Below are 55,750 nucleotides of genomic sequence, written 5' to 3'. Positions count from 1 at the left end.
CACCTGACGACCGCGCTGGTCGCGGGCGGCGGCGTGGTCGGCGGTTTTTCCGGGTACGGCTGCGGGCTGGTCATGGTCAGCACGCCGGATCTGGTCCAGACCGGCTACCTCAACTGGCGGCGCACCCGGGTGCTGCGGGCCTTGCTCATCGTGCTCGGCGGGTTGTCCGCGGCGTCGATGGCGGTCGTCGTCGCGTGCCATGTTTCTTTGCTGGCCGGGTCTTCCGACCAGCATCCGTTCCGGCTTTCGGTGCAGGCCGGGTTGTACTTGCTTCTCGTGGTCGCCAACACCGTCCTCGCCGGGCTCGAGGCGTGGCAGTTGTCGAAGGTGCTGCGCGAGCCGGTTGCCGAGGCCGCCGCGGAGCCGGCCGGGCCGGTGCGGGTCCGGCTTGGCTGAACTGTCTACATCGGACTGAGTCAGCGCCTGCGCAGCAGTACTTCTTGCGTCACCGAGGCGACGAGTCGTCCGTCGGTAGTGAAGAACTCGCCGTGGGTCAGGCCTCGGGTGTTCGCGTAGCTGGGGCTTTCCATGTCGAACAGCAGCCATTCGTCCGCGCGGAACGGGCGGTGGAACCACACCGCGTGGTCGAGCGACGTCAGCTGCGGTTCGCCCGGGTCGGCGCGGTGGGGCAGCAGCGCGGTGCCGGCCAGGCGGATGTCGGAGATGTAGGTGAGCGCGCAGACGTGCGCCAGCGGGGCGTCCGGCAGCGCGTCCTTCGCTCGCACCCAGATCTGCTGACGCGGGCCGCGGCCGGTGTCGGGCAGTCCGGTTTCCGGGTTGCTGACGAAGCGGACCTCGATGGCGGACAAGACGATCGGCGAGCGGTCCTGCTCGACGACGCCTGCCTCGTCCGGGGCGGGGACGTCCGGCATCCGCGCTTGGTGCGCACTGCTTTCCGCCTCCGTCTGGAACGACGCGGAAAGGCTGAAAATGCTCTCGCCGTTCTGGATCGCGACGACCCGGCGCGTGGTGAACGAACCGCCGTCGCGGGTGCGCTCGACCTCGTAGATGATCGGCATGTCGGTGCGGCCGCCGCGGATGAAATAGCCGTGCAGCGAGTGCACGTGCCGCGCGGAGGGCACGGTCGCGCCGGCCGCGGTGAGCGCCTGCGCCGCGACCTGACCGCCGAACGCCCGCTGCGGCGAACCCTGGTGGCACCAGCCGCGGAACAGGTTCAGCTCGAGCGGTTCGAGCTTCAGCAGCTGGTCTAGCCCGGTCCGGGTCGGATCGATCGTCGTCACCCGGTCAGTCTAAGCGCTTGCTCAGTCGGTTCGCGGGGTGAGCAGCGCCGCCACCGCGGCTGGATCCTCGACGTGCGCGTTGTGCCCCAGCCCGGACAGGACCACTGCCTCGGGATCCAGGGCGCGCAGTTGCTCGGGACGGCACATCGGATCGTTCTCGCCGGTGGCGAGCACCACAGGGCAGCGCGCGGCGGCCAGGAGCCCTGGCATATCCGGACGGCCGACGCCGAACGCGGGCGGGTCCAGGACCAGCCGCCAGCCGTCCGCGGTCTCGGTGACGCCGTCCGGGTCGGCCGGAGCCAGTCCGGTCAGTCCGGCGATCTTCAGACAGGCGGTTTCGGCCTCCTCTCGGGTGTTGAACAGTCTTGGTGGACGGGCGGCCATCGCGGCGGCACGGGCCAGGTCGTCTTCGCTCCACTCCACCTTGATGCCCACCGCCAGCACGCTGCTGACGTCGAGCCCGTAGCGCCCGCTCGCCAGCTCCAGCGCGACGACACCGCCGAGCGAATGGCCGAGGACAGCGACCGGGCCGGACTCGTCCAGCGCTTTAGCGACCGCGGCCGCGAGTGCCTCGAACGTGTACTCGGGCAGCCGCGGCGAGCCGCCGTGGCCGGGCAGGTCCGGCGCGAGCAGCCGCCGGCCGAGCTGGCCGGTGAGGCCGTCCCAGACCGCGCCGGTGGCGCCGAGCCCGTGCAGGAGCAGGACCGGCGGTTCGCCTTGTCCGGTGACGCGCAGCTTCAGCTTTTCCACCGGACGGATCTTTCCGCAGGCGGCGGCCTCGGGGCTAGGGTCGGAACGTGTCGAGTGCTGTCATTGCCGACCCGGACACCTACGTCACGGGCGTGCCCTACGACCTGCTTGCCCGTCTGCGCCGGGAAACGCCGGTGACGCGGATCGACGACTTCTGGGCGGTGCTGCGCCATTCCGACGTGCGGCACGTGCTCCGCACCCCGGCGGTGTTCTCGTCGCAGCTGGGCGGTACGCAGATCCGCGACCCGGCCACCGCCGAGGACCTGCGCTACGTGCGCCGGATGATGCTCAACATGGACCCGCCCGAGCACGGCAGGCTGCGCGGGCTGCTCACGAAAGCGTTCACGCCGCGCGCGGTCGGCCGGATCGCCGAACGGATCGAAGGCTGGGCACGGGATCTCGTCGCGGCAGTGGCCGATCGCGGCGAATGCGATTTCGCCAAGGACATCGCCGCCGATCTTCCGTTGCTCACGCTCGCCGAGGTGTTCGGCGTGCCGGAGCGGGACCGCCGGCTGATGTTCGACTGGAGCAACCGCGTGATCGGTTTCCAGGACGCCGAATACGCGGTGAGCGCGACCGTCGACGCGAACGACGTCACCGACCTCGCCCGCGCCGCGCTGGCCGTGCGCCCGGAACCCGGGCCGGACGGCCGGATGCCGGATCCGCGCAGCCGCGCCGGGATGCCGGACCTCTACGCCTACGCGCACGCGCTGGGCGAGCACAAACGCGAGCACCCCGGCGACGACGTGATGAGCAACCTGATGCAGTACGTGGACGACGACGGCGGCCGCGTGTCGATCGAGGAGTTCGAGAACCTTTTCTGGCTGTTTTCGGTAGCTGGCAACGAAACTCTGCGCAACGGCCTGCCGGGCGGGATGGCCGCGCTGCTCGCGCATCCCGAGCAGTACCGCAAACTGCTCGACGACCGAAGCCTGCTTCCCGGTGCGGTCGAAGAGATGCTGCGTTGGCACACGCCGGTGATGCACTTCCGCCGCACCGCGACGCAGGACACCCGGCTGTCCGATGTGGACATCAAGGCCGGGGACAAGGTCGTGGTGTGGTTTTCCTCGGCCAACCGTGACGAGACGGTCTTTCCCGACCCGGACGTGTTCGACGTGACGCGCGCGCCGAGCGAACACCTGACGTTCGGCCACGGCCCGCATTTCTGCCTCGGTTCGCACCTCGCGCGGATGCAGATGCGGGCGTTGTTCGCGGCGGTGTTCGACCAGCTCGGCGAGGTCCGGCTCGCGGGCGAACCCCGCCGGCTGCGGTCGAACTTCCAGAACGGGATCAAGAGCCTCCCGATCCGCTGGGACTGACCGGCTCAGCCGAAACCGACGAGCGAGAGCCAGCGGTCCAGGTACTCCGTGTCGCCGGTGCGGTGCGAGACCTCCGCGGGCAGCCTGCCGTAGACCATCAGCAGCAGATCGCCCAGCGGTGCGGCCGCGGTGACCGCCGCGTTCGCCGGCGGACCCGGATGCCAGGCCAGCTGATCGCCGGTGAGGTCCACCGTCCAGGACGCCGCGTGGTCGGTCGGCGCGAGGTGGATCGTGCGGTCCGGGCCGAGCAGTTCGCGGCGTTCGGGGACAAACTCCAGCAACTGCGGCAATGACCCGAGTTCCAGCCATTCCTCCATCGCGTCGTGCGCGACCTCCGGTGTGACGGTGAATTCCCCGCCCGCGGCGAGCGTCGCGTCGGCGCGGTGGATCAAGGTCTCGTTCATGAACCGGCGTGCGTAGAACGCTGCTCGCGGCGGCCCGTTCGGGACCGGTGTGAACACCTCCGCGTCCGGGCCCGCTTCGCGCAGCGTCGCCACCAAGGCCTTCGCCCCGTCGACGAGCCACGACGCCGGTCGTGGGGTGTCCACCGGATTCCGGAGTTCGTCGTCCGGCAGCCAATGGCGGGCCCGCGTCCGGACGGTCTCCTCCGCCCACCGGTGCCCGGTGCTGACGTGCTCGAGCAATTGGCCGAGGTTCCACTCCGGGCACGCGGCGACCCGCGCCGTCCGGTCCGCGCCTTCGACAGCCGCGGCGAGCAGTTCCGTCTGCCGCAGGATCTCGGCGCAACGCTCGGGGAAGTCCATGGGGTGTCCTCTCCGGTTCAGTTCCGCTGGCGCCAGACAGTCGGAGCCGGCGCGGCCATCCGGACACCGCGGCCGGAGAAGACGACCTACTCGACGCTCCAGGCGTCTCCCCATTCCGCGTCGCGGGCGGCGCGGTACCGCACGCCGTGCCGTTTCGACACGACGGTGCCGGGCGCGAGTCCGTCGACCGTGCACAGGTCGAGTTGCACGAACCCCTTGTGCTTGCGCGGGTGCCGGATGATCCGGGCCGACGGACGGTCGACGGGTGCCGACGTGGCCGCCACGTACGAGAACTTCTCGTCCTCGAATCCCAGCGTGCCGGACTTGATGCGCCGGTGCACCCCGCTTCGCGGCAGCCGTGCGGAGAAGTGGCACCAATCCTCGCCCGGCTTGATCGGGCAGGCGTCGTCGTGTGGGCACGGAGCAACCACGCTGCGACCCATCCCGCGCAGGACGTCGCGCGCCTCGCGGATCCGCGCGAACCCGGCTGGGGTGCCGGGCTCGATGAGCACGACCGTGCCGGCTTTCGCGGCGAGCCACTGGACGACGTCGGCGCGGCCGCGTTCCGGCAGCTCGCCGAGGACGTACGAGAGGGTGACCAGGTCGGCCTCGGGTGCCGCGGATGCGGAATCGACCAGCCCGCGTTGCCAGGCCGCGGTGCGGACGGCTGGCTCGTCGGCGTTCGCCGCCAGCTTGCGGCCCAACGCCAGCGCGGCCGCCACCTGCTCCAGGACAGTGCACTTCTCCAGCGACGACCAGACGTCGGCTGCGGCCCATACCGCTGCTCCGGTGCCGCCGCCGACATCGACGTGCGTCTTCGGGGCGAACCCGGGCGCGGCGGCAGCCACCTCGCCCAGCACGGCATTGACCGCCGCGTACGTCGCCGGCATCCGGTACCCGGCGTACGCGGCGACATCCAGCTCCGAAGAGAGGATCGGCGACGTCGCCGAGTCGCCTTGTCGATAACGCTTGCTGAGCCGCTCCACGGCCTGCGCGAGCCGGGATTCGGGGAACCGGGCCAGCTCGTCGTCGAGGGCGGCGCGGAGAGCATCGGGGAGTACTGCCACGGACGAAGATTCTCCCACGCCTGTTTTGTCCTCCGAGGTTCGCCTGACCTGCTAGTTTCGCGATCAGAAAAAAAGTTCGAGGACCTTGTCGATCCGGCCGCGACCTGTTCGACGCAGTGGTGAAGGCAAGCCGAGACCGAAGGGGAACCGAAGATGCGATTCATGGTGATCATGAAGGCCAGCGAAGAGAGCGAAGCGGGCCAGCTGCCCAGCACCGAGCTGCTCGCCGAGATGGGCAAGTTCAACGAGGAACTCGTGCGTGCCGGCGTGATGCTCGCGGGCGAGGGGCTGGCGCCGAGCTCCGAGGGCGCCCGCGTGAAGTTCTCCGGGGACAGCGAGCCCAGCGTGGTCGACGGCCCGTTCGCCGAGACCAAGGAGCTGATCGCCGGGTTCTGGATCCTCCAGGTCCGTTCGCTCGAGGAAGCCGTGGAGTGGATCAAGCGCGTGCCCAACACCGACGGCGCGCACCACGAGATCGAGATCCGGCGGATCTTCGAGGCCGACGACTTCGGCGACAACCTCACCCCGGAACTCCGGGATGCCGAAGCGAAGGTGCGCGAGCAGGCCGCGCAGAACTGATGCGGTTCATGGTGCTGGTGAAAGCCAGTGAGGAATCCGAAGCGGGAGCCGCGCCGAGCGGCGAGTTGATCGAGCAGATGGGCCGGTTCAACGAGGAACTCGCCGAATCCGGGCACCTCGTGCAGGCCGCCGGGCTGACGCCCAGCTCGGAAGGCGCCCGGCTGCTGTGGTTCGACGGCGACGCGAAGCCCAGCGTGGTCGACGGCCCGTTCGCCGAGACCAAGGAACTCGTCGCCGGCGTGTGGATCCTGGAGGGGGAGTCGCTCGCCGAAATCGTCGAGCTGATGAAGCGGGTCCCCAATCCGGACCGGCAGGCGGGCACCGTCGAGATCCGCCCGATGTCCGGCGAGCTGTGACGCCGCGCCCGCCCGAGGGTTGCCTCGGGCGGGCCGGGCCGGTCTGATGGGCCGGTGGACACGCGAAATGCGGTAGAGGCCGTTTGGCGGATCGAGTCGGCGCGGGTGATCGCCGGTCTCGCGCGGATGACCCGCGACGTGGGCCTCGCCGAGGAGCTGGCGCAGGACGCGCTCGTCGCCGCGCTCGAACAGTGGCCGGAGACCGGGGTGCCGCGCAACCCGGGCGCCTGGCTGATGACCATCGCGAAGCGGCGGGCCATCGACCTGTTCCGGCGCAACGAAACCCTCGGCCGCAAGCTGGACGAGATCGGCCGGGAAGCCGAGCAGCTCGGCGAGGGCGTGCTGCCCGACTTCGACGCGGTGCTCGACGACGAGCAGATCGAGGACGACCTGCTGCGGCTGGTGTTCACCGCGTGCCACCCGGTGCTGTCGACCCAGGCACGGGTGGCGCTGACCCTGCGCATGCTCGGCGGGCTCAGCACCGACGAGATCGCCCGCGCGTTCCTGGTGAAGGAATCCGCGGTCGCGCAACGCATCGTGCGGGCGAAGAAGACGCTCGCCGAGGCCAAGGTGCCGTTCGAAACACCGGTCGGCGACGAGCGCGTGGCGCGGGTGCCCGCCGTGCTCGAAGTGATCTACCTGATCTTCAACGAGGGCTACTCCGCCACGCGCGGCGACGACTGGATGCGGCCCGCGCTGTGCGAGGACGCGCTGCGGCTCGGCCGGGTGCTGGCCGGACTGATGCCCGGCGAACCGGAAGTGCACGGCCTGGTGGCGCTGATGGAGATCCAGGCGTCGCGCTCGGCGGCGCGCACCGGCCCGAACGGCGAACCGGTGCTGCTGATGGACCAGGACCGCAGCCGCTGGGACCGCCTGCTGATCCAGCGCGGCCTCACCGCGCTGGCCCGGTCCGAACGGCTCGCGGACGGCACGTACGGGCCGTATTCCGCGCAGGCCGCGATCGCCGCGTGCCACGCCGTCGCGGTCACGCCCGAGGAGACCGACTGGGCGCGGATCGCGGCGTTGTACACGGGCCTGGCGCAGCTCACGCCGTCTCCGGTGATCGAGCTGAACCGGGCCGTCGCGGTCTCGATGGCGGAAGGACCGGAAGCCGGGCTGGCGCTGGTGGACAAATTGCTGGCGGAGCCCGCGTTGAAGAACTACCACCTGCTGCCGAGCGTGCGCGGCGACTTTCTGTACAAGCTGGGCCGCCGGGACGAGGCGCGCGCCGAATTCGAGCGCGCGGCGAAGATGACCGGCAACGAGCGAGAGCGTGCGCTGCTGCTGGAGCGGGCCGAGTCGTGCAGCAAGCTGGAAGCGGGAACGAGATAGCTGGGCACCGTGCGGTGCGGGAGTGATCGACATGCCCGCAACGGTCCACCAGCGGCCCGACAATTCCCGCGTCCGCGGGCGGCCATCCCCAGGGTTGTCCACAAGTCGACACGCCTGTGGATAACCCGTTTTCGCTGGTAGAAGGGCTGAAAATTGGCTGCCCGACCCGATCCGGTGAATGGTTCAGAGGTTTCGGGCGGGCTGGTGGCGGCGGCCGCTATCGCGCGCAGCTCGTCTGCTCGGCGCATGACGCGGGGTGCTTGGTTCGGCGGCACTGATCGGACGTGTCCCGGCCGCACGGACAGCGCTGCGGGATTCAGCCCAGTGCAAGGGCTCAGCGGTTTCGGACGTATCCCAGCCGCATAGACAGCGCAGCCGCCGTCCCCGCCACAGTGGCGCCCAGTTCGTCCGCCCGGCGCAGCACCCGAGGCGCTGGTCCGGCGACGCTGATCGCCGCGATCGGGCGGCCCGAGTGGTCCCGTACGGCCGCCGCGACGCAGCCGACGTCGGGCTCGTTCTCCAGGTCGTCCACGGCCCAGCCGCGACGGCGCGTGCGGGCCAGTTCGTCCAGCAGCCGGACCGGATCGTTGATGGTCTTCAGCGTGAGGCTGTCCAGTTTCATCCGCCGCACGCGCTCCACCCGATCGGCCTCCGGCAACGCGGCCAGCCAGGCTTTGCCCAGCGAGGTCGCGTGCTGCGGGCGTCGGGTGCCGAGGCGGCACGAGAGCGTGACCGCGCTCGCGCTGCGTTCGGTCGCGACGTAGACCATCGCGTCGTTGTCCGGTACGGCCAGGTACGTCGTCTCGCCGGAACGCTCGGCCAGCGCCGTCAGGTACCGCGGTGCGCAGCGGTGCAGGTCAGTCGCCGCCATCGCGCGAGCGCCCAGTTCGACCAGCCGGGTGCCGAGTCGCACGCGTCCGGTGACGGTGTCCGCCTCCAAGTACTCCAGCCGCTTCAGCGTGCCGACGATCCGGTAGGCGGCGCTGCGCGACAAACCCAGCTGCCGGGCGAGCGCGTTCGTGGAGATCTCCTGGTGTTGCCCGACGTGTTCGAGCACCGCCAGCCCGCGCTCCAGGGTGCCGCTTTGGTCCAGCCCGCGTGCTGCGTCCACGTTCGCCCTCCGCCTGTCGCTCTGCGTTCCCGGTCACCGGTGCGTGGTGCCATCAAGCGGGGTTGGACGCTAACACCTCCGATGTATGGACGGAAGATCTTGACCGATCTCTGTCATTCGTCAAGGTCAAGGTTGCGCCGAATGGTTCAACCTCCGATCGGTAAGACTGCTTACAAAGGGTAACGGAGACTGGAGTCACCCTCTCAGGAAATTCACAGCGCCCGTGACGCACGGTTTGCGTGATGTCCACACGTCTGCGCACCCGGGCGTCAGTCGCCGCCGGGCGGCTGACCGCGTGGTTTTCCCGTACCGCCCGGCTGGGCCGCGGCGGGGTGATCGGCGGCCGCGTCACGCTGCGCCTCGACCCCAAGGCGCTGCGCAGGCTCGGCCGCGATCGCACGGTCGTGATCGTCACCGGCACGAACGGGAAGACCACCACGTCGCTGATGCTGACCCGCGCGCTCGAAGCCCTAGCCGAGGTCGCGCACAACGGCGACGGCGCGAACATGCCCGACGGCCTGGTGGCCGCGCTCGCGGCCCGCCCGGACGCGCCGTACGCGGTGCTGGAGGTCGACGAAACCTACGTTCCGTGGGTGGCCGAGCAGGTCCAGCCCGCGGCGCTCGTGCTGCTCAATCTCAGCCGCGACCAGCTCGATCGCGTCGGCGAGGTCCGGATGATGGAGCGCGACCTCCGTGCCGCGTTCGCCGGGCTGTCGCGCACGGTCGTGGTCGCGAACTGCGACGACGTCCTGGTCGCCTCCGCGGCCTCGGCGGCGGCGCGCCCGGTGTGGGTCGGCACCGGACGGCGCTGGTCGGGCGATTCCGTCTCCTGCCCGCGCTGCGGCGGGGCGATCACGCACGCCGACCGCGAATGGCGGTGCGCGGTGTGCGCCTTCGCCCGCCCGGAGCCGACCTGGAACCTCGACGGCGACCTGGTCCACACGCCCGGCGGCCGGCAAGTCGACCTCGACCTGCGCCTGCCCGGCGAGGCCAACCGGGCTAACGCCGCCCTCGCGCTCGCCGCCGCGCACTGCGTCGGCGTGCCGCCGCACACCGCCGCGGCCCGGCTGCGCACCATCACCGATATCGGCGGTCGCTACCGAACGATTCGCCGCACCCGGCATTCCGTGCGGCTCATGCTTGCGAAAAATCCGGCTGGGTGGGCCGAAACGTTGCGCGTGCTCGACGAGGACACCCCGGTCGTCGTCGCGGTCAACGCGCACGAGGCGGACGGCCGCGACCTGTCGTGGCTCTGGGACGTGCACTTCGAACGGCTTCGCGGCCGCCAGGTCGTCGTGGCCGGCGAGCGGTCCGCGGACCTCGCGGTGCGGCTTTGCTACGCCGAGGTGCCGCATTGGTCGGCCCCGGACCCGGTCAGCGCTATCGACTCGCTGCCGCCGGGCGGGGTCGAACTCGTCGCGAACTACACCGCCTTCCGCGACCTGGTGGACCGGTTGCCCGATGTCTGATTCGACCGTCGGCATCGGCCTCTTGCTGCCGGAGGTGCTGGGGACGTACGGCGATTCCGGCAACGCGCAGGTGCTCTGCAAACGCCTGCAGTGGCGTGGTTACGACGCCGAGGTAGTGCCTGTTTCGCTGGACTCCGAGGTGCCGTCCACTTTGGACCTCTACCTGCTCGGCGGCGGCGAGGACATGGCGCAGGTGCTGGCCGCGGACTTCCTGCGCAACTCGGCGGGCCTGCGCAGCGCGGCGGACGCGGGACGTCCGGTGTTCGGCGTGTGCGCCGGCCTGCAGATCCTGGGCACGCGATTCCGCGGCGTCGACGGCGTCGAGCACGCCGGGCTGGGGCTGCTCGACCTGGTCACCGAGCCGGCGCAGCAGCGCGCGGTGGCTGAGCTGATCGTCGAGCCGAACATGCTCGAGACCCCGTTGACCGGTTTCGAAAACCACCAGGGTTCGACCGTGCTCGGGCCGGGCAGCGCGCCGCTGGGCCGCGTCGTCCGGGGCACCGGCAACGGCGACGGCACCGAGGGCGCGATCACCGACCACGTCGTCGGCACCTATCTCCACGGCCCGGCGCTGGCGCGCAACCCCGAGCTCGCCGACCTGCTGTTGTCGTGGGTGCTCGGCCATGCGCTGAAGCCGTTGGAGCTGGCCGAGGTGGAGACGCTGCGCGCGGAACGGCTGGCTGCACGCCGCCCCCGATGACGTCTCTGCGCGCTCGTTACGCTGCGTGCGTGAGACTTGTCGCCGCCGCAGGTGTCCGGATGCGGACAACCGGGGTTGCCGTGCTCGCGCTCGCGCTCGCCATCGCGACCGCGTGTGTCGTTGTGGTGCTGTTGCTGCAGCAGTCGCTCGACCGCAGCGTCACCGAAAGCGCGCGCAGCACCGCGCGGCAGGTGGCCGTCCAACTCGTGCGCGCGGGCGCGCGAGACCTGTCACCCAGCGACGTCGCAAGCACTGGGGACACTGAAGCTTTGACGCAGGTCCTCGGGCCGCGAAGCACGCCGATTGCGAGCGACCCGGCGATTGTCGGCCGTCCGGCGATCACCGCCGCGCGCCCGGCTCCGGGACAGGAGATCGTCGAGACGCTGCCGCTCGGCTTAGACGGTGACGGCAGCGAGTACCGCTTGGTCTCGGAAGGCGTCAACGGCCCGGGCGGACCGTTCACCGTCATCTCCGCACGGTCGCTCGAACCGGTCACCGAAGCCTCTGCGCGGCTCACGCTGCTGCTGGGCCTGATCTCGCTGCCGCTGCTCGGCATCGCGGGCTTCGCGGTGTATCGCTCGGTGGGGTCCGCACTGCGCCCGGTAGAGCGGATGCGGCGCACTGTCGCCGAGATTTCGACGCGCGACCTCGCGTTGCGCGTACCGCTGCCGCCTGGCGGCGACGAGGTCCACCGGCTCGCTGTCACGCTGAACGAGATGCTTGAACGGCTGGGGTCCGCACAAGCTGCGCAACGTCGCTTCGTCGCCGACGCGAGCCACGAACTGCGCTCGCCGCTGTCGACCATCAGCACCGCGCTCGACGTTTCGAACCAGCACCCGGAGACCACCGACGAATTGGTACCGGTCATCACTCGCGAGACCGCGCGCCTGCGAGAGCTGGTCGACGACCTCCTGATGCTCGCGCGCACCGACGACGCCACGGACCGGCCCGCACGCACTGAAGTCGATCTAGACGACATCGTCCGCGCCGAAGCAGAGCGTGTACGCGGCGAAGCGGCTGTCGAGATCGAAGTGCGCGCGAGACCGGCGAAGGTGCGCGGCAGTGAGGCGCAGCTGCGTCGCGCCGTACGCAACCTCGTGGACAACGCTTGCGGGCACGCGCGGGAGCGGATCCGGATTGCGAGTTCGGTGCAAGATGAGATGGTCGTCGTGGAGGTGAGCGACGACGGCCCGGGCGTCGCCGAGGACGACCGGGAGAGGGTGTTCGAGCGGTTTGTGCGGCTGGACGCGTCGCGACGGCGCGGCGGCACCGGACTGGGCCTGTCGATCGTGGCCGGCATCGCGGCCCGGCACGGCGGCCGCGCGCGGTACGTCGACGTGGCCGACCCGAGCTATCCGGGCGCGCATTTCGTGATCGAACTGCCGAGCATCGAACTGCCCCGGATCGAGGAGGACTGAGCATGCGGTTGCTGATCGTGGAGGACGAGCTGGAGTTCGCCGAAACCCTTCGCCGCGGCCTGGTCGCGGAGGGATTCACGGTGAACGTGGCGCACACCGGCCGCGACGGGCTCTGGTCGGCGATGGAGCACGATTACGACGCCGTGGTGCTCGACATCATGCTTCCCGAGCTTTCCGGCTATGAAGTCCTGAAACGGTTGCGGGCCGCGGAGAATTGGACGCCGGTGCTGATGCTCACGGCGAAGGACGGCGAGTACGACGAGGCGGACGCATTCGACCTCGGCGCGGACGATTATCTCTCGAAACCGTTCTCGTTCGTCGTTTTGCTGGCTCGGCTCCGGGCCTTGCTGCGCCGCGGCGCACCGGCACGACCGGCGGTGCTGACCGCTGGGGATCTGCAGCTCGACCCGGCCGCGCGCACTGTCCACAGAGGAGAGACGCGGATCGAGCTGACGGCGCGCGAGTTCGGGTTGCTGGAATTCCTGCTGCGCAGGCAAGGGGCGGCGTTGACCAAGAACGAGATTCTCGGTCATGTGTGGGACGCGCATTACGAGGGCGACGAGAACGTGGTGGAGGTTTACGTCGGGTATCTGCGGCGGAAGATCGACGCGCCGTTCGGGACCCGGACGATCGAGACGGTGCGCGGGGTGGGGTACCGGCTCGTCGGATGAGCGGGCACGTCATTTTCCTCAACGGCACGTCCAGTTCCGGCAAGTCGAGTATCGCGGCGGAGCTGGTGGATTTGCTGCCGGGACCGTATTTCTACGTGCCACGGGACGCAGTCAACAGCATGCGCTCGCGGACACAGACACCCGAATTCGGCACGCCCGAGTTTGACGAGGTTTTCGAACGGACTGTGCGCGGCTATCACCGAATGCTGGCCGGACTCGCCGCGGCGGGCAACGGCGTGATCGCCGACCACGTGCTCCGGCCGCATTGGCTGGCAGATTGCCTCGAAGTGTTGCGGGAGCAGGAAATTACCTTCGTAGGCGTGCACTGCCCGCTGCCGGAGCTGCGGCGGCGTGAGCAGGCCCGAGGCGATCGACCCGCCGGGCTAGCGGAGCGGCAATACGAGATCGTGCACGCGCACGGAATCTATGACCTCGAATGCGACACTTCAGTGCACAGCCCGAAAGAATGCGCACAAATCATCGCCGATTTCCTCGCTGAACCCGGCCGTTCCCCAGCATTCGCCCGGTTAAGCGACTGAAATCCCCGCCACCGCCCGCACGACAGCAGTGCACCGGTCCTCGACATACTCCAACCCGCCCTCGGCCGCGATCCTCCGCGCCTCAGCCGACACGATCCCCTGCTGCAGCCACAACGCCTTAGCCCCGATCGTCACCGCGGAACGGGCGATGTCCGGTGCCTCGTCAGCCGGGCGGAAGACATCCACCAGGTCCACCGGCTCCGGAATTTCCTCCAGCGACCGGTACACCTTCTCCCCGAGCAACTCAGTCGCCGACGGGTGCACCGGGATGATCCGGAAGCCGTGCGCCTGCAGCGAAGCCGGTACGCCGTGCGCGGCCTTGCCCGGGTCGCGACTCAGGCCGACCACCGCGATCGTGCGCGCGCCGGCGAGAATTTCTTCAGGCTTCATACTCTCCTCAACATCCTCCGGCCGCGAACGATTCCGCGAGGTCACAGCCGCCACAACCGCAGGCCGCGCACGCGGTACACCGGCCACAGCACCTGCCACGGCGACCGGCGCAGGAACGCCGAACTGCACGCCAAGATATTGCGCGCGACAGTGGACGCGACCTCGTGCCGGTCTGGCCACGCTTCGCCGCGGGCTCCGAGCGCTAGCCGGAAGACGGTCAGCAGACCGCGTCCCTGCACGTCATAGCGGGCGCCGGTGTCGCCCGCGTCGGGAAGGAGGCGGGCGATTTCCTCGCGAAAGGCACCGGCGACCGGCGCACCCGGCGGCACGTCAGCCACGCTGTCCACGATCGCGCGGCCATGCAGCCGACGAGCGAATCGCGTGAGCAGCCGTCGCTCCCACCACGGCAGCAACCGGCGGTGCGCCAGCAGCGCGGCACACTCGCCGTGGCCGAGGGCGAACACCTCGGCGAGATCGTCGTACCGGCTGATCGCGGTCGGTTCCACCAGGTGCAGCCGCACCTCGAAGCGGACCCGCGTGATCAGCCCGTCGATCGCTTCCCGCCGGTCGAGCCGTGCTTTCCGCCGCGAAGCCGCCCAGTCGCCCATGTGCCCACACTCTGAACCCGGCGGCGCACCGAGTCCAGGGGTCAGCCGATCTTCGACCCGTACATCTCGCCGAGGTCGTCCGCGATCAGTTCGATCCGCGCGCCGTCCGGGTCGGCGAAGTAGATCGACGTGCCGCTCTCTTCCTGGTACTTCACGCCGGCCGCGTCGAGCCGGGAGCGCGCGTCCGCCCACGCCTCCGGGGTGAGCGACAGGGCCAGGTGGTGCAGGCCGCCGAGCACCTCCGCGTACGGGCCGAGGTCGAGGCCGGGCAGGTCGAAGAACGCGACCGCGTTGCCGTTGCCGACGTCGAAGAAAAAGTGGCTCGACCCCGGATAGTCGCGGTTTTCGATCAGTTCGGTGAGCGGGAAGCCGAGAATGTCCTGGTAGAACGTGATCGTCCGCTCGACGTCGCTGGAAAGCAGCGCGGTGTGGTGGATGCCGCGGCCGACCGTGGCCGGACGTTCCGCCGCGGGGTGCAGATGCTGCTCCCGCAGCCGGTCGCGGACCTGCGCGAGCTGGGCGACTTCGGTCTCGGTGGGTGCCATTTCGGGTCACGTCCTCTCTGGGAGCCAACACGAGATACCGTACGCCGACAAACTCTCGCGAGCAAGAGATTATCGAGCGAGAGAATCCAGTCGTACCGCTGAATGGAACGAAGAGGTTGGCGCACGCGGCACCGTCAGGCAAAGTTCGGCCCGTGGAACCCGCTGAGCTGCAGGACGCCGTCGCGCTGCTGACGAGCGCGTACGAGCGCCACGAGCCGATCGATCCGCTCGTGAAGACCTTCCCCGACGGCACCATCGAAGACGCCTACCGCGTGCAGCAGGAGCAAGTCCGCGCGTGGGTGGCGGCGGGCGACGTGGTGCGCGGCCACAAGGTCGGCCTCGCCTCCGCCGCGATGCAGCGCCAGATGGGCGTGAACCAGCCTGACTTCGGGCACCTGACCAGCTCGATGTTCCTGCTCGAACACCAGCCGATCCCGACGACGCGGTTCCTGCAGCCGCGCATCGAACCGGAGATCGCGTTCGTGCTCGGCGCGCCGCTGCGCGGTCCGGGCGTGACCGTCGCCGACGCCGTCCGCGCGGTCGATTTCGTGCTGCCGTCGCTGGAGATCGTCGACTCGCGCGTCCGCGACTGGAAAATCTCGATCTTCGACACCGTCGCGGACAACGCGTCGTCCGGCGGGGTCATCCTGGGCAGCAGCCCGACCGATCTGCGCGACGTCGACCTGCGGCTCGCCGGCTGCACGCTGCACGTCAACGGCCACCTCGCGGCCACCGGCGCGGGCGGCGCGGTACTGGGTTCGCCGATCAACGCCCTGGTGTGGCTGGCCAACACCGTCGGCCCGCTCGGCGTGACGCTGGAGCCCGGCCACGTCGTCCTGCCCGGCTCGATGACCGCCGCGCAGACCGTCCGCCCCGGCGACACCGTCGTGGCGACCATGGCCGGCCTGGGCAGTGTGACCGCGGTGTTCGCGCCGGAGGAGGACAAGTGACCACCGATATCGTTGCCGCCGCGCAGGAACTGCTCAACCGCACGGAAGAAAGCGCGCAGCTCACCGAAACCTGGCCGGACCTCGATCTCGCCACGGCGTACGCGATCCAGGACGAGGCCCTGCGGCTGCGTCAGGAACGCGGCGAGACGCTGATCGGGGTGAAACTCGGGCTCACGTCGCGCGCGAAACAGCAGCGGATGGGCGTCACCGAACCCCTGCTCGCGTGGCTGACCGACGCGATGGTGCTGCCCGCGGGCGCGCCGACGCCGCAGCTCATCCACCCGCGCGCGGAGCCGGAGCTGGTGTTCGTGCTCGGCGAGCGGCTCGCCGGTCCGGGCGTCACCGCGGCTACCGCGCTCGCCGCGGTTTCCCAGGTGTACGGCGGAATCGAGATCATCGACAGCCGTTACCGCGACTACCGGTTCACGCTGCCGGACGTCGTGGCGGACAACGGTTCTTCCGCGCTGTTCGGCCTTGGCTCAGTCGGCCGCCCACCGTCCTCTTTGGACCTTTCACTGGAAGCCGCGCTGCTCGAAGTCGACGGTCAGATCGTCGACACCGCGACCGGCGCCGCCGTGCAGGGCCACCCGGCCGAGGCGCTGGCGCTGGCGGCGAACTCCCTGGCCGCCCGCGGATTGGCGCTCGAACCGGGCTGGCTCGTGCTGACCGGCGGCATGACCGACGCCGTCGAACTGCGCCCCGGCTCCCGTGTCGCCGCGCACTTCTCGAACCTGGGTTCGGTGACGATCAGCGGGTAGCGAGCCGTTTGATCCCGGCGATCACGCGCGGCCACACCTCGCGCGGCAGGTCGTGCCCCATGCCGGGGATGAGGTCGAGGTCGGCGCCCAGCGCGCGAGCCGTCGCGCGGCCGCCGGACACGTGCACGAGCGGGTCGGCCGTCCCGTGAATCACCAGGGACGGCACGGAAAGCCGGCGCAGATCGGCGGTCCGGTCGCGGGAGGACAGGATCGCGGCGAGCTGCCGGAACACGCCCGCCGGGTTGAGGCCGCGGTCGTACGTGCGTTCCGCGCGCTCGCGGAAATGGTCCTCGTCGAACACGTAACCGGGCGAGCCGATCAGCCTTGACGTGCGTACCAGTTGCGTCACGTAGTCCTCGCGCGTGCGCGGCCCCGGAGCCAGCATCGCGAGCGCGGCCCGCGGGCTGGGCAGGCCGACGTGCCGCGCGCCGGTGGTCGACATGATCGAGGTCAGCGTCCGCACGCGCCGCGGATGCCGGATCGCGAACTCCTGCGCGATCATCCCGCCCATCGACGTGCCGACGACGTGCGCGCTTTCGATGTCGAGCGCGTCGAGCAGTTTGCCCGCGTCGTCGGCCAGGTCGCCGAGCGAGTACGGCGCGGACCGCAGGAAGTACGCGAGCGGCAGGCTGGCCCGGCCGGTCCACCACTGCGAGCGCCCGACGTCGCGGTTGTCGAACCGGTGCACGTGGAAACCGGCCTCGGCGAGCTGTCCGCAGAACTCGTCGTCCCACCAGATCATCGGCGCGGCGAGGCCCATCACCACACCAGCAGCAGCGGCGGCGCGGACGGATCGCCGAACGATTCGTGGCACAGGGTGATGCCGTCGGCTTCGATGGTCTGCTCGGTCATGCCGTCAGTTTCGCGCACTCCGGAAGTAGCGGGCGCGAAGGAACGGGCGGAAGTCGTCGTCCGAGCCGAGGCGGACGTCGATTTCGTGGGTGAGGACGTCTCCCTGCGGGGTGATTCGATGCGCCGCGACGCCGCGTTCGGTGTGCTTTTCGAGGTGCAGCGTGCCGTCGCGCCAGCCGCCGCGGGCCGGTAGATCGGGCGGAAAACCGTAGCTGTCGAAGCCGAACCACAGCGTGTCGCCGGTGGCCGGGTCGACGGTGAAGACGTGGTGCCCCAGCATTCGCGTGCCGTCTTCGCGGGTTTGGACGTAGTCCGCCAGCACCGCGAATCCGTCGAGCGCGCGGCGGTAACTGCAGGTGGCCGTGGCGCTGGACGCGGGCGCCCAGGGCGCGGCGGCGAGGTCTTCGGTGCCGGACCAATCTCCGACGAGTGCGGTCAGTGCCTCGTGCGCGGCGCCGACGACGGGCAATTCCATCGGGTCCCCCTTGATTTCGACAGGTACCTGTCGAGATGGAAGACTAGCACGCATGCCGTCGAGGACGCCCCGAGCAGAACGCCTTACCCAGCTCGTCAACGAGGTCTTCGTGGCCAACGGCGCGCTGCTGGCCGCCGGTGACGCGCTCACCGCGGAAGCGGGGCTGACCGCCGCGCAATGGCAGGTCCTCGGCTTCCTCGAAGACGGTCCGGCGACCGCGGCGGAGCTGGCCCGGCGGCGGGGGCTGCGACGGCAGAGCGTGCAGGAAACGGTGAACCGGCTGCTGCGGGACGGCATGCTCACCCGCGCGGACAATCCGGCGGACGCTCGGGCGCCGCTGTTGCAGCTGAGCGACCAGGCTCGGGTGGCGCTGCGGATTCTAGGCGCTAAGCAGGCGAAATGGGCGGATGCGGTCGCGTCGGACCTGTCGTCCGACGATGTCGAAACGACCCTGCGCACGCTTCGCGCCTTGCGCGATCTGGTCTGACGGTCCGCCTCCGGCTCCGGCATGTTCACGTCGCTCGCACTGTGGGTACTCGGATGCCGGGCGGCGACGCGGCCCGACCGGGTGAGCGTCCCGAGGGAAATGTCTACACAACATTGACGTTCGTTGAGATCATGTAGACAATCGAGGACGTGACCACCACCACACCTGTCACGTTCGAGCGGCATCCGGACACCTACCGGCACTGGCGGCTGACGGTCGACGGCGAGGTCGCCTGGCTCGAGATGGACGTCGACGAACAGGGCGGCCTCGTGCCGGGGTACGAGCTGAAGCTCAACTCGTACGACCTTGGCGTCGACATCGAGTTCTACGACGCCACGCAGCGGCTGCGCTTCGAGTATCCGCAGGTCCGCGCGGTGATCGTGACGAGCGCCAAGGACAAGGTGTTCTGCGCCGGGGCCAACATCCGGATGCTCGCCGCGTCGCCGCACGAGTGGAAGGTGAACTTCTGCAAGTTCACCAACGAGACCCGCAACGGCATCGAAGACGCCACCGAGTTCTCCGGTCAGACCTATCTCGCGGCGGTGAACGGCAGCTGCGCCGGCGGCGGCTACGAAATCGCGCTGGCCTGCGACAAGATCCTGCTGGTCGACGACAACTCGTCCACCGTCGCGTTGCCCGAGGTGCCGCTGCTCGGCGTGCTGCCCGGCACCGGCGGGCTGACCCGGGTGGTCGACAAACGACGGGTCCGGCGGGATCTCGCGGACGTGTTCGCCACGCGGCCGGACGGCGTCAAGGGCCGGACCGCGGTCGACTGGCGGCTGGTGGACGAACTGGTGCCGCGCGTCGGGTTCCGCGAGAAGGTGCTGTCGCGGGCGCACGAACTGGCCGCCGAATCCGACCGGTTGCCCGCCGAGCAGGGGATCGAGCTGGCCCCGCTGGAGCCGACGGTGACCGACGACGGGATCGAGTACCGGCACGTGCGTGTCGCGTATGACCGGCCGAACTCGCTGGTCACGCTCACTGTGCTCGGCCCGTCCGGGGAACCGCAGCTCGACGGCTGGCTGCTGCGGCTGACTCGCGAACTGGACGACGCGATCCTGCGCCTGCGCACGAACGAACCGGAACTCGGCACCTGGGTGTTGCGCACCGAGGGCGATCCGGAGCAGGTGCTCGCGCACGAGGAGGTCGTGCTCAGCGGGAAAGACTGGCTGAGCAACGAAATCCTGCACTACTACAAGCGCACGCTGAAGCGGCTGGACGTCACCAGCCGCACCTTGATCGCGCTGATCGAACCGGGCAGCTGCTTCGCGGGGAGCCTGCTTGAGCTGGCCTTCGCGGCGGACCGGCAGTACCTGCTGGACGGGCCGCCGATCGACGACGAAGACTCGCCGGAACGCGCGACGATCACGTTGTCGGAAGCCAATTTCGGCGTCTTCCCGATGGGCAACGGACTGTCCCGGCTGGAATCGCGGTTCTACGGTGACGACGACCATCTGACCTGGCTGGCCCGCGAACGCGACCGTCCGCTGAGCGCCGCGGAAGCCGTCGAACTGGGCCTGGTCACCGACGCCCCGGACGACCTCGACTGGGAGGACGAGATCCGGATCGCGCTGGAAGGCCGGGCGTCGCTGTCGCCGGACGCGCTGACCGGGATGGAGGCGAACCACCGGTTCGTCGGCCCGGAAACGATCGAAACCAAGATCTTCGGGCGGCTGACCGCCTGGCAGAACTGGATCTTCACCCGACCGAACGCCTCCGGTCCCGACGGCGCGCTGCGTCGTTACGGCACCGGCCAGAAGGCGGTCTTCGACAGGAAGCGGGTCTGAACCGATGCCCGAAAAGATCGACTACGACGCCAAAATCCCGAACAACGTCCAGCTCGCCGACGACCGCAGGCTGCAGCGCGCGCTGGAGGGCTGGCAGCCGAAGTTCATGAACTGGTGGGGCGAGATGGGTCCCACGCTGGAGACCGAGGGCGTCTACCTGCGCACCGCGGTGAGTGTCGGGCGCGACGGCTGGGCGCATTTCGACCACGTCAACGTGCCGGACTACCGCTGGGGCATCTTCCTCGCCGAACGGGAACCGGACCGGCGGATCGCGTTCGGCGAGCACGCCGGCGAACCGGTGTGGCAGCAGGTGCCCGGCGAATACCGCGCTGACCTGCAGCGGCTGATCGTGATCCAGGGCGACACCGAACCGGCGTCGGTCGAACAGCAGCGGTTGCTCGGGCTCACCGCGCCGTCGCTGTACGACCTGCGCAATCTCTTCCAGGTGAATGTGGAGGAGGGGCGGCACCTGTGGGCGATGGTGTACCTGCTCCACGCGTACTTCGGCCGCGAAGGCCGGGACGAGGCCGAGGGCTTGCTGCTGCGCAACTCCGGCAGTCCGGACGCGCCGCGCATCCTCGGCGCGTTCAACGAGGAAACGGCCGACTGGCTCGCGTTCTACATGTTCACGTACTTCACCGACCGCGATGGGAAATACCAGCTCGGCACGTTGAAGGAAAGCTCGTTCGACCCGCTGTCGCGCACCTGCGAGTTCATGCTCAAGGAGGAGGCGCACCACATGATGGTGGGCACCACCGGCGTCGACCGGGTGGTGCAGCGCAGCGCCGAACTCATCCGCGAGCACGACACGTACGACATCGCGTCGCACGGCGGGATCCCGCTCGACGTGATCCAGCGGTACCTGAACTTCCACTACACCGTGTCGCTCGACCTGTTCGGCAGTGAAACGTCGACCAACGCGGCGAACTACTACACCGCGGGGCTCAAGGGCCGCTGGCAGGAGACGCGGCGCAAGGACGACCACAAGCTCACCGAGGACAGCCGCGTGCTGGAACGCCCGCGCGACGACGGGACCTGGACGTCCGAGGAAATGCAGGCCATCCTGCTGCTGAATCTCGACCTGCGCGGCGAGTACACCGCGGACTGCCAGACCGGGGTCAACCGGTGGAACAAGATCCTCGCCGACGCGGGCATCGACTTCCGGTTCGCGTTGCCGCACCCTGGTTTCAACCGCGAGGTGGGCATAAACTCCGGCCACCACGTCACTCCGGACGGCAGCATCGTGGACGAGGCGACGTGGGAGGCAGCGCGGCACAAATGGCTCCCGACGGCCGAGGACCTGACGTTCGTCCGGTCGCTCATGCACCCGGTGTACGAGCGCGGGAAGATCGCCAGCTGGGTCGCGCCGCCGAGGCAGGGCATCAACGGAAAACCTTTCGACTACGAGTACGTGTACCTCACCTGAGGGGGCACCGATGACGGTTCCCGCGAACTTCAACGCCGCGGAGTACCTGCTCGGCCGCGGCCGTCCGGACGCGCTCGCGGTCGTCTCGCCGCGGCGCACGCTCAGCTACGGCGAACTCGTCGCGGAGACCCACCGGGTCGCGTCCGGACTGCGCGCGCTCGGCGTGCGTCCGGAGGAGCGGGTCATGTTCTGCATGGTCGACGACGTCGAACTGCTGAGCGGGATCCTCGGCGCGATGCTCATCGGCGCGGTCGCGGTGCCGGTGTCCACTATGGTCACCGGGTTGGAGCTGGGGCAGGTGCTCGCCGATTCGCGGGCGCGGGTGCTGTGCGTGTCCGGGGAGTTTTCCGCGCAGGCGGCGGGCGCGCTGACCGGTGCGCCCGAGGTGACCGACGTGGTGCTCGACCGGGCGGACCCGGCGGAATTCCCGGCTGGCGTGCGGACGCATCGGTGGCCGTTGACCCCGGCGGACGATGTCGTGGCCTCGCCGACTTGGGAGGATTCGCCCGCACTGTGGCTGTACACGTCGGGCACGACGGGTAAGCCGAAGGGCGCGATGCACCGGCACGGGAGCATCCGCGCGGTGTGCTCGACTTACGCTTCGCAGGTGCTGGGAGTGTCCTCTTCGGACCGGTTCTTGTCGGTGCCGAAGTTGTTCTTTGCTTACGGGCTAGGCAATTCGGCGTTCTTCCCGCTCTCTTGTGGAGGGACGACACTGCTGGAACCGGCGCGTCCGACGCCGGCGCTCATCGCCGCGCGGGCGCGGGCGGACCGGCCGACCCTGTTCTTCGGGGTGCCGACGTTCTACGCGGCGCTGCTGGCCAGTGACGTGCCGGATGATTCGTTTTCCTCGGTGCGGTATGCGGTTTCGGCTGGGGAGCCGTTGCCGTCGGCGTTGTACAAGCGGTTCCGGGATCGGTTCGGCGTGGAAATCCTGGACGGGATCGGGTCGACCGAGGCGTTGCACATTTTCCTGTCCAACCAGCCGGGCGCGGTGCGGCCGGGCAGCACCGGGGTCGCGGTGCCGGGGTACTCCGTCGAAATCCGGGACGAGCAGGGCGCGGTCATTTCGGAAGCGGGACGGCCGGGCGAGCTTTTTGTGTCCGGTCCGTCCATCGCGACCGGGTACTGGGCGCGATACGAGACTACGAAACAGGTTTTCCAAGGGCAGTGGCTGCGGACCGGGGACAGTTACGTGCGCAACTCGGACGGCACCTACACGTGTCTCGGCCGGTTCGGCGACATGCTGAAGGCGGGCGGGATTTGGGTGTCTCCGTCCGAAGTGGAGGAACGGCTGCTGCAGCATCCGGCCGTTGCCGAGGTGGCGGTCGTCGCCGCGCCGGACGAGGACGGATTGGACAAACCGGTGGCGTGCGTGGTCGCCGCGCCTTCGGCCACTGTGGACGCTGGGGAGCTGATCGAGTTTTGCCGGGAGGGGTTGGCCGCGTTCAAACGGCCGCGCGGCGTGGTGGAGATGGCCGAGCTGCCGAAAACCGCGACCGGGAAGATCCGGCGGAACGTGATCCGCGAAATGGTGCGCGAGTCGCTGCTCGTGCCGCAGCCGCAATCGTGATCGACTGGCCGGCATGATCGACGAACGGTTCGTGGTGGACGCCCACGTGCACACCCCGCGGCTGCCCACTCTCAAGCCCGCATGGCTGGACTGGGCGCGAGACTTCGCCGGTGACTACCCGTGGCGCACGGTGTACGACGAGGACGGCACGGTGCTCCCGGCTGCGCTGGACGACCTCATGGCGAGCGAGGGTGTCGACCGGGTGCTGTTGTTTTGTGAATACAGTCCTCGGGCGACTGGTATCCAGGCGATTGAAGACAATCTGCCGTTGGTCGCATACAACCCGGAGCGGTTCCGCCTGGTCGCCAACGTGAACCCGCATCTGCACCATCCGCTGGTCGACGAGGTGGAACGACAGCTCGCGCTGGGTGCGGTCGCGTTGAAGCTCCACCCGGTGCACGGCGCGTTTTCCCCGGCGGACAAGGAGTTGTACCCCGTTTACGCGTTGTGCGCTGAACGCGGAGTGCCGGTGATCCTCCACTCTGGACTGTCGGTGTTCCCGGGATCCCGTGCCAGCTATGGGGATCCTTCGCTGCTGTCCGATGTGGTCGAAGACTTCCCGTCGGTGAACTTCGTGTTCGCGCACGGCGGCCGGGGCTGGTGGTACGACGTGGCGGCGTTCATGGCCCAGTCGAGGCCGAACGTGTGGCTCGACCTCGCCGGGCTGCCGCCGAAGAAACTGCCGGAGTATTACGCGCGCTTCGATCTCGTGCGGTTGGCCCGGAAATGGATCTTCGGCACGGATTGGCCTGGGGTGCCGGGAACTGCCGTGAATGTCCGCGCGGTCGCCGATTTGGGCTTGCCCGCGGACGTCCTGGACGGCGTCCTGTCCGGCAACGCGTTACGCCTGATGCCGAGCCTGCGCTGAGCTTTACTTTCGCCAGAACAAGTGGTGCACCACTCCGCTGGGACTGGGAATCTTCTCCAGGTGGTAGCGGTCGGTCAGCTCGTCCGGGCTTTTCCAAAGCCGTTCCCCGTCCCCGAGTTCGACCGGCGCGACCGCGATGTGCAGCGTGTCGATGAGACCGGCTTCGAGGAATTGCCGCACTGTGGTGACGCCGCCGCCGATACGCACATCCTTGTCGCCCGCGGCCTTCTTCGCCTGCGCGAGCGCTTCCGCCGGCGTCGTGTTGAGGAAGTGGAAAGTGGTCTGCCCCAAGGTGATCGAGGGCCGTTCGTGGTGGGTGAGGACGAAGACCGGGGTGCGGAACGGGGGTTCGTCGCCCCACCACCCTTGCCAGTCGTAGTTCTCCCACGGTCCGCGGTGCGGGCCGAATTTATTGCGTCCCATGATTTCCGCGCCGACGTCGCCGCGGTGCATGTCGCGGGTGAAGTAGTCGTCGAGCCCTCGTGTGCCGCCTGGCTCGCCGCGCATCGGCCAGCTGGCGGTGACCCCGGCCCACGCGAAGAGCGGCCCCGGGTCGGGATGGCCGAACGGCTGCTCGAAGCTCTGGTCTGGACCGGAGCCGTAGCCGTCGGCGGAAGCGTTGAAGCACTGGACGCGCACCAGCATCGAGACCCCCGCTTGTCTTTTGAAAGCACTATGCCGGAGGCGGTGGTAAAGTGCAAGTGGTCGGAGGAGGTAAACGATGCCGGACGGTCCGCGCTCGGGGTGCCCGATCAACGCCGCGATCGAGGTCGTCGGCGACCGCTGGAGCCTGCTGGTCCTGCGCGACGTGATGTTCGGCGACCGGCGGCATTTCCGGCAATTGCAGTCGCAGTCGGAAGAAGGGATCGCGTCGAATATCCTCGCCGATCGATTGCGCACTCTGACTGAAGCGGGATTGCTCACGCGCGATTCCGCCGGCCGCGGACAGCGGGCGACTTACAGTTTGACCGAAGCGGCTATCCAGCTGGTGCCGGTTTTGGTGCAGCTGGGGAGCTGGGGTTTGCGGCATCGGCCGACGACGCCGGAATTGCGTGTGCGGGCTGAGCTGCTCGAGGCCGGTGGGCCGCCGCTGTGGGAAGAATTCATGGCGGAGCTTCGGGAACGGCATCTGGGGATTCCCCGTCCGGGCGGGGATGGGCCAACCGCCACGGAACGCTTGGCGGCGGCTTATGCGGAAGCTGTTGCGCGGGGTTGATGCGGCGGCTTTCGCTCGCGGTTTCGCGGATGGCTGGCGCGGATGGCTGGCGCGGATGGCTGGCGCGGATGGCTGGCGCGGATGGCTGGCGCGGATGGCTGGCGCGGATGGCTGGCGCGGATGGCTGGCGCGGATGGCTGGCGCGGATGGCTGGCGCGGATGGCTGGCGCGGATGGCTGGCGCGGATGGCTGGCGCGGATGGCAATGTGCCTCGTTGCCTCGTTGCCTCGTTGCCTCGTTGCCTCGTTGCCTCGTTGCCTCGGGTCGGTTTGTCGACCTGTTGACTTGGCTCCCGCGTGCCTTCCTCGGCCGACCGAGGCGCTCGCCCAGCCCTGGATACATCCGGCCGAAGTTGATCACACGATTCGGCGTTGACCCTGCTGAAACGGATCCGCCGAGGCGCCCGTCCCGTCAGCATTCCCGACCGAGGAAGGGAGCCGGGAATGCGGGACGAAGACGAAGTGCGCCGTTTGTCGACGAAAATGAACCGGGTCGTCGGCGCGAACCCGAGCTTTCGCGCCGACGCGGACGACGCTTGCCAGACGGCCTGGGTCGAATTTCTCAGCGGTAAGCCGACCCTGCGAGATTCGAACAACGTGGCCGGTTGGCTGACGACCGTCGCGAGAAGGCACGCGCTCCGAGCAGTCGAAAAACGTGCACGGGTGAAGCTGGTCGATGACTCGCAATTGGACACGCACGACCTGGTCGCCTCGCCCGAGGACGAGACCGTGGCCGGTGAACTGGCCGCCGCACTGTGGCGCGCGGTGGAGAAGTTCCCGGAACGGCACCGCCGGATGATGTTTCTGCTCGCGTACTACCCGGAACTCCGGCACGACCAGCTGGCCGCTGAACTGGGAATCTCGCCGTCGAGCGTGAGCCGAATCCGACACCGCTGCTTGACCGCCCTCCGCCGACGGCTGGAGTCAGAAGGCTTCAGTTATCCATGACCGACTCGCCGCCATGGCCGGGCACCACGCCGTGTCGCCAGACCGCCGGGTTCCGCCAACCGCCAGTCACCCAACTCCGGCCGCCCAACCGCCAGTCACCAGCCGCGAGTCACTCAACCGTCAGTCACCAGCCGTGAGCCGCCCAATTGCAGATCGCCCGGTCCAGCACCCGCCGATGCCCCGTCAACCGACCCTGATGACCCTGTTGACCTGCGTTTTCCTGCCTGTCCACAACTTCCTTCGCCTGTGGGCACCCAGGCCTGAACGCACTGGCCGGTCGGTCCGCGCCGATAGACTGGGCTGGGGCAGCCCCCCCAGGGAAGGGCGGGGCTGTGTCGGCGGGGCTGTGTCGGCGGGGGCTGTGTCGGCGGGGGCTGTGTCGGCGGGGGCTGTGTCGGCGGGGGCTGTGTCGGCGGGGGCTGTGTCGGCGGGGGCTGTGTCGGCGGGGGCTGTGTCGGCGGGGGCTGTGTCGGCGGGGGCTGTGTCGGCGGGGGCTGTGTCGGCGGGGGCTGTGTCGGCGGGGGCTGTGTCGGCGGGGGCTGTGTCGGCGGGGGCTGTGTCGGCGGGGGCTGTGTCGGCGGGGAGCAGCCGAAAGCTAGCCGCCTGAAAGCCCCTCCGGAAAGCCCCGTCGGAAAGTCCCGCCGGAAAGTGCGCCGCCCGAAAGGCCCGCCGGAAAGCGCGCCGCCCGAAAAGCTCGCAATCCGAGGGGCGGCCGGGAAACCCGCCAGAAAGTCTCGCCATCCCGAGAGACACATCGCCGGAAAGCGCCGCAGCCCGGAAGCAACCGCCAGGAATCTAGTCGTTCAGAAAAGCCAGGCCGTACATCCGCGAAATCACCCGTTCACCGACCGAAGCGTGCGCATAGCCTCCGCCAACCCCGCAGCATCCGGCCCCAAAGGCGTAAGCACGATCCGCCGCAGGATCTCCGCGCACGCGGCTCTCGCCTTGATCGCTACCTCCAGCCCATGTTCCGTCAGGGCGGCGAACGTCACCCGGCGGTCTTCGGGGCTCGGGATCCGGCAGATCAAATCCGCGGCGACCAGGCGGTCCGCCACCTTGGTGAAGCCTCCGCTCGACAGGGCGGCTTCGGTCGCGAGGCGGGTCATCGGCATGCGGTGGTCGGGCGAACGGACCAGGCGCAGCAGGATGTCGAACGACGCGGGGGCCAGGCCGAAGCGGTCGGCGATTTCTCCCATCAGCGCGTTCTGCGTGGCCAGATAGCCTTCGATCACGAGGCCCCACCACGTCACGATCTCGTCGTCGTCCGTTTGCGGATCCGGGGTCATCTGCCGGAGTCTACCCGGATTACCTCTTGCCTGCGAGAATTTACCTGGGCAATGAAACCTCCCATGAACCAGCGCATCAGGAGTAACCGCCAAGGCTAGGGTCGAAGGCATGACCGACCTCACGCGCGCGCAAGACCTGCTCGCCTCCACAATCCTCGCCGACGGACACAACGACCTGCCTTGGGCACTTCGCGACCTGGCCGGTCCGAACCCGGTCGAGGCGGTGGCGGGCGTGGACCTCACGGTGTCCCAGCCGACGCTGCACACCGACTTTCCCAAACTCGCCGAAGGCAAACTGGGTCTGCAGTTCTGGTCGGTCTACGTCCCGTGCGAGTTCAAGGGCGACAGCGCGGTCACCGCGGTACTGGAACAGATCGAGGTGGTTTACCAGCTGGCCGAGCGCTACCCCGATCGGCTGCGGCTGGTGACCACAGCGGACGAGGCCGAGGCGGCGTTCGCGGACGGGCGGATCGCGTCGTTGCTCGGGGCCGAAGGCGGGCACAGCATCGCGGAATCCCTTGGCGTGCTGAGGATTCTGCGCCGGCTCGGCGTCCGGTACATGACGCTGACCCACAATTTCAACACGACCTGGGCGGACTCCGGCACCGACAAACCCGAGCACGACGGGCTCACCGAATTCGGCCGCGAGGTCGTGCGCGAGATGAACCGGATCGGCATGCTGGTCGACCTTTCGCACGTCGCGCCGAGCACTATGCGGGCCGCGATCGAGGTTTCCAGTGCGCCGGTGATCTTCAGTCACTCGTCGTGCCGTGCGGTCAACGATCATCCGCGCAATATCCCGGACGACGTGCTCGCCCAGCTGCCCGGCAACGGCGGCGTCGCGATGATCACCTTCGTGCCCGCCTTCATCTCCGCCTCCGTGACCGAGTGGGACAACCAGCTCGAGGCGGCGATGACGGCGGCCGGGAAGGAGTTTCTCAACCTCGGCGAGCGCGATCGGTTCGCCAAGACCTGGGACGCGCCGCCCAAGCCGAAGGCGACGATCGAAGACGTCGTCGCGCACATCGAGCACGCGCGCGAGGTCGCCGGGATCGACCACATCGGGCTCGGCGGCGACTACGACGGCGTCGGTGCCTTGCCGGAAGGTCTCGAGGACGTGTCGAAATACCCGGTGCTCATCGCCGCGCTGATGGAGCGCGGCTGGAGCGACGAGGACTGCGCGAAACTCGCCGGCCGCAACACGCTGCGGGTGCTGCGCGAGGTCGACGCGAAGCTCTGAATTAGCGCATCACGTCGAGTGGGCGGACAATCACGATATGTCCCACGCGCGAAACGACGGTCTCGACGCGACCGCGAAATCGGAAATTCCCGAGGCGCCGGGCACTGAGGTGCCCGGCGCACTCGACCACGCCGCCCCGGGCACCGCACCGGGAGCCGAACCCGGACCGCGGCCGTCCGCCGCGAAGCCCGCCGGCCGCACGGGCAAGGTCAAGCCCACGCGGATCAGCGGGACCTGGATCGCCGTGATCGTGGCGATCGTCGTGCTGGCGTTCCTGCTGGTGTTCATCCTGCAGAACCTGGACACGGCGACCGTCCACTTCCTCGGCGCTTCCGGCAGCCTGCCGCTCGCGGTGGCGATGCTGTTCTCCGCCATCGCGGGAGCGGCGCTGGTCGCGCTGATCGGCGGCGCCCGCATCCTCCAGCTGCGGAAACAGGCCCGCCGACGACGCTGACCGGAAGCTTCAACCAGCCCGCAGGCTCAGCAGGATCTCGCACACCGCGGGATCCCCGCTGACCTGCACTCGCGCGCCCGCGTCCGGCAACGCGCCGCTGCACCATCGCCAGAACGTGTCCGCGTCGGTCGACAGAGACGCGAGCGGAGACCGCGACGTAGCCGCGCCCCGGTCGATCGCCCACCCTGCCCCCGTAGCGCGAAGCGTCCACCGTCCGGCCCCCTCGACCGAGCACGCCACCTGACGTCCGGCCCGCGCGGTCACCGGCCGCAACGTCTGCGGCAGCGAGCGCAGGAACGTGTCCACCACCGGCGTCCGGAACTCCGGCTCGTCCAGCAACGGAGCTGCCACCGCCTCCCGGATCTGCTGCTGGAGCACCCACTGTTCCGAGTAGTCCCGAGCGACCGTCAGCCACAACGGCATCCCGGCCGGTTCGTCCAGGTCGCGGTGCTTCCACAGTTCGGTCAGCTGGGTCGTGCTGTCCACGAGCATCGCGAACAGCACCTCCGGCGACAGCTGCCGACAGGCCGATACCCAAGACGTCCCGTCCGCGAAGTGGCCGTCCCGGTCGCGGGAGAGCCGCCGGAGCTTCCGGCCCAGGATGTCCGCGGTCAGGTCGTGCACCGTCCATTCGCCCAACGCGGGCAGGGTCCACTCCGGGGTCCGGAGGTCGGAGAGAACTCCGATCAGCGCCTGTTCCTCGCGCACGAGCAGCGGCAGCACGTCGATCGGCGGTCCCCACGGCGCGGTCATGCGCGTCATCCAACACCCACCGGCCGGGCATCACAGGGCTATTCGGCCTACTCGCAGGTAGCATCAGCGCGAACAGTGAGGGGAGCAGCCCGTGGACTACCAGCGACCGAACGGCCGGGGCACCGCCGAGGACGTGGCCAACCTGGCCCGCCGGGCAGGCCAGCTCGCCGGATGGGCGGCGCGCACCGGCTTCGACCTGACCCGCAAACTCCCCGGGATCGACACCGCCGAACGTGGCCTCAAGCAGGTCGAACGCGGGCTGCTGAGCGAACTGCGCCGCCGCCTCGACGAGGTCGACGATCCCTATCACGCGGCGCTGACCGCGGCGTCCGCGATGAACCGCCCCGACCTCGGCAGCCGTGCCGTCGAGACGACCGTGACGCTGGTGCCTGCTCGCGACCACGTCGAACCGTTGCGCGCGGCGATGGCCGAACTGCTCAACCACTCGATCGGCTTTGGCCGCGAGCGTGCCCGCGAGTACCTGTACGCGATCATTCTCCGCCAGCTCACCCCCGACGAGGCGCGCATCCTCTCCGCGCTGTCGGACGGCTCTCCGTTCCCTGCGGTCGACGTCGCCGAGCGCACCGCCATCGGCGGCACCGGCCGGATCCTGCTGCGCAACGCCTCGACGGTCGGCAAGGCGGCCGGGGTGTCGCTGCCGGACCAGGTGCCCGGCTACGTGACCCGGCTGATCGGCCTTGGCCTGGTCGAACTGGACGAGGAGGTGCCCTCGCTCGAGACGCAGTACGAGATCCTGCTGACCGACGAATCGGTCCGCGAGGTGGAGAAGCAGGCGAAGCGGATCAAGATCATCCGCCGCACGATCCACGTCTCGCGGCTCGGCGCGCAGTTCTGGCAGGCCTGCGACCCGAGCCTCGGCTGACCTCGATGGGCGGGTTCGTCTCGGGCATCCTCGACGACTTCGTCCGGCACTGGCCGCTGTATGTCTCCATCCCGATCGTCGCCGCGCTGATCGGGTACGGCACGAAGCTGGTCGCGATCCGGATGATGTTTCAGCCGGTCGAGTTCATCGGCGTCAAACCCTTCCTGGGCTGGCAGGGCATCGTCCCCAAACGCGCCGCGCGGATGGCGAGCATCGCGTGCGACACGATGACCGAGCAGCTGATCAAACCGGCCGAGGTCGTCGCCCGCCTCGACGCGGACCGGATCGCCAAGGAGATCGAGAAACCGCTGCTCGCCGCGGTCGAGGACATCGTGCGCGAGGTGGCCGGGCACTATCAGCCGGGCCTGTGGGAATCGCTGCCGGTCGGCGTGCAGCGGCTGGTGATCCAGCGCGTGCAGGCCGAATCGCCGCACATGGTCAAGGCCGTGCTCGAACTCATCCAGTCCGATGTGGACAGTGTGTTCGACCTCAAGGGCATGGTGGTGACCAGCCTCGTCAAGGACAAACGGCTGCTCAACCGGATCTTTCAGGAGGCGGGCGCGGAGGAGTTCAAGTTCATCGCGCGCTCCGGCCTGGTGTTCGGCGGCCTGATCGGCGTGATCCAGATGGTCGCGTGGGTGCTGTTCAAATTCCCGCCGATCATGCCGCTCTTCGGTCTCTTCACCGGATGGTTCACCGACTGGCTCGCGCTGCGGATGATTTTCTACCCGCTGGAGCCGAAGAAATACTTCGGCGTCACCTGGCAGGGCCTGTTCCTCAAGCGGCGCGCGGAGGTCGCCGAGGCCTACGGCGAGCTGATCGCGAAAGAAATCATCACACCGCACAACGTCATCGAGGCAGTGCTGCGCGGCCCGCTTTCCGACCGCGTGCTGGCACTCATCCAGCGGCAGCTCGACCGCGAGCTGGGCCGGGCGGCGACCGTCGCGAAACCGTTGCTGGTCTTCGCCATCGGCAGCCGCCGCTACCAGGACATGAAGCTCGCCATCTCCGAGCAGATCATGACCCGGCTGCCGGACACGATGCGGTATATCGAGGATTACGCTACGGACGCGATGGACATCCGGAACGTCCTGGTCGGCAAGATGAAGGAATTGTCGCCCGAGGAGTTCGAGCAGCTGCTGCGCCCGGCTTTCCAGCAGGACGAATGGATTCTCATCGCGACCGGCGCGGTGCTCGGATTCGCGGTCGGCGAGGCGCAGGTACTGGTGCTGGAGCACCTCGCCGCTTGACAGCTCCCCCTTGTGGAAGCGCGGGCCGGGCCGGGAGACTGACCCGCATGGGTGAGACGGCGGTGCCGTGGCCGCAGGAAATCCGGATCGCGATGGCCATGGTGGGGGGATCCAGCCTGGCGGTGTGGATGGGGGGAGTCGCTACCGAAACCTCGGCGTTGCTGCACGCTTCGCGCACGCCGGACGAACGTAACGGCTACCGGAAACTTCTCGACCTTTTGCACGCTTCGGTGCGCCTGGACGTGCTCACCGGCACGAGCGCGGGCGGCATCAACGCCGCGTGCCTCGGGCTGGCGGAGGCGTACCGGTCGACGCCCGCGGTTTTGCGCGACACCTGGTTCTCCGCCGGGTCGCTGGAGAATCTGATCCGCGACCCCGGCGAGACGAAGCCGCGTTCGGTGCTCAACGGCGACAAGGTGCTGCTGGGCGGCCTGGTCCAGGCGATGCACGACATCACCGGGGCGGGCGTCGTGCCCACCGAGCCGCCGGACGTGACCGTGCTGCTCACCGGCACCATGCTCGACGGCGAGACCACGCAGTACGACGACGTGCTCGGAAACCGCGTGCGGGACACCGAACATCGCATGCTGTTCCGCTTCTCCGGTCCATTGTGGAATAACCAGGTGCACGGCCCGCTCGCACTCGCCGCCCGGTCGAGCGCGTCCTTCCCGGGCGCCTTCGAGCTGTCGCGCATGCCGATCGGCCCGGAGGCGGCGGACCGGCAGCATCCGGACATGACCGACTACACGGAGCTCGTGCGTTCGCATTGGCTGGCCGACGGCGGCGTGCTGGTGAACAAACCGCTGCGGCCGGCGTTGCGGGAGATTTTCGAACGCTCGTCGTCGACGGACGTGCGGCGGCTGTTGCTCTACGTCGTCCCGACGGTCGACGGCGGAGCCAAACCGATGACCTGCGACCCGGCGGAGCCGCCGATGCTCGGCACCGCGCTGGCGAAGGTCGCGTCGACGATCATGAGCCAGACCATCAGCGTCGAGCTGGAGGAATTGAGCCGGCACAACTCCGCCGTCACGCGGGCCAGGGACACGCGGGTCGCGCTCGCGTCGCTCGGTCTGCGCGGCGGACAGCTGGTGGACGACCGGGTGCACCGGGCGTACCTCGACCGCCGGGTCGCGCTCGACGCGGCCGATTTGGTCCGCGCGGTCACCCGCCGCTTCGAACTGTCCGATGAGGACAGTGGGTGGGCGGCCGGGAATTCGGCGCTGCTGCAGGACATCGCGGCCGACGGACTGCGGCGCGGGATTCCGGAAACGCTGCCCGGCGAGTCGGTCACGGTCGGCGAGATGGTCCGGTACCGCACCTCGACGCTGGACGACGCGGTCGCCACCGGCATCCAGCTGATCAACGCCGGTTTCCGGATGGGACCGGACCTCGACCAGGCGACGCAGCTCAACGAGGCCCGCGCGAGAATGCACGCCGCCCGCCGGAGCGCGGCTCGCGACGTGCGGCTGACCGCGTGGGTGGCGCGGCACGAGCCGCCGCGGCCCGGCACCGCGATGCCGGACTGGATCGGCCAGCTGGCCGCCGAATGGGCGGGCCTCGGAGCGTCGGACGCGGTCCGCGAGGCGTGGCCGGAGCTGACCGCCGCGCTGCGGTCGGCGGCTCGGGTGCTGCAAGCGTTGGCGGGCAAGGAAAATCAGTGGTCGGAAGACGCCGCCGACACGGTGACGACCCTGCTGGACTGGTTCGGCCTGGACAACGCGGACGTCGCCGACGGATTCGTGATGGCGCGTTTTCTGTTGCTGCACATGGCGACCCGCGGCCTGCTCGCCGAAGCGCCGGCCGTGGACCAGCGCGTCGACCTGGTGCAGCTGAGCGCGGACAGCCGCACCTTGCTGGACCTGGCGCGCTCTCGCGGCCGGGACAAGCTGACCGGCACCCAGGCGAACAACTTCGGCGCGTTCTACAAGGCGTCCTGGCGCGCGAACGACTGGATGTGGGGCCGGATCGACGCCGCGGGCTGGCTGACGCAGTGCCTGCTCGACCCGAACCGGCTGCGGGTGCTGCGCGACATCGTCGGTCCCGAGGAATTCCGGGAGCAGGTGCGGACGACGTTCCGCGAGATCGGCTGGGAGCCGCCCTCGCCCGCGGACAACGGGATGCCCGCGGACCTGCCCGGGCTCCTCTCGCAACTGGGGGACGAGCTGGCTTTCCTTGGCCTGGACGCGAATCTGGACCCGGTCGAGTTCGGCAAGGAGATTCCGACCAGTCTGCCGGTGACGTCGATGGTGCTGGCCAAGTCGCGGCAGCTGGACATCGCGCGGGAGGAGCTGCCGGTGCTCGCGCGGCAGGCGGAGGCGGACGCGAAGGAGGGCAACGGCAAGGCTTCGGAGAGTTTCCGCAAGCTGATGGCCGCCCGTCCCCTCGAACCGGACGCCGGGAAAACCGCTGCCCAGCCGGAAAACTCGGATCAGGTGCAGCGTGCATTCCAGGCCTGCCAGGTTTCCGCTGAACGTTTCGAAGGCGAACTCGGCAGTACTCTCCTCGCCAAAACCATTGTCAAAGCCGGAGCCGCCGGGCTCAACGCCGCGTCCACCGCGACCCGGGTCCCGAAAACCCTCCAGCCGCTGGCGAAATTCGCTCAGCTCAGCAGCCGCAGTTCGTGGTGGGTCACGCAGGGCGCGACGCGGCTGGGCCGCCCCTGGAACCTGCTCGCCGCCGCGATCACCGCGATCGCCGGGCTGGTGCTCAGCGGCGAAGGCGGGTCCGTCCTGCAATGGCTCGGCCTGCCGATCGCGGGCGGGGCGCTCGTGTTCCTGGTGGTGAGCCTGCTGACCTTGAGGCGCACGTGGCGAATGGTGCTCACCGTGCTGGGCGTGCTGGTGATAGCGGCGTTGCTGTTCGCGGCCTTCCTGCCGCCCATCGCGCAGCCGCTGTTCGGCTGGCTCGGTACCGTTGTGGACGGTTGGCGCCGCGGCCAGGCCCCGCTGTGGTGGCTCGCTGTGGTCGCGCTGCTCCTGCTGCCCGCGGTCTGGACGCCGCTGTCCGGGCTCGGCCGCCGCGGCCGCGGAAAGCGGCGGCGGTCGCGTGCGGACAGTCCCAGCCCCAGGTAGGCCGCGCTTTTCCGGCGCTGGAGTTGCGGTCCGGCCCGCGAAGGCCCATGGTCGGGAGACACAGGCCGCATACCGAAGGTGTGCGGCCCAGACGCACGGCATGCCCAGAACTCAGCCTGGCTAAACATGTTTGTGGGACTCCTCACCGGGGTATCCGCGTCGTCCCTGGTGAGGGGGGTGGACGTGGCATGGCTCGCTGGCGGCGGGAAAATTCTCTGTTACGTTTCCAAAGTATGTCCGGAAAGCACTTGATCGAATCCCCGACCAAGGCCGATGGTGCCGCTCTCTGGCGAATCGCACGCGATTCGCAGAAGCTTGATCTCAACTCGCCGTATGCGTACCTGTTGTGGTGCAAGGATTTCGCGGACACCTCGGTCGTGGCCCGCGTCGACGGCGAGCCAGTCGGATTCGTGATCGCTTACCGAAGGCCGTCCGCGCCGGACGTCGCGCTCGTGTGGCAGGTCGCGGTCGACGCGTCGCAACGCGGGAAAGGCCTGGCCGGGCAGTTGCTGGACAGCCTGTACACGCGTCTGGTCGGCGAGGGCGTGCGGTACCTGGAAACCACGATCACTCCGGACAACGCGGCGTCCATCCGCCTCTTCGAGTCGTTCGCGAAGCGCTGGAACGCGGATCTGGAACACCGCCGGTTGTTCGAAGTCGCTGATTTTCCGCAGGGGGAGGCGCACGAACCCGAGGATCTTTACCGCATCGGGCCGTTGCGCCGCTAATAACCCGTCAATTTCGCCGAGTAGGAGCGAAAGAAATCGTCATGAGCATCTTCGAAGAGCTCGAATCCGAAGTCCGCAGTTACAGCCGGGGATGGCCGGTCGTCTTCGACCGCGCGCAGGGCAGCCGGATCTACAGCGAGGACGGGAAGCCGTACCTCGACTTCTTCGCCGGCGCCGGCGCGCTGAACTACGGGCACAACAACCCGCATCTGAAGAAGGCGCTGATCGACTACCTCCAGCGTGACGGCGTCACGCACGCGCTGGACATGTTCACCGTCGCGAAGCGGGACTTCCTGGAGACGTTCCGGGAGAAGATCCTGACGCCGCGCGAGCTGGACTACAAGGTCGTCTTCCCCGGTCCCGGCGGCGCGAACGCGGTGGAGGCCGCGCTGAAGCTGGCGCGGAAGGTGACCGGCAAGGAATCGGTCATCAACTTCACCAACGCGTTCCACGGCATGACGCTCGGCGCGCTGTCGGTCACCGGGAACTCGATGAAGCGCGGCGGCGCGGGCGTCCCGCTGGTGCACGCCACGCCGATGCCCTACGACAAGTACTTCGACGGCGCGATGCCGGACTTCATGTACTTCGAGAAGCTGCTCGAGGACTCCGGCAGCGGCCTGAACGAGCCCGCCGCGGTGATCGTGGAGGGCGTGCAGGGCGAGGGCGGCATCAACGCCGCGCGCCTGGAATGGCTCAAGGGCCTCGACGACCTGTGCAAGCGGCACAACATCCTGCTCATCCTCGACGACGTGCAGATGGGCTGCGGCCGCACCGGCCCGTTCTTCAGCTTCGAGGACGCCGGCATCTCGCCGGACATCGTGTGCCTGTCGAAGTCGATCGGCGGCTACGGCCTGCCGATGGCGCTCACGCTGATCAAGCCGGAGCTGGACGTGTGGGAGCCGGGCGAGCACAACGGCACGTTCCGCGGGATCAGCCCGGCGTTCGTCACCGCGACCGAGGCGCTGCGCGTGTACTGGAGCGACGACGAGCTGGAGAAGTCGACCAAGGCCAAGGGCGAGCGCATCGCGAGCACGTTCAAGGACATCGTGGAGAGCTACCCGGAGGCGAACCTCGTCGCGAAGGGCCGCGGCCTGGCGCGCGGTCTGGAGTTCGCGAACGGCGAGCTGGCCGGCGCGGTCTGCAAGGAAGCCTTCGACCGCGGCCTGCTGATGGAGACCTCCGGCCCGGACGGCGAGGTGATGAAGCTGCTGCCGCCGCTCACCCTCACCGACGAGGAACTGAGCGAGGGGCTCGCGATCATCTCCGAGTCCATCGCCGCCGTTCTCAAGTAACCACCCCGAAGAACAAGAAGGAGCCGTTCACTTGCTGGTCCGCACGCTCGACGAGATCACCGACACCGACGCTGACATCAAGACCCCGAACTGGCGCAGCAAGCGCATCATCCTCGCGAAGGAGGGCGTCGGCTTCTCGGTGCACGAGACGACGCTGTACGCGGGCACGGTGAACGACTTCTGGTACGCCAACCACATCGAGGCCGTTTTCATCACCTCCGGCGAGGGCGAGATCGAGGACCTCGCCACCGGCGAGGTGCACCCGCTCAAGCCGGGCACGCTGTACCTGCTGAACGACCACGACAAGCACCAGGTCCGCCCGAAGACCGAGATCAAGTGCGTGTGCGTGTTCAACCCGCCGGTCACCGGCCGCGAGGTGCACGACGAGAACGGGGTCTACCCGCTCGTCACCGAAGACTCCTGATCCGGCGCCACTCCCACCACCACCCCGAGAAAGAAGAAACGCCAGAAGAACTGGAGGCGAGCCACTGTGACGATCATGGACACCCGGGTCGAAGACGGTTACCCGACCCGGATCACCGGTACGCCGGATCATCTTCCGCGCGTGCACCCCACGGTGTGGGGTACCGAGGCCGACGGCCCGATCGACGCCGCGACCCTGGCGAACCACGATGCCAAGGGCTACACGGTCGTGGACGGACTGCTCTCGCCCGGTGAGGTCCAGACGTACTGGCAGGAGGTCGTGCGGCTGTCCTCGGACGAGAAGCTGCGCGACGACGAACGCGTGATCACCGAGGCCCGGACCGGCGAGGTCCGGTCGATCTTCGACGTGCACGAGATCTCCGGCCTGATCGCCGAGCTGGTGCGCGATCCCCGCGTGCTCGACTGGGCGCGGCAGATCCTCGGCTCCGACGTCTACATCCACCAGAGCCGGATCAACTACATGCCGGGCTTCAAGGGCACCGGCTTCTACTGGCATTCCGATTTCGAGACCTGGCACGCGGAGGACGGCATGCCGTCGCCGCGCGCGGTGAGCTGCTCGATCGCGCTCACCGACAACTACCCGTACAACGGCGGGCTCATGGTCATGCCGGGTTCGCAGCGCACGTTCGTGCAGTGCGTCGGCGAGACCCCGGAGTCCAACTACAAGAGCTCGCTCAAGGACCAGCGGGTGGGCGTGCCGTCGCCGGACGACATCACGAAGCTCGCCGCCGACCACGGCATCGAGCAGTTCACCGGTTCGGCCGGTTCGGCGCTGTGGTTCGACTCGAACATCATGCACGGCTCGTCGAACAACATCACGCCGTATCCGCGGTCGAACATCTTCCTGGTGTTCAACAGCGTGGACAACGCGCTGCAGCAGCCGTTCGCGGCGGGCGAGCCGCGGCCGTCGTTCATCGCGGGGCGCAACTCCGCCCCGATCACGCGGTGACCAGCGACACCTTGGCCAACCGGCGGGTCGCTCGTAACGAAGAATGTGCGCCCTGTTACGTTGTCGCCACCTCGCAGTTCGTCTGCGGGGGCTTGGTTGTCCGCGGCGGTCCGGGTTCTTGCTCGGGGTGAGCCCCCCGAACCGCGGGCGGACGGCCGCGATGCACGGGTGGACCGCGCCCCCTGGCGGCCCGGCCGACGATCATTGAGTCCGGCCCCGCACCCATCAGATCGGGACTGATGGTGCGGGGCCGGACTCGTCTTTTCCGGGCCGGAATTCACGAAAGAGCGGTTTCTGCGGGCTGCCGCTGACGGTAAGTTGACCTGTCTGGCTGGGGGAGAGCCTGGGAGGTGCGCGCAAGCATGGCCGATGCCGGCGCGCGGGTCGAACTGCTCGGCCCGGTGCGGCTGCTCGACGGCAGCCAAGCGGTTCCCGTCGGCGGCCCCGGGGTGCGAGGGCTGCTGGCGCTGCTCGCGCTGCGCGTGGGCACGGTGGTGCCGCTCGAGGAGATCATCGACGCGCTGTGGGGGCACGATCCGCCCGCCACGGCCCGCACCATCGTGCACGGCAACGTGTCGCAATTGCGCCGGCTGCTGCGGGAGATGGCCGATCCGGTCGCCGAGATCAGCACCCGCCCGCCGGGCTACCAGCTTTCCCTCTCCCCGGACCGGATCGACGCGCACCGGGCCCGGGCGCTGCTGGACCAGGCCGCGCTGGAATCGCCGGAGAACGCCTCGAAGCTGCTCGCCGAGGCCCTCGCGCTGTGGCAGGGGCCGACGCTGTCCGGCGTGCCCGAGTCGGTACGCGCGCCCGAATTGGACGAGCTGCGGCGCGCGATCCGCTACGCCCGGGTCAACGCGGATCTCGACCTCGGCCGCTACGACGAGCTGATCGTGGAGCTGAGCCCGCTCGTCCGGGCGGACCCGCTCGCCGAACGCACCGCCGCCCAGCTGATGCGCGCGCTCTACCACGCCGGGCGGCGCGGGGAGGCGCTCGAGCTGTACCGCACCGTCTCGCGGGCCACGCTCGGTTCGCTCGGCGTCGAACCCGGCGCGGATCTGCGTTCGCTGCACGAGCGGGTGCTCAACGACGATCTCGCCGCGCACGAGAGCGCGGTTCCGGAGCAGGCCGTCGCGCCGTCTCAGCTGCCGCCCGCGCTGCCGACGCTGGCCGGGCGCGAGGCGGAGGTGGAATGGCTCGACGGGCTCGCTGAACGCGGCGACAGCACGGTGATCGTGTCCGGCACCGCCGGGGTCGGCAAGAGCGCGCTGGTGATCTGGTGGGCGCACCGCGCGGCCCGGCTGTTCCCGGACGGCGTGCTGTACGCGGCGCTGCAAGGGTTCGATCCGCATCACCCGCCGCTGGAACCGGGCGATCTGCTGTCGCAGTTCCTGCTCGGGCTGGGTGTTCCCGCGGACGAGGTGCCGGAGCATTCGCACGAACGTGTCGCGTTGTACCGGTCGCTGATCGCCGGACGGCGCATGCTCGTGCTGCTCGACGACGCGCGTTCGGCCGAACAGGTGCGTCCGTTGCTCCCGCCGGGTGCCCGGTCGATGACGGTGGTGACCAGCCGGTCGCGGCTGGAAGCGCTGGCGGTGTCCCACGCGGCGAAGCTGCGCGTGCTCGGCACCCTCGCACCGGAGGCCGCGGTGAGCGTGATCGAGGAGTTGGCCGGGCCCGCGGACTTCGACCTCAACCACGCGCTGGCCCGGCTGTGCGGCTACCTGCCGCTCGCACTGCGGATCGCCGGGGCCCGGCTCGCCGCTAGTCCACAGTGGACACTCAAGGACCTCGTCGGGGAACTCGGCAACGAACGCACCCGGCTGGCCGGGCTGGACGTCACCGGGGCCGACGACGGCGTGCGGGCCGCGTTCGACGTCTCGTTCCGCGGCCTGCCGGAAGGACTCGCCCGGACGCTGCTGCGGCTGGGCGCGGTGCCCGCCCGGCACACCGGTCCGCACCTGACGGCGGCCATCGCGGAGATCCCGGTGGAGCAGGCTCGCCGCGAACTTCGCACGCTGGCCGCGCACAACCTGATCGCGGAGACTTCGCGCGACGCCTTCGCCCCGCACGACCTCGTCCGGCTGTATCTGCGGGAGCTGGCGGAAACCGAACTGGACCCGGCAGAACGCGCGGCGGTGCTCGACCGGGCGATCCGCTACCACCAGGCCGCCTCCGACACCGCGCGGCGGAAGATGCTGCGCATCGTCGACCCGCTCGACCTCACCGGCCTCGTGCCGCCCGAGGCGCTGCCGCCGCTGGAAACCTTCGCCGAGGCCCAGGACTGGTTCGCCGCGGAATGGCCGAACCTGCTGGCCGTGCTGGACGCCGCCCACGCCGACGGCCGCTACGCCGACGTCTGGCGGCTCGCCCGGGTCGCGCACACCTACCGGGTCGTCTGCCCGCTGTACGAGGAATGGATCCGGCTGGTCGACCTCGGGCTCGCCGCCGCCGAGGCCGCGAACGAACCGCTCGGCCAGTGCTGGATGCTGATCTCCCGCTGCGCCATCGCGCTCACCTTCGAGCTTTCCGAGGGCAGCATTTCCGACGCCGAACGCGCGGTCGGCCTGGCCACCCGGCTCGACGGCCGCTCGCTCATCGTCGCCAAAATCCACCTCGGCAGCGTGCTGACCCTGCTCGGGCGCTATTCGGAGGCGATCGAACGGCTGCTGGAGGCGGTCGCGGAAACCGAACGCACCGGCGACCTCGAACTGCGCGGCCAGGCGCTCAACAACTGCGCCGAGACGGAAAAGCGCGCAGGCCGTCCGGTCGAGGCGATCACGCATCAGCTGGCGTCGCTGGAAATAGACCGCCGGCTCGGCGACGACAGCTATGCCGTGGTTTCGCTGAACAACCTCGCCGAACTGCACCTGGACATCGGCGACCTGGAGGCCGCGGAACGCTACGCGAGGGAGGCGGTGGCGCTGGCGGTCTCTCGGCAGTTCGAGTTGCAGGAGGGCATTCTGCGGGTGACTTTGGCGCGGATCCTGCGGGGTCAGGAACGGCTGGGTGCGGCGCGGGAGGAGTACCGGCGGGCGGTGGCGTTGTACGAGCGGATGAATCCCCGGCAGGTGGAGGACGTGCGGAAGGAAGCGGCCGAGCTGGGAGATCAATAGCGGTCCGCAACTCGTTCCGCGACCTATGCCAGGGGCTTAAGCCGAGCGTGACGCATACGGCCGGAGCGGCGGCGGCTGTGTTGTGCGTGAGGGCCACCCTGAGGGACTCTGATTCCGTCAGGGTTCCCATCACGTACTCGCGGCTCGAGTCCCTGGCATCCGACCTGGAGTGAGCGGGCAGTCGGCGGGCCGTGCTCTTGTACAATGTTCAGCTGTGTTTTCGCAGGTCAACGTGGTAATAATCGCGTCCGCTTAGCGGATTCTTAGCCATCCGGCGGTCAGCGCGCGTAGGGTCGGCCGCGACGCTGGCGGAGCCCTAGGGGAGGGGCAGGCTGTGAAGCCGGCGACGGGACCGCGGCGGTATCGCGCGGACCTGGAAGAGCCGCCAGGAGCGGTTCGGTGGCGGTTGGCCGGCCGAGATGGGGGTAGGCCGGCCGGCCGCCAGGCTCTATTCGACGTTCGAGGTGCAGAGCGCGATCGAGCTGCCGCTGCTTTCGGCGACCTTCTTGCCGTCGACGATGATCTGGCAGCTGATCTGGTTGGTCACGCCCGCGTTCGCGGTGTCCGCGGTGAGCGAGAGGACCGGCCTGCCGCCGTCGTAGGAGGCGTGCCCGTGCCAGTCGTCGGTGCTCGGCGGGGTGGAGGCGGTGCGCTGGTCGTTCAGCGTGCCGTAGCGGACCGTCGCGCCGCCCGCCGAGGTCACCACGAAGTCGACCGAATGCTTCTCGCCCGGCTGCGGCGGGATGTGCAGTTCGCCCGCCCGCGCGGTGCCGAACATCGACGGGTACAGCAGCATCGCGCCGCACAGCAGGGCGGCCAGCGCGGAAAGCGTCGTTCCGGTGAGCGCGACACCCAATCCGCGCATTGTGCCTTTGGAGGAAAGTACGATTCCCGCAATTCCTCCGGCGAGTCCGAGTCCGGCGAGCGGCCACGCGAGGAAACCCCAATCCGGCAGGAACGCGACGCCCGCCGCGGCCAGTCCGAGAGCGACCGCGAGGCCGCCGGGCCAGTTGGCCTGCCTCCGGGACGGCTCCTGCCGGGGCGGACGGTGCGGACCAGGGCGAGCAGTGGTCCTGGTGTGTCGCGCGGGTGCGGCCGGGTACCGCTGCTCGGTCGTCATGCGTGCCTCTTCCGCCTCGGATGGCGAAGACGCTAACGCAGATGCCCGCGAAGTTGGAATAATCGTTATCGAGTGACAATGTCATCCATTTACCGCGTCCGGGCATTCGGGGTCATTTCCCACCGGATTGCGTGAAGCGGTGCCATTTACTGCCCGGAAAAGGCAGCGTGATTCCGAAGAGCGGACGTGCTCGCCGACGGCTCTGACCTGGCGACACGGCACTCCGCGCGCCATTCAGTGATCGAAAAGACTGACTTCCGGAGTGATCTCGAGAAGTTCGTGCACCGGCCTGCCGCGGCGTCCGTCGATCGTCGTCGTGCGCACTACGCGCAACCGCGCGGTCACCGGCCGATCGAGGTTTTCTTTGATCTGGTCGAGCAGATCCGGGGCGACCGCGCCCTGAATGGTTCCGCCCGATTCCCGCTCGAGGTAGAAAATCCGCCGCCGGGTGCGCACGCCGTCGAGGCGTCCGGTCACCGTCTCGTAGCCGACCGCCTCGCGGGACTCGCGCAGGCTGCCCTGCAGCACCCGCGCCTGCTCGGTGGTCATGCTCCGGGTCACCTGCTCGCCCGCGGTCGGCGTGAGCGCCATCCCGATGCCGGCGTGCTTGCTGACCGCGTTGACGACGTCGCTGACCGCGTTGCGCACCGTGTCGCGCTGCAGCAGCACCGCGTCGAGCGCGCCGTCGTCGGAACCGTTGGCGGGCAGGAAATCGCAGAGTTCCTTCACCGCGCGCTCGGACAGCGTTTCGATGCCGTCGTGGATCAGCGCGTCGTCGACCGCCGGTTCCGGGAAACCGAAGAAGATCGCGTTGCCCGCCTGTCCTTTCTGGATCAGCGGGGCCTTGTCCCGGTCCGCCTGCTGAACGAAGGTGACCTCGTTCGACGGGTTGCGGATGATGTGCCCGATCTTCGCCGTCGCGTCCTGCAACGCGCGGCTGATGTCGGAGAAGGTGTACGCGTCGATGTGCGTTTCGCCGATCACCGACACGTGCAGCAGCGGCGCGCGGCAGGTGCGCTCGAACTTCGCGTTCGCCGCCATCGCCGAGGCGCGCGCGAGGTCGTCCAGCCACGTGCCGCCGGGGATCTCGTCGGCGATCCGCCGGAACTCGTTCCTCACCACACCATCTCCGGGATGCCTCTGCCGCCTTCGGCCCACACCGATTCCCACACGTCCTCGTCGCCGGGACGGCACAGGAAGCCGTCGAGCATGCCGCCGACCGGCTGGATCTGGTCGAGGTACATCGCGGGCTGCCCGACGATGATGCCGCGCAGCGTCAGCAGGCCGTACAGCGCGGTGCGGCCGCTGTCGTCAAGCCGCTTCAACGCGCCCCATTCGTCCGGCAGCAGCACCACGTCGAGCCCGCGCGGCGGATGCGCCGTGCGGGTGACGAACGCGCCGCCGAGCCAGGCCCGCCCGGACGTGATCACCCGCTGCGCGACCCCGAGGTAGCTGTTGAGCGCGCTGAAGAGGATCTCGCGCTCGTTCTGGTGCGGCGCGTCGTAGACCAGGCGCTCGTAGACGTCGGCGAGGTCGGCGTGATGGCGGCCGGGCGGGAGCAGGTTCTGTGGCGTCCAGTGCGGAAGCGCCATCGGACCTCCTGACGTCGTCCGGGGCCCTCGGCGCCCGCTTACCGTGCGTAGCCGAATCTACCAGGTGGGTGTCAGCCACTGCGTCCAGGTCGCCGGGGCGCGGGTTCGTCGTCGTGCGGCCAGTGCGGACTCCGCCGGTCGTCCTCGGGCCAGCTCAGTTCGCCGGACAGCCGCGGCTCGGGATCGGGCAGCGGATGCCCGGCGGAATCGTGCGTCGCGTGCTGCCCGTGGTACGGCTCGTCCGGGTCGACTTCCGGATAGTCGTTGTAGACGCGCTCCGGCTGGTCCTCGTAGTGCGGGTACGCCGGTTCCTCGTAGTCCTCGTAGTCCTCGTACGGGTTCGCCGGCGGGATGTGCCGGGTCTCCTCGGCCGGGGCCTCGGCGGGAACGGCCGCGGGCCGGTACGGCTGCGCCTCCGCTTCGGCCTTCGGCCGGGCGGCCCGCGTGAACAGCCACATGACCGCCGCCCCGAGCAGGAACGAGACGAGCAGCCACAGCCAGATCTGCCCGAAGAGCCAGAGCATCCGCCATCACCTCTGTTCCACTGTGATCTCGACCCGCCGGTCGCTGTCGCCCCCGTTGTCGTCCGCGCCGGTGCCCGAACCGCCCGCGCTGGCCACCGCCAGCAAACGGTCGGGCGGCACGTCCTCGCGGATCAGCAACCGGATCACGGTCAGCGCCCGGTTGCGGGAAAGCTTCAGCGCGGCGCTGCGTCCGCCCGGACCGTCGGCGACCCGGCCGACGAGGCGGTAGCGGAAGTTGTCCGGGGCGTCCCGCAGCAGCGGCGCGAGATCGCGCGCGGCCTGCTCGCCTTGATCGGTGAGCTGTGCGGTGTCCGGTTCGAAGGTGATCGGCGCGGCCGCGAGCCTGCGGTCCAGTTCGGCCTGGATCCCGTCGCGGTCGGTCGGCGGCGCGGGCGGCGGGGCGGACGAACTCGGCGGCGGGCTGGCCGGCGGCGCCGTCGACGGTTCGGGCGAGGGCGACGGCGCGGGCTGCGCCGGCCCGGCGCCGCCGGAGGCTTGCGCGGATTCGACCCCGTCGACGCCCTGCACGATGCCGAGCGCGCGACCGGCTTCCTCGGCCGGGAACCCTTCGAGGGTCGCCTGCCGTCCGGAGAACTTCACCTCGCCGCCGCGCAGGCCCGCCGCGTCGAGGGCGGAGCGTGCTCGCGCGGCGAGGTCGTCCTGGATTCCGCTGCCCTGCAGCCACGTCGCCAGGCCCGCGAGCAGGGCCGTGACCACCACTGCGACGGGGATCAAGCGAAGCCACCCTCGTGCACCGGACATAACAGGACCCTATGCCGGGCCGGTCCGCTTGGCGACCTGGTGAAGACCGCCGTTCGGGTGGCTCTGACGACAGTGCCGGCACCGGTGGTGACCGGTGCCGGCACTGTCGGGGGACGGCGTTCAGGAGGCGGTCGCGTTGCCCCGCACGTCGATGCTGATGCTCGCCGGGTCGTCCGGCACGAGCGGCACGAGCGGAGCCAGTTCCGGGCGCTTCGGCGACAGCCCGTCGCCCATGGACTCGCCGCGCAGCTGGCGGCGGATCCACGGCAGCAGGTGCACCTTGGTCCACGCCAGGTCCGACCGCCGCGACGTGATCCAGGTGGCCGGCTCGGTGCTCGGCGGGTACGGCTCGCGCCAGTCCTCGGTGACCGGGACGCCGAGGACCTCGGCGGTGAGCAGCGCGATCCGGCGGTGCGCGTCCGGGGTGAAGTGCAGCCGGTCGTCGCTCCACGCGCGACGGTCGTGCAGCGGCTCCATCGTCCACAGGTCGACCATCTTCGCGCCGTGCCGGGCCGCGATCGCCCACAGGTGCGTGTTGTAGATCGCGACCTTGCCGCGCAGCACGCTCATCACCGACAGCGTCTTGGTGTCCGGCCCGTTGAAGATCACCACCGGGATCCCGGCCGCGCGCAGCTTCGCCACCCCCGCTTCGAAGCGCTCCGCGATGGCGTCGACGTCCGCCCCCGGCACGATCACGTCGTTGCCGCCCGCGCACAGGGTGACCAGGTCGGGCTTCAGCTCGAGCGCGATCGGGAGCTGCTCGTCCATGATCTCGTCGAGCATCTTGCCGCGCAGCGACAGGTTCGCGTACTGGAAGCCGGGCTCGTCGCCCGCCAGCATCTCGGCGAGCCGGTCGGCCCAGCCCCGGAACGTCCCGTCGCCCCGATGGTCGTTGAGGCCCTCGGTGAAGCTGTCCCCGATGGCTACGTAGCTGTTGATCCCGTACACGCTGGGTTCCCCTTTCCCGCTGGTGCGCGCCTGTCCCCGTGAAGTCCCGGACCTAGTTGTACACCCCAACTAACAGTCGGATATCCCCATATCCTTCCCGCCGGCCACGACCGGTTCAGCCGGATGTCACAGTCTCTTACCTTGTCGGGGGTTTCCGCCTCCCTATTACGGCATTTTCACCGGGACGAACCTCACGTACCGGGGGCTGCCGGGCGCGGTTGTGGGGTAGGTCTCCCGACCTGGGGGTCCGCCGCGAGTTGCGGCAGGCTGGAAGCTGTGACAGACGAGACTGCGAAGGGGCCGGCGCGGGAGTCGCTCACGCAGATCCTCGGCGGGCGGCGAGGAGCGATCGACGCCAGCATCCCGCCCGCCGCGTTCGTCGTCGGCTGGCTCGTTTCCGGCCAGTCGATCGCCTGGGGAGCGGGCGTCGCGATCGGCGTCGCCGTGCTGCTGGGCGCGTACCGGCTGCTGCGCGGGGACAAGGCGCGCGCGGTGGTGGTGAGCCTCGCCGCGGTGGTGATCGCCGCGCTGATCGCGATGCACACCGGCCGTGCCGAGGACTTCTTCCTGCTGCAGCTGTTCTCGAACGCGGCGAGCGCGCTGCTGTTCGCGGCGAGCATCGCGGTCCGCTGGCCGTTGCTCGGCGTGATCGTGGGCTTGCTGCTCGGGCAGAAGACCCGCTGGCGGCGCGATCCGGCCCTGCTGCGCGCGTACTCGTGGGCGAGCGGCGTGTGGGTGCTGCAGTACCTGCTGCGAGTGGTCGTGTACGGACTGTTGTGGTGGACCGGGCAGGTGGTGGCGCTCGGAGTGGCGCGCACCGTGCTCTCGTGGCCGCTGGTGGCCGCGACCGTCGCGGTCAGCGGCTGGGTCCTCTACCGGAGCCTTCCAGCAGAACACCCGGGCCTTCGCCTGGCGAAAGACCCGGGTGCGGGCGAGTCCGAAACCGGACCCGGAAGTTAAGGCGGCCCCCGGCGAGGGGGGAGGGTCCGGGGGCCGGTTCCTACGGTACCCGGACCGGAGGGGTTGAGTCGACGGTTTCGACTCTTCCGCTCAAGTTTTGGTGGCATTCACCCGTCGGGATGGTCGCGGGGTGTCCTCGCCCCACGCTCCCACCGCCGCGAGCCACGCCGCGCCGAGCACGCCATCAGAGCTGGTCAGAACGTCGAGATCGGCGAATTCGGCCCGCACGCGAGCCCCGACCGGGCTGTTTTCGGCCAGCACGCTGCCGACGAGCACGATTGGAGTTTTTTCTCCCGGCTCGCGCGTGGCGCGAGCGACGCGCACGAGATGCCGGGCGCCCCGCGCGACGATTTCCTCCGCGACCGGCTCTCCGGCGGCCGCGGCGGCACTCACCAGCGGCGCGTACCGGGCGAGCCGGACCGGCGGTTCCGCATTGGCATGGGTCACCAGCGACCACATGACCGCGAAGCGGTCGGACCGGTCCACTGCGGACGGTCCGAACGCTTCGGCGAGGACTGCCTCGGCCAATCCGTCGAGCGGACCGTCGCCTTCGAGCGCGGCGAGAGTCGCGCGCACGGCTTCGCGGCCGAGCCAGAAACCGGAGCCTTCGTCGCCGAGCAGCCAGCCGTGGCCGCCCGCGGTGGCGACCATCCGGCGGCCGCGGATGCGCCCGGCGATCGAGCCGGTGCCCGCGACGAGCACGGTGCCGTCCGGTTCGGCCGTCGCGGACGCGTAGGCCACTTCTGCGTCGCCGGTCGTGCGGACCCGGCCGCCGAGCCCGATCCGCTCCCACGCCGCGGCGAACTCCGCGGCGACCGCCGGGTCGGACAGCTTGCTCTCGCCCGCCATGCCGACCACGACGCCGAGCACGTCGGTGCGTCCGTCCACTGCGGACTCGATGGCCCCGGCGATCCGGGCCGCCGCCTCCGCGGGCGGATGCGAGTTCGGGTTCGCGCCCGTCGCCGCCCCGGTGCCGCGGACGACGCCGGCGGCGTCGAGCGCGATCGCTCGCGTCGACGTGCCGCCGGCGTCCACGCCTACTACGAGGCTCACCGGGTCTTGGTCACCTTCAGCAGACCGCGCGGGTTGTCCGGGTTGCCGCCGCGCGCGAGCGACAGCCCGAGCGCGATCCGCTGGATCGGCAGGATTTCCAGCACTGGAGCCAATTCCTCGACGGTCGGGGCGACCGGGATGCGCAGGGCGGCGGGCACGTCGTTCGCCGCCGAGCCGACCGCGAGCACGTCCGCGCCGCGCTCGCCGACCGCTTCGAGCACCTCGCGCATGGCCTCGCCGCCGCGACCGAGGCTGGTGGCGGCGAGCACGGCGGTCTCGCCGTCGACCGCCGCGACCGGACCGTGCAGCAGGTCCGCGCCGCTGTACGCGCGGGCCGCGAGGTAGCTCGTCTCGGCCAGCTTCAACGACGCTTCGAGCGCGCTGGCGTAGGAGTAGCCGCGGCCGGTGGTGAGCACGCGGTCGACAAAGCGATAACGGTCTACCGCGCGCTGCACGCCTTCGACGGCTCCGTCGAGCGTCTGCTGGGCCAGTTCGCCGATCTTCTCGGCGTCCTCTCCCTTGCCGCCGCGGATCGCGTCGATGAAGAGGTACAGCGCCATCAGCGTCGCGGAGTACGTCTTGGTCGCCGCGACCGCCTTCTCGACCCCGGCGCCGATGTCCACGCCCAGCTCCGAAGCCGCGCGCAGCGGCGAGTCCGGGGTGTTGGTGACCGACACGGTCAGCGCGCCCTGCCGCCGGGCGGCCTCGGTGACCTCGATCAGGTCGGGCGAACCGCCGCTCTGGCTGACGGTGATGAAGAGCACGTCGCGCAGGTCCGGCCGAGCGCCGTAAAGCGTCGCGGTGGACGGCGACACGAGCCCGGCCGGGAGGCCCAGGAGTACCTCGATCAGGTATTTCGCGTACAGCGCGCCGTGGTCGCTCGAACCGCGAGCGGCGAGCAGGGCGAACCGCGGCGGGTTCTGTGAAATCTTTTCCGCCACTTCCGCGATGCCGGACCGCCGCTCGACCAGCCCGGCGAGAACGCTGGGCTGCTCCGAGATTTCCGCGGCCATGTGCTCGCCGGGACGTAGTTGGGTCATCACTTTCCTCTCCGCCGGGACGGGGGTCCCGGTGTGCTGAGCGGCGTCCGGTCAGGTCTAGACCAATGCTAGCCGGGCGGAGGGCGTCGGGAGAAGGGTACGTTTCCTCACGGGGCAGTGGCGCGTTTAATGTGGGAAGACTGAGGGAGCCGGGCATGCTGGAGACACCCCCCGCGAGCGAGGCGGGGACTGCTGCGCGAGGGCAGCGCGAACCCAAGTACTGGGCGCTGAAGCAGCATCTGCTGGACCTGCTCGACGCACTGCCGCCGGGATCGCCGATCCCGACCGAGCGGGCGCTGGCGGGCGAGTTCACCGTTTCGCGCACCACCGTGCGCCAGGCGCTGGCGGATCTCACCGCCGAGGGAAGACTGCACCGCGTCCAGGGCAAGGGCACGTTCGCCGCCGAGCCGAAGCTCGCGCAGCGGCTGCAGCTGTCCTCTTATACCGAGGACATGCGCAAGCAGGGCCTGAAGCCGTCGTCCCAGCTGCTGGAGCTCGAGGAGCTGCCGGTCGAGGGCGAGATGACGAAGCTGCTGCAGCTGCGCAACGGCGCGAAGATCCTGCGGCTGCGCCGGCTCCGGCTCGCCGACGGCCAGCCGATGGCGCTCGAGACCACGCACCTGCCGCTCGGCCGGTTCCGCGGGCTGCGCAAGCACATCACCGCGGGCGGTTCGCTGTACGCGGTGCTGCGCGAGCATTACGGCGTCGAGCTGGAGCGCGCGGAGGAGACCATCGAGACGTCGCTCGCCGGGCCGCAGGAAGCGGAGATCCTCGGCGCGGACGTCGGCATGCCGGTGATGATGCTGACCCGGCATTCGTTCGCCACCGACGGCAAACCGGTCGAGTTCGCCCGCGCGGTCTATCGCGGCGACCGGTACAAGTTCGTCACCACGCTGCTTCCCTGACCGCGTGCGCGCCGACATCCGCTGGGGCACGCCCGCGGCTCGCGGCGTGCTCTGGACGACCATCCTCGGTTCGGGGATGGCGATGCTCGACGGCACGATCGTGAACGTCGCGCTGCCCCGGATCGGCGAGGAGCTGGGCGCGTCGGTCGCGGGTCTGCAGTGGATTCTCGACGGCTACCTGCTGGCGCTGGCCGCGCTGATCCTGGTCGCCGGGTCGCTCGGCGACCGCTACGGCAGGCGGCGGGTGTACCTGATCGGCGTCGTGTGGTTCGGGCTCGCGTCCGGGCTGTGCGCGGCGGCGCCGTCGACCGAACTGCTCGTGCTGTTCCGCGTGCTGCAGGGCATCGGAGGGGCGTTGCTGACGCCGGGGTCGCTGGCGATCCTGCAGTCGTCGTTCTCGCACGAGGACCGGGCCCGGGCGATCGGCTCGTGGTCCGGGCTCGGCGGCATCGCCGCGGCGGTCGGGCCGCTGCTCGGCGGACTGCTGGTGCAGGCGTGGTCGTGGCGGCTGGCGTTCTTGATCAACCTGCCGCTCGCGGTGGTCGTCGTGCTGATGGCGCGGCGGTTCGTGCCCGAATCGCGCGATACGTCGGCGACCGGGCACCCGGATTACGCCGCCGCGGTGGTCGGCGCGCTCGGGCTCGCCGGGGTGACCGGAGCGCTGGTCGAGGCGCCAGTGCGCGGGATTGGTGACCCGGTCGTGGTGCTCGCCTTGGCGGTCGGCGTCATCGGGCTTGGGTTGTTTCTCTGGCTCCAGCACCGGGCCGCCGAACCGCTGGTGCCGCCTTCGCTGTTCCGCGACCGGACGTTCACGCTGTCGAACGCGCTGACGTTCGTGGTCTACGCGGCGCTCGGCGGCGTGATGATGCTGCTGGTTCTGCAGCTTCAAGTGTCGCTGGGTTATTCGCCGACGCTGGCCGGGCTGGCCGGATTGCCGATCACGGTGATCATGTTGCTGCTCTCCGGTCGATCAGGCGCGCTCGCGCAGCGGATCGGGCCGCGGCTGCAGCTGGTGGTCGGGCCGATCGTGGTCGGCGTCGGAATGTTGTTGCTGACGCGGGTCGGACCGGGGTCGTCGTACCTCGGGTCGGTGCTGCCCGCCGTGGTGGTCTTCGGGCTGGGACTGGCCACTGTGGTCGCTCCGGTAACCGCGACGGTGCTGGCCGCCGCGCCGGACCGGTACGCCGGGGTCGCGTCCGGGGTCAACAATGCGATCGCCCGATCGGGTGGACTTCTGGCGGTGGCGGTGCTGCCTGCCGCGGCGGGTCTGACGGGTTCGGCTTACCGCGATCCGACCGCGTTGACGGCGGGATGGCAGACCGCGCTGGTGATCTGCGCGGTGCTGGCGATTGTCGGCGGGCTGATCGCGTTAGGAATTCACAACGGGGTGCTGGGCGCCGCCGAGGCGGACGATTCGCCGCATCCCGGGGATTGCCTGCACTGCGGGGTGGAAGGGCCGCCGACGCACGTCCATCCGGGTGGGCATCGCTGATCGGTCAGCGGCGGGATCGGGCGACTAGCCGGGTCTCGATGCCTTGCAGCGTCTTGATCACGGTGTCGAGCTCTCCGGTGTCCGTGAAGGTCCCGTCGAGCAAGCTGGACCAGGTGTCGCGCAACTTCTGCAGGTTCTCCGCGGCTTTCGGCGTGGGGTAGAGACGCACCCGTCGGGCGTCGTCCGGGTCGGCTTCCCGGCGCAGCAGGCCCTTGTTCTCCAGCCCGCGGACGGCTCTGCTGACGTTGCTGGAGATCATCTGCGTCGCCTCGGCCGCGGCGTTGACCGTGGTTCCCGGGTGGCGGTCGACGAACCGCATCACCGCTCCTTCCAGCGGCGTCCCCGACTCGGCGTTGGCTTCCTTGGCGGCGTTGATGTGCCGGGCCACCGCGAGGATCAGGTCGGCCAGCTCGAAGAGCCGTTCGTCTTTCATCCGGCCAGCGTAGCCCAATACCTATCGTTTGACAGGTATCTCCGCGGCGGCGTAGGTTAGCTATCAATTGATAGCTAAGGAGCGGTCATGCAGGCATTGATCATCGGGGCCTCGCGCGGGCTGGGCTACGCGCTGGCCGCCGAGTTCCTCGGCCGGGGCTGGCAGGTCACCGCGACCGAGCGCACGCCGTCGCCGCTGCACGAGCTGGCCGGGCTGACGGTGGAGACCGTCGACATCGCGGCGCCCGACCAGGTCGCGGCGCTGCGCGAACGGCTGGCCGGGTCGACGTTCGACCTGCTCTTCGTCAACGCCGGGACCAACTACACGACCGACCCCGCGGCGACCTTGGCCGACGTGTCCACCGAGGACTTCACTCGCGTCATGGTGACCAACGCGCTCAGCCCGATGCGCGCCGTCGAGACTCTGCAGGACCTGGTTGCGCCGACGGGCACCATCGGCGTGATGTCGTCCGGCCAGGGCAGCATCGCCGACAACACGAACGGCGGCTTCGAGGTCTACCGGGCGAGCAAGTCCGCGCTGAACCAGCTCATGCGCAGCTACGCCGCCCGGCACGCCGACGACCCGCGGACCCTGTTGCTCATGGCTCCGGGCTGGGTGAAAACGGACCTGGGCGGCCCGGGTGCGCGGCTGACGATCGACGAGAGCATCCCCGGCGTCGCCGACACGATCGAGGCGTGGGCGGGCAAGGGCGGGCTGCACTATCTGGACCGGGCGGGGCAGACCGTCAACTGGTGAGCGGCCTTTCCCGCCCCAATGCCACTTTGGGTGCATCTGACGCACCGAACGCCGCTTTGGGTGCATGCGAGGCACCCAAAGCCACTTTGGGTGCATGGGACGCACCGAATGCCGCTTTGGGTGCATGGGACGCACCGAATGCCGCTTTGGGTGCATGCGAGGCACCCAAAGCCACTTTGGGTGCATGCGACGCACCGAACGCCGCGTTGGGTGCACGGGACGCACCGAACCCCGCGTTGGGTGCGTGTGACGCACCGAATGCCACTTTGGGTGCATGTGACGCACCCAATGCCACTTTGGGTGCGTGGGACGCACCGAACGCCGCGTTGGGTGCATGGGACGCACCCAATGCCACATTGGTGCGTGCGGCGCACCGAACGCCGCTTTGGGTGCATCTGACGCACCCAATGCCGCGTTGGGTGCGTCACCCTTGCCCCCGCCGCCTTCGGCGGAGGCGCGTGCGCGGCGGCGCGTGAGCTGAGCGCCCAACGTGGCATCAGGCCGGGTTAGGCGAGCAGTTCGGCCAGCATCGCCGGGTCGATGTTGCCGCCGGAGACGATCGCGACGGTGCGTCCGCCCGGAAGTTCGTCGGCGTGGTGCAGGTAGGCGGCCGGAGCGGTGGCGCCGCTGGGTTCCGTGACCAGGCGGCCTTGCCGGGCCAGTGCCCGGACGGTGTCGCGGATTTCGTCCTCGGTCACGGTGATGACGCCGTCCAGGACGCGCCGCAGGTGGGCGAACGTCAGCTCGGACGGTTGCGCGCGCAGGCCGTCCGCGATGGTGCGGGCGCGGTCGGTGATGGGCCAGTCCACGATTTCGCCCGCGGCGAGGCTGGCGGCGGTGTCGGCGGCCAGTTCCGGTTCGACGCCGTAGACCTTCGCGTTCGGGCATTTCGCCTTGATCGCGGTGCCGACCCCGGAGGCGAAGCCGCCGCCGCTGATCGGGACCAGCACGGTCTCGACGTCCGGCAGGTCCTCGGCGATCTCCAGGCCGACGGTGCCCTGTCCGGCGATGATGTCCGGGTGGTCGAACGGCGGGATCAGCGTGAGACCGCGTTCCTCGGCGAGGGCGAGCGCCGCCGATTCCCGTTCCGCGATCGGCACTTCGCGGACTTCCGCGCCCCAGCGAAGGGTGGCCTCGACCTTCAGCCGCGGCGTGACGTCCGGCACCACGATCACCGCCGGGATCCTGAATTCGCGCGCGGCGTAGGCGACCGCTTGCGCGTGGTTGCCGCTCGAATACGCGACCACGCCGCGTTCCCGTTCGGCGTCGGACAGCGCGGCGATCGCGTTGTACGCGCCGCGGATCTTGAACGCGCCGATCGGTTGCAGGCTCTCGGGTTTCACCCAGAATTCGCCGGGAACCCAGAGCTGGCGCAGCAGCGGGGTGTGCACCGCGGTGCCCTTCAGCCGTCCGGCCGCGGTTTCGATGTCGGAGATCGTCACGAGGTGCATGAGGCGAGTATGTCAGGAAAGTGTGAGCTTTAGTTTATCCATTGTGGACAGTCAACGTGGCGTCCCTCACGCCCGGGCAACGAAGGGAGCGTCTCGGACGACTTAACCGTTGAAGAAACAGGGAACAACGGCTGGGAAAACGATCAGAACGGGATCATGAGCGAGGAGCAGAAGGAAACCCCGGAGGACAAGAAGAAACTCCGGATGACCTCGGTGCTCGCCGCGGCACTCGCGGCGGTCACCGCCGCGTTGCTGGGTTCGACGCTGGGGGTCGCGGGGACAGTCATCGGCGCCGGGGTGGCCAGTGTGGTCAGCACCGTCGGCGGCGAGTTGTACCTGCGGTCTTTGCAGCGCACTCGTGATGCCGCCCGGAAGGCGATGGAAACGGCTGCCCGGCGCAGTCGCGGCGGGATGGTGCCGGTGCGGGTGCCGGTGGACGCGGTGCGCGAATCGGCGCCGGGGGACGCGGCGACGGTGCACGTGCCTGCCGCTGATCTGGCGAACATGCCTACGGTTCGGTTGCGGGCTACCGAGCCGGAGAAGGACGAGGGGTTCGGGGAGAAGCTTCGGAAGATGCGGTGGCCGTTGATCATCGGCTCTTCCGGGGTGGCTTTTGTGGTGGCGTTGGCGGTTTTGCTGGGGCTGGACTGGACTACCAAGGGGAATGTGTCGACCGGGTTGATTCCTCGGCCGCCGGACACCAGTCAGCAGCGGGACGAGCATCCGGACAATTCGCCTAGTACTGAGCCGCAGGTGCCGTCTGGTGGGGGGTCTCGGTCGGTGGGGCCGACGTCTTCGCCGACGACTACGCCTAGTGCGCCGCCGCCGTCTTCGCGGGCTACGGAGCAGAGTCAGGCGCCGTCTTCGTCTTCGAAGCCTAGTACTTCTTCTCAGGCGCCTAGTGGGAGTCAGACTCCTACTGCGCCTGGGGTTCCGTCTAATGCGAATGAGTAGCTCGTCGCCTGGCGGCGACATTGCTGAGGGGTTGCGTGAGGCACCCCGAAGCCAAGTGTGCTGACGGTTCGGGGGTGCTTGTCAAGGCGGGAAAGA

57 protein-coding genes (1 of these 57 running past the window's edge) are annotated in these 55,750 nt (G+C 69.4%); 34 read left to right on the top strand and 23 right to left on the bottom strand.

Translation table 11 applies throughout. From position 1 onward, the window contains the following. A protein-coding gene (locus SSMG_RS35365) for a hypothetical protein (RefSeq protein ID WP_037715899.1) crosses the window boundary here: on the top strand, positions 1 to 396 show its 3' portion. Its footprint begins 159 nt before the window's first position; only the last 396 of its 555 coding nucleotides appear in the window; its start codon lies off the left edge, out of view; it ends in the stop codon at positions 394 to 396. A 20-nt stretch (positions 397 to 416) separates the two neighbouring features. Here the strand turns inward: SSMG_RS35365 and SSMG_RS35360 are convergent, their stop codons facing one another. Together SSMG_RS35360 and SSMG_RS35355 are read right to left on the bottom strand one after the other, a co-directional pair. After that, positions 417 to 1,241: an acyl-CoA thioesterase II gene (locus SSMG_RS35360; protein WP_009084158.1), complete on the bottom strand. Its 825-nt coding sequence runs from the start codon at positions 1,239 to 1,241 to the stop codon at positions 417 to 419. A 21-nt stretch (positions 1,242 to 1,262) separates the two neighbouring features. Then, positions 1,263 to 1,991 (bottom strand): alpha/beta fold hydrolase, encoded by a 729-nt coding sequence (locus SSMG_RS35355; RefSeq protein ID WP_009084156.1) that lies wholly within the window; start codon positions 1,989 to 1,991, stop codon positions 1,263 to 1,265. Between the two features lie 47 nt (positions 1,992 to 2,038). Here SSMG_RS35355 and SSMG_RS35350 point away from each other — a divergent pair, with 47 nt between their 5' ends. Further along, positions 2,039 to 3,310 (top strand): cytochrome P450, encoded by a 1,272-nt coding sequence (locus SSMG_RS35350; protein ID WP_009084154.1) that lies wholly within the window; start codon positions 2,039 to 2,041, stop codon positions 3,308 to 3,310. 5 nt (positions 3,311 to 3,315) lie between these two features. Here SSMG_RS35350 and SSMG_RS35345 read toward each other — a convergent pair whose 3' ends face one another. Next, on the bottom strand, positions 3,316 to 4,074 hold the full coding sequence (locus SSMG_RS35345) for a maleylpyruvate isomerase family mycothiol-dependent enzyme (RefSeq protein ID WP_037715897.1): 759 nt from the start codon (positions 4,072 to 4,074) through the stop codon (positions 3,316 to 3,318). 86 nt (positions 4,075 to 4,160) lie between these two features. Continuing rightward, complete coding sequence (locus SSMG_RS35340) at positions 4,161 to 5,141, bottom strand: small ribosomal subunit Rsm22 family protein (RefSeq protein WP_086025023.1); 981 nt, start codon at positions 5,139 to 5,141, stop codon at positions 4,161 to 4,163. Between the two features lie 153 nt (positions 5,142 to 5,294). Between SSMG_RS35340 and SSMG_RS35335 the strand changes: the two genes are divergently transcribed. The 3 genes from SSMG_RS35335 to SSMG_RS35325 are packed head-to-tail and all read left to right on the top strand — an operon-like array spanning position 5,295 to position 7,408. Next, positions 5,295 to 5,720 carry a YciI family protein gene (locus tag SSMG_RS35335; protein WP_009084147.1) on the top strand — a complete coding sequence of 142 codons (426 nt, stop codon included), beginning with the start codon at positions 5,295 to 5,297 and terminating at the stop codon, positions 5,718 to 5,720. Beyond that, entirely contained in the window at positions 5,720 to 6,076 is a 357-nt protein-coding gene (locus tag SSMG_RS35330; protein ID WP_009084144.1) for a YciI family protein, read from the top strand. The genes SSMG_RS35335 and SSMG_RS35330 overlap by 1 nt, the downstream gene beginning before the upstream one ends. 54 nt (positions 6,077 to 6,130) lie before the next feature. Beyond that, positions 6,131 to 7,408 (top strand): RNA polymerase sigma factor, encoded by a 1,278-nt coding sequence (locus SSMG_RS35325; RefSeq protein ID WP_009084142.1) that lies wholly within the window; start codon positions 6,131 to 6,133, stop codon positions 7,406 to 7,408. Between the two features lie 334 nt (positions 7,409 to 7,742). On the opposite strand, the gene SSMG_RS35320 is transcribed toward SSMG_RS35325, so the two are convergent. Further along, complete coding sequence (locus SSMG_RS35320) at positions 7,743 to 8,519, bottom strand: IclR family transcriptional regulator (RefSeq protein WP_009084141.1); 777 nt, start codon at positions 8,517 to 8,519, stop codon at positions 7,743 to 7,745. Between the two features lie 242 nt (positions 8,520 to 8,761). Between SSMG_RS35320 and SSMG_RS35315 the strand changes: the two genes are divergently transcribed. The 5 genes from SSMG_RS35315 to SSMG_RS35295 are packed head-to-tail and all read left to right on the top strand — an operon-like array spanning position 8,762 to position 13,316. Continuing rightward, entirely contained in the window at positions 8,762 to 9,988 is a 1,227-nt protein-coding gene (locus SSMG_RS35315) for a MurT ligase domain-containing protein (RefSeq protein ID WP_037715895.1), read from the top strand. Further along, positions 9,981 to 10,688, top strand: a complete 708-nt coding sequence (locus SSMG_RS35310) for a type 1 glutamine amidotransferase (RefSeq protein ID WP_009084137.1) — start codon at positions 9,981 to 9,983, stop codon at positions 10,686 to 10,688. The genes SSMG_RS35315 and SSMG_RS35310 overlap by 8 nt, the downstream gene beginning before the upstream one ends. A 59-nt stretch (positions 10,689 to 10,747) precedes the next feature. Then, entirely contained in the window at positions 10,748 to 12,106 is a 1,359-nt protein-coding gene (locus SSMG_RS35305) for a HAMP domain-containing sensor histidine kinase (RefSeq protein ID WP_037715892.1), read from the top strand. Positions 12,107 to 12,108: 2 nt separating this feature from the next. After that, the gene (locus SSMG_RS35300; protein WP_009084133.1) at positions 12,109 to 12,777 is read left to right on the top strand and encodes a response regulator transcription factor; all 669 of its coding nucleotides are present in this window, start codon (positions 12,109 to 12,111) and stop codon (positions 12,775 to 12,777) included. Then, positions 12,774 to 13,316, top strand: coding sequence for a chloramphenicol phosphotransferase CPT family protein (locus SSMG_RS35295; protein ID WP_009084131.1), 543 nt, complete (start codon positions 12,774 to 12,776; stop codon positions 13,314 to 13,316). The genes SSMG_RS35300 and SSMG_RS35295 overlap by 4 nt, the downstream gene beginning before the upstream one ends. Here SSMG_RS35295 and SSMG_RS35290 read toward each other — a convergent pair. From SSMG_RS35290 to SSMG_RS35280, 3 genes are read right to left on the bottom strand one after another with little or no spacing between them, the layout of a single operon-like run. Continuing rightward, positions 13,305 to 13,706 carry a CoA-binding protein gene (locus tag SSMG_RS35290; RefSeq protein WP_009084129.1) on the bottom strand — a complete coding sequence of 134 codons (402 nt, stop codon included), beginning with the start codon at positions 13,704 to 13,706 and terminating at the stop codon, positions 13,305 to 13,307. The genes SSMG_RS35295 and SSMG_RS35290 overlap by 12 nt on opposite strands. Before the next feature lie 41 nt (positions 13,707 to 13,747). Then, positions 13,748 to 14,314 carry a hypothetical protein gene (locus tag SSMG_RS35285; protein WP_009084126.1) on the bottom strand — a complete coding sequence of 189 codons (567 nt, stop codon included), beginning with the start codon at positions 14,312 to 14,314 and terminating at the stop codon, positions 13,748 to 13,750. Positions 14,315 to 14,355: 41 nt separating this feature from the next. Then, positions 14,356 to 14,859, bottom strand: a complete 504-nt coding sequence (locus SSMG_RS35280) for a VOC family protein (protein ID WP_009084125.1) — start codon at positions 14,857 to 14,859, stop codon at positions 14,356 to 14,358. 152 nt (positions 14,860 to 15,011) lie between these two features. Between SSMG_RS35280 and SSMG_RS35275 the strand changes: the two genes are divergently transcribed. Both SSMG_RS35275 and SSMG_RS35270 read left to right on the top strand, forming a co-directional pair. Then, on the top strand, positions 15,012 to 15,809 hold the full coding sequence (locus SSMG_RS35275) for a 2-keto-4-pentenoate hydratase (protein ID WP_009084123.1): 798 nt from the start codon (positions 15,012 to 15,014) through the stop codon (positions 15,807 to 15,809). Positions 15,810 to 15,838: 29 nt separating this feature from the next. Continuing rightward, positions 15,839 to 16,567, top strand: coding sequence for a 2-keto-4-pentenoate hydratase (locus tag SSMG_RS35270; protein ID WP_037718532.1), 729 nt, complete (start codon positions 15,839 to 15,841; stop codon positions 16,565 to 16,567). Here SSMG_RS35270 and SSMG_RS35265 read toward each other — a convergent pair. Then, positions 16,557 to 17,327: an alpha/beta fold hydrolase gene (locus SSMG_RS35265; protein ID WP_286156997.1), complete on the bottom strand. Its 771-nt coding sequence runs from the start codon at positions 17,325 to 17,327 to the stop codon at positions 16,557 to 16,559. The two genes, SSMG_RS35270 and SSMG_RS35265, sit on opposite strands and share 11 nt — an antisense overlap. Positions 17,328 to 17,423: 96 nt before the next feature. After that, entirely contained in the window at positions 17,424 to 17,894 is a 471-nt protein-coding gene (locus SSMG_RS35260) for a DUF1579 family protein (protein ID WP_009084116.1), read from the bottom strand. A 52-nt stretch (positions 17,895 to 17,946) separates the two neighbouring features. Here SSMG_RS35260 and SSMG_RS35255 point away from each other — a divergent pair, with 52 nt between their 5' ends. From SSMG_RS35255 to SSMG_RS35235, 5 genes are all read left to right on the top strand, one after another. Further along, positions 17,947 to 18,381, top strand: a complete 435-nt coding sequence (locus tag SSMG_RS35255) for a MarR family winged helix-turn-helix transcriptional regulator (RefSeq protein WP_009084114.1) — start codon at positions 17,947 to 17,949, stop codon at positions 18,379 to 18,381. Positions 18,382 to 18,530: 149 nt separating this feature from the next. Further along, complete coding sequence (boxC, locus tag SSMG_RS35250; protein WP_009084112.1) at positions 18,531 to 20,168, top strand: 2,3-epoxybenzoyl-CoA dihydrolase; 1,638 nt, start codon at positions 18,531 to 18,533, stop codon at positions 20,166 to 20,168. Positions 20,169 to 20,172: 4 nt separating this feature from the next. Then, positions 20,173 to 21,594, top strand: coding sequence for a benzoyl-CoA 2,3-epoxidase subunit BoxB (boxB, locus tag SSMG_RS35245; protein WP_009084110.1), 1,422 nt, complete (start codon positions 20,173 to 20,175; stop codon positions 21,592 to 21,594). A 10-nt stretch (positions 21,595 to 21,604) separates the two neighbouring features. Continuing rightward, entirely contained in the window at positions 21,605 to 23,167 is a 1,563-nt protein-coding gene (locus SSMG_RS35240) for a benzoate-CoA ligase family protein (RefSeq protein WP_009084108.1), read from the top strand. 13 nt (positions 23,168 to 23,180) lie between these two features. Then, positions 23,181 to 24,035, top strand: a complete 855-nt coding sequence (locus SSMG_RS35235; RefSeq protein WP_037715889.1) for an amidohydrolase family protein — start codon at positions 23,181 to 23,183, stop codon at positions 24,033 to 24,035. A gap of 3 nt (positions 24,036 to 24,038) precedes the next feature. Here SSMG_RS35235 and SSMG_RS35230 read toward each other — a convergent pair whose 3' ends face one another. Beyond that, a complete protein-coding gene (locus SSMG_RS35230; protein WP_009084102.1) occupies positions 24,039 to 24,680 on the bottom strand; it encodes a dihydrofolate reductase family protein in 642 nt (213 codons plus the stop codon). 76 nt (positions 24,681 to 24,756) lie between these two features. On the opposite strand from SSMG_RS35230, the gene SSMG_RS35225 reads away from it, so the two are divergent. Next, complete coding sequence (locus tag SSMG_RS35225) at positions 24,757 to 25,251, top strand: helix-turn-helix domain-containing protein (RefSeq protein WP_009084100.1); 495 nt, start codon at positions 24,757 to 24,759, stop codon at positions 25,249 to 25,251. 443 nt (positions 25,252 to 25,694) lie between these two features. Then, positions 25,695 to 26,198: an RNA polymerase sigma factor gene (locus SSMG_RS35220; protein ID WP_037715887.1), complete on the top strand. Its 504-nt coding sequence runs from the start codon at positions 25,695 to 25,697 to the stop codon at positions 26,196 to 26,198. A gap of 833 nt (positions 26,199 to 27,031) precedes the next feature. Here SSMG_RS35220 and SSMG_RS35215 read toward each other — a convergent pair. Continuing rightward, positions 27,032 to 27,484 carry a MarR family winged helix-turn-helix transcriptional regulator gene (locus SSMG_RS35215; protein WP_009084094.1) on the bottom strand — a complete coding sequence of 151 codons (453 nt, stop codon included), beginning with the start codon at positions 27,482 to 27,484 and terminating at the stop codon, positions 27,032 to 27,034. Positions 27,485 to 27,593: 109 nt separating this feature from the next. Between SSMG_RS35215 and SSMG_RS35210 the strand changes: the two genes are divergently transcribed. Next, positions 27,594 to 28,724 (top strand): dipeptidase, encoded by a 1,131-nt coding sequence (locus SSMG_RS35210; protein WP_009084092.1) that lies wholly within the window; start codon positions 27,594 to 27,596, stop codon positions 28,722 to 28,724. A 37-nt stretch (positions 28,725 to 28,761) separates the two neighbouring features. Next, positions 28,762 to 29,178: a lipopolysaccharide assembly LapA domain-containing protein gene (locus tag SSMG_RS35205; RefSeq protein WP_009084090.1), complete on the top strand. Its 417-nt coding sequence runs from the start codon at positions 28,762 to 28,764 to the stop codon at positions 29,176 to 29,178. A 9-nt stretch (positions 29,179 to 29,187) separates the two neighbouring features. On the opposite strand, the gene SSMG_RS35200 is transcribed toward SSMG_RS35205, so the two are convergent. Continuing rightward, complete coding sequence (locus SSMG_RS35200) at positions 29,188 to 29,931, bottom strand: hypothetical protein (RefSeq protein WP_037718531.1); 744 nt, start codon at positions 29,929 to 29,931, stop codon at positions 29,188 to 29,190. 91 nt (positions 29,932 to 30,022) lie between these two features. Between SSMG_RS35200 and SSMG_RS35195 the strand changes: the two genes are divergently transcribed. The 8 genes from SSMG_RS35195 (at position 30,023) to SSMG_RS35160 (ending at position 41,664) form a co-directional block, all read left to right on the top strand. Further along, positions 30,023 to 30,814 (top strand): Abi-alpha family protein, encoded by a 792-nt coding sequence (locus SSMG_RS35195; RefSeq protein ID WP_037715884.1) that lies wholly within the window; start codon positions 30,023 to 30,025, stop codon positions 30,812 to 30,814. Between the two features lie 5 nt (positions 30,815 to 30,819). Further along, positions 30,820 to 32,064 carry a DUF445 domain-containing protein gene (locus SSMG_RS35190; RefSeq protein ID WP_009084084.1) on the top strand — a complete coding sequence of 415 codons (1,245 nt, stop codon included), beginning with the start codon at positions 30,820 to 30,822 and terminating at the stop codon, positions 32,062 to 32,064. A 47-nt stretch (positions 32,065 to 32,111) separates the two neighbouring features. Continuing rightward, positions 32,112 to 35,135, top strand: coding sequence for a patatin-like protein (locus SSMG_RS35185; RefSeq protein WP_009084083.1), 3,024 nt, complete (start codon positions 32,112 to 32,114; stop codon positions 35,133 to 35,135). Positions 35,136 to 35,368: 233 nt separating this feature from the next. Then, positions 35,369 to 35,863: a diaminobutyrate acetyltransferase gene (ectA, locus tag SSMG_RS35180; RefSeq protein WP_009084081.1), complete on the top strand. Its 495-nt coding sequence runs from the start codon at positions 35,369 to 35,371 to the stop codon at positions 35,861 to 35,863. A gap of 41 nt (positions 35,864 to 35,904) precedes the next feature. Next, positions 35,905 to 37,155, top strand: a complete 1,251-nt coding sequence (ectB, locus tag SSMG_RS35175) for a diaminobutyrate--2-oxoglutarate transaminase (RefSeq protein WP_009084079.1) — start codon at positions 35,905 to 35,907, stop codon at positions 37,153 to 37,155. Positions 37,156 to 37,186: 31 nt separating this feature from the next. Next, entirely contained in the window at positions 37,187 to 37,579 is a 393-nt protein-coding gene (locus tag SSMG_RS35170) for an ectoine synthase (protein ID WP_009084077.1), read from the top strand. Between the two features lie 75 nt (positions 37,580 to 37,654). Next, positions 37,655 to 38,548 (top strand): ectoine hydroxylase, encoded by an 894-nt coding sequence (thpD, locus tag SSMG_RS35165; RefSeq protein WP_199786077.1) that lies wholly within the window; start codon positions 37,655 to 37,657, stop codon positions 38,546 to 38,548. A 362-nt stretch (positions 38,549 to 38,910) separates the two neighbouring features. Next, entirely contained in the window at positions 38,911 to 41,664 is a 2,754-nt protein-coding gene (locus SSMG_RS35160) for an AfsR/SARP family transcriptional regulator (protein WP_037715882.1), read from the top strand. Positions 41,665 to 42,112: 448 nt separating this feature from the next. On the opposite strand, the gene SSMG_RS35155 is transcribed toward SSMG_RS35160, so the two are convergent. From SSMG_RS35155 to SSMG_RS35130, 6 genes are all read right to left on the bottom strand, one after another. Next, the gene (locus SSMG_RS35155) at positions 42,113 to 42,784 is read right to left on the bottom strand and encodes a hypothetical protein (protein ID WP_009084072.1); all 672 of its coding nucleotides are present in this window, start codon (positions 42,782 to 42,784) and stop codon (positions 42,113 to 42,115) included. Positions 42,785 to 43,018: 234 nt separating this feature from the next. Further along, positions 43,019 to 43,903, bottom strand: coding sequence for a hypothetical protein (locus SSMG_RS35150; RefSeq protein WP_037718527.1), 885 nt, complete (start codon positions 43,901 to 43,903; stop codon positions 43,019 to 43,021). Further along, a complete protein-coding gene (locus tag SSMG_RS35145) occupies positions 43,900 to 44,376 on the bottom strand; it encodes a hypothetical protein (protein ID WP_009084069.1) in 477 nt (158 codons plus the stop codon). Before SSMG_RS35145 ends, SSMG_RS35150 begins: the two co-directional genes overlap by 4 nt. A gap of 71 nt (positions 44,377 to 44,447) precedes the next feature. Then, complete coding sequence (locus tag SSMG_RS35140) at positions 44,448 to 44,900, bottom strand: LapA family protein (protein ID WP_009084067.1); 453 nt, start codon at positions 44,898 to 44,900, stop codon at positions 44,448 to 44,450. A 6-nt stretch (positions 44,901 to 44,906) separates the two neighbouring features. Next, positions 44,907 to 45,635, bottom strand: coding sequence for an OmpA family protein (locus tag SSMG_RS35135; RefSeq protein ID WP_037715880.1), 729 nt, complete (start codon positions 45,633 to 45,635; stop codon positions 44,907 to 44,909). Positions 45,636 to 45,782: 147 nt separating this feature from the next. Then, complete coding sequence (locus tag SSMG_RS35130; protein WP_009084063.1) at positions 45,783 to 46,610, bottom strand: SGNH/GDSL hydrolase family protein; 828 nt, start codon at positions 46,608 to 46,610, stop codon at positions 45,783 to 45,785. A gap of 276 nt (positions 46,611 to 46,886) precedes the next feature. Between SSMG_RS35130 and SSMG_RS35125 the strand changes: the two genes are divergently transcribed. Further along, positions 46,887 to 47,570, top strand: a complete 684-nt coding sequence (locus tag SSMG_RS35125; RefSeq protein WP_009084061.1) for a DUF3159 domain-containing protein — start codon at positions 46,887 to 46,889, stop codon at positions 47,568 to 47,570. Between the two features lie 90 nt (positions 47,571 to 47,660). Here the strand turns inward: SSMG_RS35125 and SSMG_RS35120 are convergent, their stop codons facing one another. Both SSMG_RS35120 and SSMG_RS35115 read right to left on the bottom strand, forming a co-directional pair. Further along, complete coding sequence (locus SSMG_RS35120) at positions 47,661 to 48,623, bottom strand: N-acetylglucosamine kinase (RefSeq protein ID WP_009084060.1); 963 nt, start codon at positions 48,621 to 48,623, stop codon at positions 47,661 to 47,663. Next, positions 48,620 to 49,666: an SIS domain-containing protein gene (locus tag SSMG_RS35115; protein ID WP_009084058.1), complete on the bottom strand. Its 1,047-nt coding sequence runs from the start codon at positions 49,664 to 49,666 to the stop codon at positions 48,620 to 48,622. The genes SSMG_RS35120 and SSMG_RS35115 overlap by 4 nt, the downstream gene beginning before the upstream one ends. 152 nt (positions 49,667 to 49,818) lie before the next feature. On the opposite strand from SSMG_RS35115, the gene SSMG_RS35110 reads away from it, so the two are divergent. Both SSMG_RS35110 and SSMG_RS35105 read left to right on the top strand, forming a co-directional pair. Continuing rightward, complete coding sequence (locus SSMG_RS35110; RefSeq protein WP_009084055.1) at positions 49,819 to 50,568, top strand: GntR family transcriptional regulator; 750 nt, start codon at positions 49,819 to 49,821, stop codon at positions 50,566 to 50,568. Positions 50,569 to 50,572: 4 nt separating this feature from the next. Beyond that, the gene (locus SSMG_RS35105) at positions 50,573 to 52,060 is read left to right on the top strand and encodes an MFS transporter (RefSeq protein ID WP_009084053.1); all 1,488 of its coding nucleotides are present in this window, start codon (positions 50,573 to 50,575) and stop codon (positions 52,058 to 52,060) included. A gap of 4 nt (positions 52,061 to 52,064) precedes the next feature. Here the strand turns inward: SSMG_RS35105 and SSMG_RS35100 are convergent, their stop codons facing one another. Beyond that, positions 52,065 to 52,493, bottom strand: a complete 429-nt coding sequence (locus tag SSMG_RS35100; RefSeq protein WP_009084051.1) for a MarR family winged helix-turn-helix transcriptional regulator — start codon at positions 52,491 to 52,493, stop codon at positions 52,065 to 52,067. 87 nt (positions 52,494 to 52,580) lie between these two features. Between SSMG_RS35100 and SSMG_RS35095 the strand changes: the two genes are divergently transcribed. Further along, positions 52,581 to 53,249 carry an SDR family NAD(P)-dependent oxidoreductase gene (locus tag SSMG_RS35095; RefSeq protein WP_009084049.1) on the top strand — a complete coding sequence of 223 codons (669 nt, stop codon included), beginning with the start codon at positions 52,581 to 52,583 and terminating at the stop codon, positions 53,247 to 53,249. A 506-nt stretch (positions 53,250 to 53,755) separates the two neighbouring features. Here the strand turns inward: SSMG_RS35095 and SSMG_RS35090 are convergent. After that, positions 53,756 to 54,700 (bottom strand): threonine/serine dehydratase, encoded by a 945-nt coding sequence (locus SSMG_RS35090; protein ID WP_009084045.1) that lies wholly within the window; start codon positions 54,698 to 54,700, stop codon positions 53,756 to 53,758. A gap of 156 nt (positions 54,701 to 54,856) precedes the next feature. On the opposite strand from SSMG_RS35090, the gene SSMG_RS44020 reads away from it, so the two are divergent. Beyond that, entirely contained in the window at positions 54,857 to 55,654 is a 798-nt protein-coding gene (locus tag SSMG_RS44020) for a hypothetical protein (protein WP_009084044.1), read from the top strand. Positions 55,655 to 55,750: the final 96 nt, after the last annotated feature.

The sequence above is a fragment of the Streptomyces sp. AA4 genome (assembly GCF_000158875.1).
Classification (GTDB): Bacteria; Actinomycetota; Actinomycetes; order Mycobacteriales; family Pseudonocardiaceae; genus Amycolatopsis.
Note: the sequence above shows the minus strand (reverse complement) of the source record. Positions and strands in the feature narration are given on the sequence as shown.

Coding starts and splice junctions, on each gene's coding strand:
- SSMG_RS35345 (WP_037715897.1), bottom strand. CDS start 4,074: ATGGACTTCCCCGAGCGTTGCGCCGAGATCCTGCGGCAGACGGAACTG.
- SSMG_RS35335 (WP_009084147.1), top strand. CDS start 5,295: ATGCGATTCATGGTGATCATGAAGGCCAGCGAAGAGAGCGAAGCGGGC.
- SSMG_RS35330 (WP_009084144.1), top strand. CDS start 5,720: ATGCGGTTCATGGTGCTGGTGAAAGCCAGTGAGGAATCCGAAGCGGGA.
- SSMG_RS35315 (WP_037715895.1), top strand. CDS start 8,762: ATGTCCACACGTCTGCGCACCCGGGCGTCAGTCGCCGCCGGGCGGCTG.
- SSMG_RS35310 (WP_009084137.1), top strand. CDS start 9,981: ATGTCTGATTCGACCGTCGGCATCGGCCTCTTGCTGCCGGAGGTGCTG.
- SSMG_RS35305 (WP_037715892.1), top strand. CDS start 10,748: ATGCGGACAACCGGGGTTGCCGTGCTCGCGCTCGCGCTCGCCATCGCG.
- SSMG_RS35300 (WP_009084133.1), top strand. CDS start 12,109: ATGCGGTTGCTGATCGTGGAGGACGAGCTGGAGTTCGCCGAAACCCTT.
- SSMG_RS35295 (WP_009084131.1), top strand. CDS start 12,774: ATGAGCGGGCACGTCATTTTCCTCAACGGCACGTCCAGTTCCGGCAAG.
- SSMG_RS35290 (WP_009084129.1), bottom strand. CDS start 13,706: ATGAAGCCTGAAGAAATTCTCGCCGGCGCGCGCACGATCGCGGTGGTC.
- SSMG_RS35285 (WP_009084126.1), bottom strand. CDS start 14,314: ATGGGCGACTGGGCGGCTTCGCGGCGGAAAGCACGGCTCGACCGGCGG.
- SSMG_RS35280 (WP_009084125.1), bottom strand. CDS start 14,859: ATGGCACCCACCGAGACCGAAGTCGCCCAGCTCGCGCAGGTCCGCGAC.
- SSMG_RS35265 (WP_286156997.1), bottom strand. CDS start 17,327: ATGGGCCTCGCCGCGCCGATGATCTGGTGGGACGACGAGTTCTGCGGA.
- SSMG_RS35260 (WP_009084116.1), bottom strand. CDS start 17,894: ATGGAATTGCCCGTCGTCGGCGCCGCGCACGAGGCACTGACCGCACTC.
- SSMG_RS35255 (WP_009084114.1), top strand. CDS start 17,947: ATGCCGTCGAGGACGCCCCGAGCAGAACGCCTTACCCAGCTCGTCAAC.
- boxB (WP_009084110.1), top strand. CDS start 20,173: ATGCCCGAAAAGATCGACTACGACGCCAAAATCCCGAACAACGTCCAG.
- SSMG_RS35240 (WP_009084108.1), top strand. CDS start 21,605: ATGACGGTTCCCGCGAACTTCAACGCCGCGGAGTACCTGCTCGGCCGC.
- SSMG_RS35235 (WP_037715889.1), top strand. CDS start 23,181: ATGATCGACGAACGGTTCGTGGTGGACGCCCACGTGCACACCCCGCGG.
- SSMG_RS35230 (WP_009084102.1), bottom strand. CDS start 24,680: ATGCTGGTGCGCGTCCAGTGCTTCAACGCTTCCGCCGACGGCTACGGC.
- SSMG_RS35225 (WP_009084100.1), top strand. CDS start 24,757: ATGCCGGACGGTCCGCGCTCGGGGTGCCCGATCAACGCCGCGATCGAG.
- SSMG_RS35220 (WP_037715887.1), top strand. CDS start 25,695: ATGCGGGACGAAGACGAAGTGCGCCGTTTGTCGACGAAAATGAACCGG.
- SSMG_RS35215 (WP_009084094.1), bottom strand. CDS start 27,484: ATGACCCCGGATCCGCAAACGGACGACGACGAGATCGTGACGTGGTGG.
- SSMG_RS35210 (WP_009084092.1), top strand. CDS start 27,594: ATGACCGACCTCACGCGCGCGCAAGACCTGCTCGCCTCCACAATCCTC.
- SSMG_RS35205 (WP_009084090.1), top strand. CDS start 28,762: ATGTCCCACGCGCGAAACGACGGTCTCGACGCGACCGCGAAATCGGAA.
- SSMG_RS35200 (WP_037718531.1), bottom strand. CDS start 29,931: ATGACCGCGCCGTGGGGACCGCCGATCGACGTGCTGCCGCTGCTCGTG.
- SSMG_RS35190 (WP_009084084.1), top strand. CDS start 30,820: ATGGGCGGGTTCGTCTCGGGCATCCTCGACGACTTCGTCCGGCACTGG.
- SSMG_RS35185 (WP_009084083.1), top strand. CDS start 32,112: ATGGGTGAGACGGCGGTGCCGTGGCCGCAGGAAATCCGGATCGCGATG.
- ectA (WP_009084081.1), top strand. CDS start 35,369: ATGTCCGGAAAGCACTTGATCGAATCCCCGACCAAGGCCGATGGTGCC.
- ectB (WP_009084079.1), top strand. CDS start 35,905: ATGAGCATCTTCGAAGAGCTCGAATCCGAAGTCCGCAGTTACAGCCGG.
- thpD (WP_199786077.1), top strand. CDS start 37,655: ATGGACACCCGGGTCGAAGACGGTTACCCGACCCGGATCACCGGTACG.
- SSMG_RS35160 (WP_037715882.1), top strand. CDS start 38,911: ATGGCCGATGCCGGCGCGCGGGTCGAACTGCTCGGCCCGGTGCGGCTG.
- SSMG_RS35155 (WP_009084072.1), bottom strand. CDS start 42,784: ATGACGACCGAGCAGCGGTACCCGGCCGCACCCGCGCGACACACCAGG.
- SSMG_RS35145 (WP_009084069.1), bottom strand. CDS start 44,376: ATGGCGCTTCCGCACTGGACGCCACAGAACCTGCTCCCGCCCGGCCGC.
- SSMG_RS35140 (WP_009084067.1), bottom strand. CDS start 44,900: ATGCTCTGGCTCTTCGGGCAGATCTGGCTGTGGCTGCTCGTCTCGTTC.
- SSMG_RS35110 (WP_009084055.1), top strand. CDS start 49,819: ATGCTGGAGACACCCCCCGCGAGCGAGGCGGGGACTGCTGCGCGAGGG.
- SSMG_RS35100 (WP_009084051.1), bottom strand. CDS start 52,493: ATGAAAGACGAACGGCTCTTCGAGCTGGCCGACCTGATCCTCGCGGTG.
- SSMG_RS35095 (WP_009084049.1), top strand. CDS start 52,581: ATGCAGGCATTGATCATCGGGGCCTCGCGCGGGCTGGGCTACGCGCTG.
- SSMG_RS35090 (WP_009084045.1), bottom strand. CDS start 54,700: ATGCACCTCGTGACGATCTCCGACATCGAAACCGCGGCCGGACGGCTG.
- SSMG_RS44020 (WP_009084044.1), top strand. CDS start 54,857: ATGAGCGAGGAGCAGAAGGAAACCCCGGAGGACAAGAAGAAACTCCGG.